This is a genomic window from Ensifer sp. Root423 (genome assembly GCF_001426275.1).
GTDB classification, from domain to species: domain Bacteria; phylum Pseudomonadota; class Alphaproteobacteria; order Rhizobiales; family Rhizobiaceae; genus Ensifer; species Ensifer adhaerens.
Map to the genome: position 1 here is coordinate 110,800 of NZ_LMEG01000016.1, position 57,059 is coordinate 167,858.

Sequence of the window (57,059 nt, forward strand, 5' to 3'; positions counted from 1 at the left end):
TAGGCGATAATCGACAGAACCTCGAGGGCTGCCCTTGAAAGCTTGCGGACCTCCTGTTCGTCGGTCTGAACGACGAAAGAGAGATCGGCGGCCGTGCGGAAGGCCCAATGGTCGGCCACCTGAACGAGGTTGACGCCGCGCGTCGCGTAAACGGCTTTAAGCCGCAGCATGATCGTGCGGACATCGGCGCCACGCGGCAACCGGCTATCGATATAGGCCTCGGACACCGGCTGCGCCGAAGCGAACACCAGGGCTTCGGCGATCCGCTCGGCTTCCTGCTCCAGCCGGGGGTCGAGGGATGCCGTTTCGATCTCGTCCTCCTCGTCGGGAACGCCAGGCAGGTACTTCTGGGCTTCAGCCACGGGCTGCCTCCATCTCGGCGAGAGTCTCCGCATCGATCGGATTTGGTCCGCGCCGGAGATAGATCGGCGCGAAGGCCTCCTCTTGGCGGATCTCCAGGCGGCCCTCACGAACCATTTCGAGCGACGCGGCAAAGGAGCTGGCGATTGCCGTCGCTCTCTCCTTCGGCGTCGTCATGTAGCGCACGAGAAAATGATCGAGCGCAGTCCAGTCGTCGAGACCACCGATCATGCGGGCCAGGATCAGCCGCGCATCGGACAGCGACCAGACGTGGCGCTTCTCGATTGTCACCTGGGTGATCGCCTGTCGTTGGCGCAGGCCCGCATAAGCGCTCAGCAGATCGTAGAGCGAAGCGTCGAAACCGGATTTCCTCTCGGTGACGATATGCTCCGGTGCGCCTCGGACGAAAACGTCCCGGCCGAGCCGGTTTCGGTTGATGAGCCGCGTCGCCGCCTCGCGCATCGCTTCCAGCCGCTTGAGCCGGAAGGCCAGCGCCGAGGCCATCTCCTCGCCGGTAGGACCGTCATCCTTCGCCTGCTGCGGGATCAGCAGCCGCGACTTCAGATAGGCGAGCCACGCCGCCATGACGAGGTAATCGGCCGCAAGCTCGATGCGGATGCTGCGCGCGCGTTCGATAAAGGCGATGTACTGTTCGGCGAGCGCCAGGACGGAAATGCGCGAAAGGTCGACGCGTTGGCTTCGGGCGAGATGCAGCAGCAGGTCGAGCGGACCTTCGAAGCCGGCGATGTCGACCACCAGCGCTTCCTCATGCAGTCCGCGCTCGGCAGTCTCATCCTGCCACAAGGGCTCCAACGGCGCCTTCGACGCAGGCTTGCCTTGTCTTTCGCCCGCATTGCTCACTGGCAGCCCGATCCTTTCCTTCAGTCCCTGTTTGCCGTCAGCCTCTGTTTGCCTCAGACGGTTGCAAACAGGGCATTGAACTCCGCCCGCAGATCGACTTCGCTCGCACCGTCAGGCGCCCGGAACGCGGCTTCGGCGGCCCGCGCCCGGCGCAAGCTTTCGCCGGCCAGAACCGGCACGACATCCGCGACGGCCTTCATTTCCTCCATTATGCCATGACAATGCAAGACGAGATCAAGTCCCGCAGCAATGATGTTGCGCGCGCGGGTCGTCATGTCGCCGGCAAGCGCGTTCATTGACACGTCATCCGACATCAGCAGGCCGTCGAAACCGATATGGCCGCGAATGATCTCGCGCACGACCTTCGCAGAGGTGGTCGCCGGATTGTCCGGGTCGATCGTGGTGAACACCATGTGCGCCGACATCGCCATCACCTCGTCCTTCATCGCAACGAAGGGCAGGAAGTCGCTCGCGGCAAGCTCATCGAATGTGGCGCTGACGACAGGCAGGTTGTGGTGCGAGTCGACGAAGGTGCGTCCGTGGCCCGGCATATGCTTCATTACAGGCAGCATGCCGCCGGCCTTCAGCCCCTCGCCCATCGCACGGCCGATAGCCGTGACGGTCTCGGGATCGTGCCCATAGGCGCGATTGCCAATGACGTCGTGGCTGCCGGGCACGGGCACGTCGAGCACAGGCAGGCAATCGACGGTGATGCCGAAGCGCATCAGGTCAAAGGCGTGCAGGCGTCCCATCAGCCAGGCGGCGCGCAGACCGAGCTTCGCGTCGCGGCGGTAGATTTCGCCGATCGCCGCGCCATTCGGATACTGCTGAACGAGCGGTGGGCGGATGCGCTGAACGCGTCCGCCTTCCTGGTCGATGAGCACGGGCGCATTGGGATTGCCGATGCTGTCGCGAAGGGCTGCCACCAGATCCGAGATCTGCTGCTCCTCGCCAATGTTGCGACCGAAGAGGATGAAGCCCCAGGGGCGTTCTCCTGCAAAGAAATCGCGCTCGTCGCTCGTGAGGGAAAGGCCCTTGCAGCCGGAGATAAATGCTTTTGATTCGCTCATCCCAAAAGCATAGAGCGCGGGCTGCCCGGCGCGAAGCCACAAAGACAGCGCCCCCCCACTCATGCACAAGGTCATGGGGCAATCGGAAGCCCGAAAACGCGAAGGGCGCGGCCTTCTCGGCCGCGCCCTTCGTCAACTCGATCATTATGCCCGTTTACTTGGTAACCAGGCAGCTTCCGCCGGCGCCCTTGTACTTGGAGCAAAGGGCATTGGCCTCGTCCTTCGAACCGGCCGGGATGCGGACGCGGTAGTAGGTACCCTTGCCGGCGATCTCCGCCTTGCGGATGTCGACGCCGCGGCCGCCGATGACGCTTCCGAACTTGCTCGAAAGGCTGTTGTAGGACTTCTGCGCCTCGGCTTCCGACGGCAGAGATGCGACCTGGATGAAGTAGCCACCGGCCGGAACCGATGCCGTGGCAACCTGCTGCGCAGGCTGCGTCTCAGCCGGGAGAGCGGCCTGCTCTTCCGCCGGACGGGCGATTTCGGCAGGCTGTGCGGCCGGACGGGTCTGCGGCGTCGGCGCCTTGTCGCCACCGGCAGAAGCCGTCGTCGTGACGCTGCGCACCGGAACCTGTTCGATGTTGGCGTTACCCGTTGCGGCAAGCGCAACCTGGTCGGTGTTGGCTGCAGCCTGGCCTGCAGCAGCAACTTCATTCGAAGGCGTTGCGGGCAGCGGCTGGGTCGTGCCAGCGACATCGGTCGCCGGTGCTGCAACCGGCTCTTCGCGAGCAACCAGCGTTCCATCCGGCTTGACGATCATCGTGCGCACCTTCCTCGGTGCGACGGCCGGCGTCTTGTCTTCTTCCTGGGCAGCGGTCTCGCCGTTGGCACCATCCGGCAGCAGGCGATCGCCGTCCTCTTCGTTGGGCAATGCCGTCTGCAGAGTTTCGGCCTCGTTGCTGCCTTCGAGCGGCAGGGTCTCCGGCGTCAGCGTCCTCTGGACGACATCCATCGGCTCCTCGGTCGAAGACACCAGGGCTTCCTGCTGCGGGGCACCAGCCTGAGCACCGGCAACGCGGTCATAAACCGCCTTGTCCTGGTTCGGCACGGTCTTGCCGCCCTTTTCCTCGGGCACGACCTTGACCGGGGCCTTGTCGGCCAGAATGATCTTCGGGCCTTCGGCCGAGCTGACCGCGCCGCTACCGCCCATCCAGGCGTAGACGGCAGCGCCACCAAGGATGATGACGCCGGCAACGCTTGCTGCCAGCAACATCGTGCGCTGCGAGCGACGGCCGGTGCCATATTCGCGGTATTCGCCGGCATCCTGCTGGCTCTGCGCCGCTGAAAGCCGTTCGGCATCGCGGGCAACCGCCGGACGCTCGACGATCGAGCGGCGGAAGTCTTCTTCCATCGCCTTTTCAAACTCGTCGAAATCGTCAAGCGAACCCTGACCGAAGGCCGGAGCAGCGGCAGCGGCCGGTGCCGGACGGGCCGGCTCCACTTTTTCGACGGCCGCCGGACGGCTTTCCTTGACCGGAGCCGGCGTTCCGAAGAGCTGGGCCATTTCCGCGTCGATGTCGAGATCGTAGTCGGCCGGATAAGCGACCGGCTTCTCGGTCTCTATAACCGGCAGCTGCGGCACGTCCATATCCGCGATCGGGGCGACGCCGTTCTCGGCTTCGGCAATCATCGACGGATCGAAGGGCAGCGTGCTCTCGGGCTGTGCTTCCTGGCGCTCGACCGGCGCGGGAGCGACGTAAGGCTCGACGAACCGCTCCGGCTCGCGCTGCGGAACGGCCGCCTGCGCGACCGGCTGCACCGGTGCTTGCGGTACGACGGCAGCAACGACCGGCTCATCTACGGTGACGTCTGCGAAGTCGAGCTTCAGCGCCTCGTCGGAGAGCTCAATTTCGAAGTTCTCGATGTCGAAGCTCGGCTCGTGCTCCGGCTGCGCAATTGGCTTGGCCACCTCGACCAAGGGTTCCGCGACCTGAACGGGGGCAGCAGCCACTGCAGCAACCGGCGCTGCGACAGCGGCCACCGGTGCTGCGACAGACGATACCAACGGGCCGGCAAAGGCACGCTGCTGGCTGGCGCCCGAGGCGGACGCAACCGGCGTCGCACGGCTGAAGGTGGGCGTAAAGGGATAAGGGCTCTTCTTTATGGGAGCGGCAGTGGCAAGCGCTGGCGTGACCACCGGCGCCACGACGGGCTGTGTTTCCACATGCAGAGCCGGATGCGACTGGACCGCAGCGGCAACCATCGCTGAGACCGGCGGAACCGGGAACCGTTCTATGTCCGCCAGAAGATCGTCGCGGCCAGCATCCTGCTCGACGACTGCCTGAGCTGCGCCCACGTCTTCCTGATAGGAAGGCTCAATTTCACGCTCTTCGGCCGCGACATCGAAGCGCGGCTGTTCATAGGCCGAAAATGCATCCGCAACCGGAGCTGGCTCGGCCCAGACCGGAGCGGCTTCGACGGCCGGCGCCTGCCATGCATCGACGAACTGATCACGCGGATCGATATCCTGCGGTTCGACGTGCGCCGCAACCTCGGCAACGTCGTCCGACAACAGATCGGCTTCGCCAAGCGACAACTCGAGTTCGCGCTCAAGATCGAACGCCGGCTCGTCGACGACGGCCTCGGCGTTGTCGTCTTCGGCAACCTGCGGCGCCACGGAGAAGGCGTGAACCTCGGCATAGTCCTCGTCAGCGACGGGGGCTGGCGCCGCTTCGACGCGTTCGGGCTGGACGAACACCGGCTCTTCAAGCTCGGCGACGGGCTCCGCCACCGGCTCTTCGTGAACGACGACGTGTTCGGCTACCGGCTCGAACCGGGGCTCTTCGATCGGAGCCGGCTGGATTGGAGCCGGCTGCGGCGCGGACCGCGGCGCGTCGTAGCTGTCGAACGCGCGAAGCAGTTCGTCTTCGAGATCGAAGGCGGGGTCTTGACGCACCGCCTCCTGGTGTCGCTGCAGTTCCTGCAACTGCTGGACGGCCGGCCGGGCATCGTAACCGACGATCCGGGCGAGTTCGGCCAACGGATCATCGTCTGCCAATACATCGAATTCAGCCGGCCCGCTTCGTGCGAATTGTTTGTCTGCCATGCTCTCCACTCACAATTGCCTGTATCGCTGTGCCAGTGCATTGTGGGAAAATGGTGACAATACTTATCGCATTTCCTCCGGTGCGGAGGTGCCTGTAATAGACAGGCCGGATTTCAATACCGAAGCGACAGCATGCACCAGCCCGAGTCTGGCAGTACTTAATTCTCTATTTTTATCGTTAACAAAACGTAATTCCGGATTCTCTTTACCTTTGTTCCAATGTGCGTGGAAGGCGGCGGCAAGATCATACAGGTAAAACGCGATGCGATGCGGCTCCTGAGCCAGTGCCGCAGCCTCGATGACTCGCGGATATTCTGCGAGCTTGGCGACGAGCTGGAGCTCCGTCGGATCCGTGATCTGGCCCAGAACGGCACTGGCGAGATCGACCGATTCGAGGTTCAGATCCGGGAATGCGTCCGCGGCCTGGCGGAAGACCGAGCGGCAGCGCGCATGCGCATACTGCACATAGAAGACCGGGTTATCCTTCGACTGTTCTGTTACTTTAGCAAAGTCGAAGTCGAGCGGTTCCGAGTTCTTCCGGTAGATCATCATGAAGCGCACCGGATCGCGGCCGACTTCATCGACGACATCGCGCAGCGTGACGAAGTCGCCGGAGCGCTTCGACATCTTCACCGGCTCGCCGTCGCGGAAGAGCTTGACCAGCTGGCACAACAGAACCGTAAGCTTCGACGAACCGCCGGAGACCGCGCGCGCCAGCGCTTCCAGGCGCTTGACGTAGCCGCCATGGTCGGCACCGAGCACATAGATCATCTCGTCGAAGCCGCGGTCGAACTTGTCCTTGAAGTAGGCAACGTCGGCGGCGAAGTAGGTATAGCTGCCGTCCGACTTGATCAGCGGCCGGTCGATATCGTCGCCGACCTCGGTCGAACGGAACAGCGTCTGCTCGCGGTCTTCCCAATCTTCCGGCAGCTGGCCCTTCGGCGGCGGCAGGGTGCCCTTGTAGACGTGGCCCTTGAAGGTCAGGTCGTTGATCGCCGTGCGGATGGCGGCAGCACCGTTCGCGTGCAGCGTGCGCTCGGAGAAGAAGACGTCGTGATTGACGTTCAGCGCCGCGAGATCCTCGCGGATCATCGCCATCATCGCGTCGATCGTCCGGTCCTTGACGAGCGGCATCCACTTGTCTTCAGGCATCAGCCTGAGGCTCGTGCCGAATTCGTCGGCGAGCGCCTCGCCGACCGGCACGAGATAGTCGCCCGGATAAAGGCCCGGCGGGATCTCGCCGATCTCTTCGCCCAGCGCCTGGCGATAACGCAGGAATGCGGACCGCGCGAGAACGTCGATCTGCGACCCCGCATCGTTGATGTAGTATTCCTTCGTGACCTCATAGCCGGAGAAGGCCAAAAGGTTGGCCAGCGCGTCGCCGACAACGGCTCCGCGGCAATGGCCGACATGCATCGGGCCGGTCGGGTTGGCCGATACGTATTCGACGTTGACCTTGCGGCCACCACCGACAGCGCTACGGCCGTAGTCGACGCCCGCACGCGCCATGCCCGACAGCAGCTTCTGCCAGTAGGAAACAGAAAGGCGGACGTTGATGAAGCCCGGACCGGCGACGGAGACGTCGGTGACTTCCGGATCCTGCTTGAGCTTCTCGACGATGAGTTCGGCAAGCGCGCGAGGATTCATGCCGAGCGGCTTTGCCAGCACCATCGCAGCATTGGTCGCAACATCACCATGGCTCGGATCACGTGGCGGCTCGACATTGACACGGCCGAAGTCAAGCTCGGATCGCTTTTCTCGAACGCTTTCAAGCGTTTCGAGAATGTCCTTAATTCTTGATTCGAAGTCCGTGAAGAGATTCATCTGATCCGTCCGCTTTTCCCGGCCACAAGTGACCGGCGCAAAACTCAAAAAGGAGGCTCGGTTCGGCCGAACCGCAAGCCTCCGGGCGGGGGGTCCCTAGCGCAAATCGGGCGTATGGTCAAACAAGCGCTTGTGCACGCTGATCGCAAAAGTGTCGGTCATGCCGGCGAGGTAGTCGCCGACGTGCCGCGCCCGCGCCGGCTCCGCCATGCCGGCAATCTGGTCGATCCAATAGTGCTCACGCATCAGCTGCGGGTCGTCCATGAAGGCATGATAGAGATCGCAGACGATCGAGGCTGCATTTTCGCGCACGCGCATGACTTCCGGGTGCCGGTAGATCCGGGTCATCAGCAAGCGCTTGATCTGCTTGTCCGTCTCGCCCATCTCCTCAGAGAAGGTTGCCATCACGGTGCCGGCCTGGCGCACATCGGCAGCACTTTGCGGCCTTATCTCGCCGATCCGTTGCTGCGCGACGCCGATGACGTCCTCGACCATCGCGGTAATCTGACGCCGCATGATCTCATGCGTGAAGCGGCTGCTTTCAAGACCGGGATAGCGGTCATGGACCTCGCGCATCAGGCGCGCGAGAAACGGCACGTCTTCGAGCATTTCGAAGGTGAGATAGCCAGCCCGCAGACCGTCATCGATATCATGGGTGTTGTAGGCGATATCATCAGCAATGGCCGCGACCTGCGCTTCGAGGCTCGCAAAACTCGCCAGTTCCAGATCATGCAGCGCGCAATAGTCGAGGATCGGCTGCGGCACGGGCCCTCGCGTGCCCTCACCGTCCGCGGTCAGCAACGGCCCGTTGTGCTTGACCAGACCTTCCAGGCTCTCCCAGGTCAGGTTCAACCCGTCGAACTCGGCGTAGCGCCGCTCGAGCTTGGTGACGATGCGCAGCGACTGGGCATTGTGATCGAAGCCGCCATAGGGCTTCAGCATCTCGTGAAGGGCATCCTCGCCCGTATGGCCAAAGGGCGTGTGGCCGAAATCATGCACGAGAGCGACGCCTTCGGCCAGATCTTCGTCGAGCTTGAGCGCGCGCGCCAGAGCCCGGGCAATCTGCGCCACCTCGATCGTGTGCGTCAGACGGGTGCGGTAGTGATCGCCGTCAGCGGCAATGAAGACCTGCGTCTTGTGCTTCAGGCGGCGAAACGCAGTGGTGTGCACGATGCGGTCGCGGTCGCGCTGAAAATCGGAGCGCGTCGCGCTCGTCGCTTCGGGAAAGAGCCTGCCGCGCGTCATCCAGGGATTCGACGCGAACGGCGCATGTTCACCATAACCGAAGCCGAGCGCATTTTTGTCGAATGTCATCTTCCACCTAATTCGTCGTCCCATTGACGGGACATTCAAGCCTTCATACCTATAGTGAAAGCTACGGAAACGCGTGATGCAAGATCGACCGATTCCGCAAGCGGAAGCAACGGCTTGGCCGCGGGTCTTGAAAGAGGCCCCGAAACCGACCAGATCGCATGCTTTAACACAGGGCAATTCTCTCCGGTTCTTGACCCCGGCAGGAGGCAGATATGACGCATGAAACCGTGACCCTCTCGGACGCTGCAGCGAAGCGGATCGCCACGATCCTGCGTTCAGACAGCCACAACAACGCCATGCGAGTGTCCGTCGAGGGCGGCGGCTGCTCGGGCTTTTCCTACAAGTTCGACCTGGTCGACAGCAGCAATGACGACGACCTGGTGCTGGAAAAGAACGAAGCCAAGGTCCTGATCGACAGCCTGTCGCTCGTCTATATGGGCGGCTCGGAAATCGACTTCGTCGACAACCTGCTCGGCCAGTCGTTTCAGATCAAGAATCCGAACGCGGTTGCAAGCTGCGGATGCGGAACGAGTTTTTCCATCTGACGCCAGCGCCCCACGTCTCTCTTAGCCGGCTCCGTTTCAACAACGAACGGAGCCGTTTGCGTCAGAGATAGGGCGATCCGAGCCAGAGAATGCGGTTCGCCAATCGATCCGCGAAAGACTTTTTGCGCAGCCTTTCGAGCGTAACGGGCTCGGCTGAGGCGAGAATGTCGGAGATCGTGCCATTGATCGCCTCGGCGAAACCACGGTCGAGAACCTCCAAGTCGAATTCGAAGTTGAGGCGCAGGGAGCGTGGGTCGAGATTGGTAGACCCGACATAGGCCCAACGCTCGTCCACGGTCAAAAGCTTGGAGTGGTTGAAGGCGCCCTTCGCCCGCCAGACGCGACAATGGCCCTTCAGCACCTGATCGAACTGCGCAGTCATCGCCCTGTCGACCAGCAGCAGATTGTTGACTGCGGGAACGATGATATCCACCTCGACGCCGCGGCGCGCGGCGGTGACGAGCGCGCTGATCAGTTCGCGGTCCGGCAGGAAATAGGGTGACATCACGCGGATATTCTTCTGCGCGACCGAAAACGCCCCCATGAGCATCTTGTGATTGGTCTCATTGGTGGCGTCAGGTCCGGATGGCACGGCGCGCATCAGTACCGACGGCCCATCCGCCGGCAGCGGTGCCTCTTCGATCGCCCATGCGGGGCCCGCCAGAACCTCGCCACTTGAGAATTGCCAATCTTCGGACGAGACCTGGAAGATATCGGCGACCACCGGTCCGGCCATGCGGAAATGCGTATCCTGTGCCGGCGCCTGACCGGCGATCTCGCTGGTGAAACCCACCCGGATGTTCATGCCGCCGGCAAAGGCAACCTGACCGTCGACCACGAGGATCTTGCGGTGCGTGCGCAGGTTGGCATAGGGCAGCCGTAGCCCCATGATGATGTTGCCGTTGAAAACCGCCGTCGGAACGCCCGCCGCCTCAAGATGACCGACAATGCTCGGCACCGAGTAGCGCGCGCCTACGGCGTCAATCAGCACCCGCACCTCGACACCCCGCGCCACCGCCGCGATCAGGGCGTCTGCAAAGCGCAGGCCGATGACGTCGCGATCGAAGATATAGCTTTCGAGCAGGATCGAGCGCCGGGCGCCGGCGATCGCTTCCAGCATCGCGGCATAGACGGCATCGCCGCCGGCGAGCACCGAAATACGGTTGCCCGTGCACATACGATGGCGTGAAACGCGGTCGCCGAGGATCTTCATCGCCGCAAATCGTTCTCCGAACTGCACCGATATGTCGGCATCCGAAACGTCGAAGCGGCCGAACTGATCCGGCCCCTGCCCGCGCAACAGAGCGCGTTGCGAGCCGATCGAGGAGCGCCGGATACGGTTGATTCCGGCAACGGCATAGATCAGCGCGCCGACGATCGGCGAAAGCAGGACGACACCGACCCAGCCCGCCGCGGCGCGCACGTCGTCCTTCGTCATCGCGGCATGAATGGCGGCAGGAATGCCCAGCGCGAAGGACAAAAGCGCCAGGATATGCGGCCAATAATTCTGCACGAGATCGATCATGGGCGGGACTATAGCCCGCCAACGGGCGGAATCAATTCGACGCCTGCAGCGTATACCGTATCGACCGCTGCCCCCTCATGGGAAGCGTCGGTGCTGCTCGCGCGCGCTGTTGAAAACCCGCAGGTAACGGATTTGTCAAAAGAATCCGGAGCGGCTAGAAATGACCCCGCCAAGGACTTAACCGACATGGAAGGGCGTTTCGAGCCATGAAGATTGCCACCTGGAACATCAATGGCGTCAAGGCGCGAATCGACAGCCTGCTGGCCTGGCTGAAGGAAAGCGGACCGGATATCGTCTGCCTGCAGGAGATCAAATCGGTCGACGACGGCTTTCCGCGCCTCGAGATCGAGGCGCTTGGCTATCATGTCGAAACACACGGCCAGAAGGGCTTCAATGGCGTCGCGCTGCTTTCCAAGCTGCGGCCGGACGAGGTCAATCGCGGCCTGCCTGGTGACGATACGGACGAACAGTCACGTTTCATCGAAGGTGTCTTCTCGGTCGAAGGCGGCGTGATCCGCGTCTGCTCGCTCTACCTTCCGAACGGAAACCCCGTCGACAGCGAGAAATATCCCTACAAACTCGCCTGGATGCGCCGGCTGGAGGCCTATGCGAAGCAGCGCCTGTTGCTCGAAGAACCCTTCATCCTTGCCGGCGACTACAACGTCATCCCCGAGGAACACGACTGCTGGGATATCAAGGTCTGGCAGAACGATGCCCTCTTCCTGCCGGAAACGCGCGCCGCATTTCGCCGGCTGCGCAACCTCGGCTTCACCGACGCTGTGCGCGCGACGTCGGACACTGTGCCGCTCTATACGTTCTGGGATTATCAGGCCGGCTGCTGGCCGAAAAATTTCGGCATCCGCATCGACCATTTGATGCTGTCGCCGGAGGCGACCGATCGGCTGGTGTCGACATCCATCGACAAGCATGTCCGCGCCTGGGAGAAGCCTTCGGACCACGTGCCCGTCATCGGGACGTTTGCGTTCGCGCCCGCTTAAGGCGCGTTTTTCCAGTGTGGAGAATGGTCCCTGGGCCGGCGGCGGTTCGGGGACCGCTCGACGATGACAATCAGTCGTCGTCGCCCTGCATGTGCAGGTTCTGCGACAGTGCGATTGCCGTGCGTCGATCGTCCTCGCTGGCAAGCGAGAAGGCCTGCTCCTGCATCGACTGCATCCAGGGCCGATCCTTCGGCGAACACTGGTCGAGTGCCGCAGTCATGAACGCGAGACCACGAACGGTCTGGCCTTCCTGGAAAATCACATTGCCAAAGACGCCCATGGCGCCGGCGTGACCGCTCTTGCGCGCACGATTGAGCCATTTCTTGGCCTGCTGAACGTTCACGCTACCGCCCTCGCCCGACAAGAGCATGCGCGCGAGCTGGAACTGCGCCTCGGCGACGCCGAAGGTCGATGCCGCCTGGAAATAAAGCTGGCGCGCCTGGGACATGTCGGACTTGATCGGGCTGTCGGGAATGCCGCGGCGATAGTAGCCGGCAAGGGAGATCAACGCGTTGACGAAGTAACCGGTGTCTTCCGACCCCGGCTCCACGCCCTCCTGGGCGATTTCGCTATAGATCTTGAAGGCTTCGAGGTCGTTCTCGGCGACGCCGTCGCCATAGGCGTACATGTTGGCGAGGGCCCAGCGGGATCCGGTGTGGCCCTTCTCGGCCGCGTATTTGTAAGCTTCTACGGCCTCGTCCTTGCGGCCATTCTTGTAGGCGGAAAACCCGAACTTGAAGAGCGCGAACGGACCTGATTCCTTGGTGACGCCCGCACCGGGATCAAAAGCGTAGGCCGGCATGGCGAAGGTCCCACAGACCGCCAGCGACACGCCGAGTATCGCAACCTTTAGTGACTTTAGTTCACCCGCAAGCATCACAGTCTAATTCTTCCGTTCCAGCCGGCCACGCCGAACCCATCACCGCTGCAAACACACAAGCCCGGACGACCCGCCGCCGGGAACTGCACCAACTCCGCCGACAAAGCCGGCGCAACCTTTCCACAATGAAACTTCGACATAGTCCCCGAAGCAGTCATTTTAATGGACCACTTGCACTGGCGTGCCGGAGGCCACATTTCTCATGACGGTCATCGATCCAAGTTTCATTTCACCCCAAACGCTGCAGGTATCGCACTCACATTGCAGGCTTGTCCCTATATCGCTGCTCCCTGTTTGTGGCGGGAAATGGACATAGCCGGAACGAGTCTGATCCTAGCAAACTCTAGCATTAAAAGTGTTGCTGAATCGTCACATTGCGGGACAGTGCGGACGCGTGGTTAAGAGGCTCCACACATAAGAAAGGCCCGGTAAAACCGGGCCTTGCAGGATCAGATGACGAAGGATCAGAACTTCACTTTGATCGATGTCGAAATGGCACCGACAAAGTCGTCGTCGAAATCGTAGGAAACGTCGTCACCAATGACGTCGTCACCATACTTCACCGCACCGGAACTGCCGCCGGTCATGATGCCGACAGCACCAGCAAGACGGAACTCAAGGTTCTCGGTCGGCGTGTAGGAAACACCGGTTCCCAGCGTCCAGGTGTCGGTCTGCGTTCCATAACCGTGGCTGGTGCCGCGGTCCCAGGTCAGGCTGACGGCGCCGCTCCACTGATCATTGAACTTGTGGCCGACACCGCCGGTGATCGTCCAGCCGTCACGGTAGAGAAGATCAAGGCTCGTGCATGGCGTAGTACGGGAGACCGTGGCGGGGCAGAACTTCAGAACCTGAAGCTGGCTCCAGTCCGTCCACTTCACCGAGCCAAATGCCGCCCAACCGGGTGCAAAGCCGCTCTGCAGCTTGAGTTCCAGCGAGTCCGGCATCGAAGCCGCACCGTTTACGTCGTATTTCGTACCGGTCACAAGGCCCACACCCGGTACAACGAAGCCCAACTGGCGAAGGTCGATGAAGCCCGAGAGGTTATCCAGATCGACAGCACTGTTGTACACGAGGCTCGCTCGCAAGGCATACTCGGGGATTTCGTAGGCAGCACCTGCGCGCCAGCCCCAGCCATGCCCTCCAAGCTCGAGCCTGCCAATGCCGGTAAAGGCACCAGCGAGCGGCGTGCCTGTATAATCCTGAACCAGCCGTTCCTTGAAGCCGTTGACTTCCTGATAGAAGACGCCGCCGATCACACGGAACTGGCCTGGCCCCATGTCCCATTTGTAGGAGCAGGTCGCGGCGTAGTTGTCGCTCTCTACCTTGGTTTCGATATTGCTGTTGGCACCGGCCCAGTTCTGCCCCGGATTGGTGTGGGCACCCCAGGGCTGGGAGTAGTCAGCCATACAGTCGACGCTGTCACCAAAGGCTGCCTTAACGCCGACGCGCGGAACCCAGTAGCTCTCGGTGTCGTCAGCAGTATTCGGTCTGTTGTTGAGATTGCCGCCACCAAAAGTCCCGGTAAGGATGTTGGTGTTCCCGGTATCGGTATCACGGACGTTCTTCAATTCGCGCTGCGGATTGACGTAGGTCGCCGACGCTTCCCCCGCATAATCCGACGGGTCGAACAGCAGATCGATGTTGTAACCGCCGCGCTCAAGACCGCCCGCGTGCGCGGCGGAGGCAAACAGCAAACCCGCTGCTACCGACAGAACACCCCGCTTTAAATTCATGTGAGCCATCCAGCTCCTCCCCCTGCACTGCAAAACTGCGACATTCCACCTCATGTCGTGTGGGCCGAAGTATTCTCACGATCCCGTGAAATCGCAAATGCGAGATCTAGCAGTTAGCAGGCTCGATCGGTCACAGAATTTACGTAAGATTCTCATGATTTAGCCACAATGGCGCCAGATCGGAACCATTTTTTCAAAATCATGGATGAAATCCACTGAATTAGAATGGATTTCCAAACCATCGAAAACCTGTGTCGCCTGAACAACATTATCGCTTTTTGCGGTAGAACAGCGAAAAACTCCGTTGAAGTTCCGCTCAAACGCCACGCGCGCTTAATGACCCGCGCAGCAGATTCAACTGATCGAATCAATGCCAAATCTCGATAGGCTGAAGTATATCTTGTATTTCTAAAATAAAAAATCCGCGGCATTTCTGCCGCGGATTTCGATTTCTGACGGTCAGGCATTCTCTTGAACGCCCTCTCGTTGAATCCGTCGATTAACGGCCTCAACCGGCCTCGGCGACGCGCGTCAGCGCAACGCTCAGCGATTCCTTCTGGAGATCGAGCTCTACGAGGCGTTCACGTTCCGCTTCGACCAGTTCCGGCTTTGCGTTGGCGACAAACTTCTCATTGGCCAGCTTGCCGAGGATGCGCTCGCGCTCGGCTTCCACCTTGGCGATCGCCTTCTCAAGTCGGGCCTTCTCGGCGGAAAGGTCGATCAGGTTGCCGAGCGGCAGGCAGGCCGTTGCCTCGCCAACGACGATCTGGGCGCTGCCGCGCGGCGCAACAGTGGCGTGGTCGATATGCTCGACGCGCGCCAGACGACCGATGGCCTGCGCATGCTGCTGCAGGCGCTCGCGCGTCAGGTTGTTGGCACCGACAACGATCAGCGGCGCGGTTGCCGCCGGCGGGACGTTCATCTCCGAACGGACCGAACGAATGCCCGAAACCAGATCGATCAGCCAGTTGATCTCGTCGGCCGCCGTGTCGTCAGCATAGGACGGCGCCGGCCATTCGGCGTGGCACAGCAACGTCGAACGCTCCTGGCCCTCGCCTGCCGTCTGCGCCCAGAGCTCTTCCGTCATGAACGGCATGAACGGGTGCAGCAGCTTGTAGATCTCGTCGAGAACGTAGGCGACGCAGGCCTGCGACTCGCGTTTTGCCGCTTCGTCCTCGCCACTGAAGATCGGTTTCAGCAGTTCGAGGTACCAATCGCAGAACTGGTTCCAGACGAACCGGTAGAGGCTGCCGGCCGCGTCGTTGAAGCGATAGGCATCGAGCGCCTCGGTGACGTCGCGGATGGTCCGCGACAGCTCCGTCAGGATCCAGCGGTTGACGGTGAGCGATGAGGTTTCGGGAATGAAACCATCGCTGCTGGTAACGCCATTCATCTGGGCAAAACGCGTCGCGTTCCACAGCTTGGTGCCGAAGTTGCGGTAGCCGGCGATGCGGGCCGGGTCGAGTTTCACGTCACGCCCCTGGGCCGCCATGATCGCCAGCGTGAAGCGCAAGGCGTCAGCACCGTATTCGTCGATCAGTTCGAGCGGATCGATGACGTTGCCCTTCGACTTCGACATCTTCTGGCCGTTCTTGTCGCGAACGAGCGCATGGACATAGACCGTATGGAAAGGCTCGACCGGAGTGCCGTCGGCATCCTTCATGAAGTGCAGGCCCATCATCATCATCCGGGCGACCCAGAAGAAGATGATGTCGAAACCGGTGACCAGCACGTCGGTCTGATAGTACTTCTCCAGTTCCGGCGTCTCGTTCGGCCAGCCGAGCGTGGAGAACGGCCAAAGCGCCGAGGAGAACCAGGTGTCGAGAACGTCTTCGTCACGCGTCAGGATTTCGCCCGGCTTGAAGTTCTCGAGCAGATCCTCGACATAGGCCTTCATCGGGCCTTCATGCGCCAGATAATGCTGGATCGCCGCGTGCAGCGCCTCTTCCTCGGTCTTTTCGACGAAGACCTGACCGTCCGGACCGTACCAGGCCGGGATCTGGTGCCCCCACCAGAGCTGGCGCGAAACGCACCAGGGCTGAATGTTTTCCATCCACTCGTAGTAGGTCTTCTCCCAGTTCTTTGGAACGAAGTTGGTCCGACCTTCCTTGACGGCGGCGATCGCGGGCTTGGCCAGCGTCTTCGCGTCAACATACCATTGCTCTGTCAGACGCGGTTCGATCGGCACGCCGCCACGGTCGCCATGGGGAACCATGTGCTTGTGCGGCTCGATCTTGTCGAGCAGGCCCGCCTCTTCGAAGATGCGAACGATGATCTTGCGCGCTTCGAATCGGTCCTTGCCTTCGAGTTCGTCCCAGGCACCGTGGAGGGCAGCCGGATCGCTGAGCCCTTCGAGGAAATCCTCGTTGTCCTTGATCGTGATGCGGCCTTCGATCGTCATGATGTTGATCGCGCGCAGACCGGCGCGCTTGCCGACGTCGAAGTCGTTGAAATCATGCGCAGGCGTGATCTTCACCGCACCGGTACCGGCGGTCGGATCCGCATAGTCGTCGGCAACGGCAGGAATGCGGCGACCGACGATCGGCAGAATGACGTGCTTGCCGATCAAAGGCTTGTAGCGCTCATCCTCCGGATTGACCGCGATGCCGCTGTCTCCGAGCATGGTTTCAGGACGCGTCGTGGCGACGACGAGGTAATCGCGCTTTTCCCACTCGGTCGCCTTGCCCTCTTCATCGAAGGCGACCGGGTAATCGAAGGTTACGCCAGGCTCCAACGGATAGCGCAGGTGCCAGAGGTTGCCGTTGATCTCGTGCTGCTCGACCTCCAGATCCGAAATCGCGGTCAGAAGCTTCGGGTCCCAGTTGACCAGGCGCCTATCCTTGTAGATCAGGCCTTCCTTGTAGAGCGAAACGAAGACCTCGAGAACGGCTTCGGACAGCCCTTCGTCCATGGTGAAGCGTTCGCGCGACCAGTCGCAGGACGCGCCAAGACGCTTCAATTGGTTGAAGATGAGCCCGCCCGATTCGGCTTTCCATTCCCAGACCTTTTCGATGAAGGCTTCGCGGCCCATCTGCCGGCGGTGCTGCTGGCTCTCCATCAGCTTACGCTCGACGACCATCTGGGTGGCGATGCCTGCATGGTCCATGCCCGGCTGCCACAACACATCCTTCCCGCGCATGCGTTCGAAACGAACGAGCACGTCCTGAAGCGTGTTGTTGAGCGCGTGGCCCATGTGCAGCGAACCCGTCACGTTCGGCGGCGGGATCACGATGCAGAAACTGTCGGCGCCGGGCTTGGCACCCGCCCCTGCACGAAACGCGTTTTCTTCGTCCCACTTCTTGGCGATACGCGGGTCGACGGATGCGGAATCGTAGGTCTTATCAAGCATTTTGGAGCCAATTTACGAGATTGATGTCAGCGTCTTGTAAACCGGAACGGCCGGTGCAAGTCAACACGAACGCAAAAAGCCGCGACGATCGCGCGGCTTCTTTCGTGTTCGGATTCGGCTTTTAGCGGCGGGGGCCGCGCGCGACGCGTTCGATTTCCTCGCGGACGAGCCGCTCGACAAGCGTCGGCAGATTGTCATCGAGCCATTCCTGCAGCATCGGCCGTAGCATCGCTTCGGCAATTTCATCAAAGGAACGCCGCGATTCCTGATCCACTGCGTGGGCAAGATCGCCGAACGACTGAGCGACCTTGCGGCCGACCTCCGGCGAGACGATCGCCGCAAGCGCCGTCTCCGGCGCGGGCGCTTCCGGCGGAACGACGGCGGCCACCGGCGGAACCGCGCTTAGAACTTCCGGGAGTTCGACTGGCGGCGGCGCTACGACTTCCGGCTCTGCCGGCGCCTCAACAGCAGCAGCGGGCTCGATCACCGGCGCTTTCGGCGCGGAAACCGCCGCCATGCGCGAGGTGACGACCGGACTGTCCTGAATGGCGACGACCTGCGGCGCAGGCGGCACCTCACGTCCGGCAAAGCCCGTCGTATGACGCTCGGACGCGGCGCGAACCCGTGCTGCGACATCGGCAAGTGAAAGCGGCGGCTGCGCTACCGGCGACGGCTCCGACAGCCCGGCCTGGCTGTCCACGACCGGTTCGACAAACGCGGCCTTGGGCGCCTCATCGCGTCGGCCAAAGGCGATCGTCTCGATCTCGCTGTCGATGGTCAGCTCGATCTCGTCGTTGCCCTCGTCCTCGAACTGCTCCTGCGGCGCAAATCCGGCTTGCCCGGGTTCGTTGCTCTCAATGATCTTGCGAATGGATGCCAGGATTTCATCCATCGACGGTTCACGCGCGACATTGAGCTGTGCCATTTCCATCCTCGTTTGACGCGGCAGACATGTGTCCCAAAACTGGACATGCGCCGATTTCCGACAAACCTTAAGTGAGTTCGCGAACGAAACATACGCCACGAATCAACGCTTAGGATTCTTGCACAGATTTGTTTTCAGGGGAAAAAATAGAAACGCCCCGGGGAAGACCCGAGGCGTTAGCAGGTGCTCAATGATGCGAACGGACGCCTTAGCGACCGTCAACGGTTCGCAGACCGAACCACTTGTCCTTGACCACTTCGTAGTGCTCTTCGGCACGGTATTCGGCAACCTGCAGGCCCTGATCCTTCACGGTCAGCCGCGCGGCGGCAGCAAGCAGCGAATAGCTCGCAACGACCGCGTCGCGCTGGGCAACGGCCAGAAGTTCCTGTGCCTGAAGCACGTCCTGCTGCGAATCAAGCACGTCGAGTGTTGTACGCTGGCCGACCTTGCGCTCTTCGATCACGCCATCGAGAGCCAGCTTGGCGGCGGAGATCTGCGCCTTGTTGGCGGAGATGCGCGCAATCGCGGCTTCCAGCTGAGCATAGGCGGAGACAATAGTCTGCTGTACCGCCGCACGCGCCGAATCGACGAGGATGCGCTGCTGGCCGAGACGTTCCTTGGCCTGGCGGATCTGGCCGTACTCGGCGCCACCCTGATAGATCGGAACTTCGAGGCGAGCCGTAATGCTCGATGCATTGCTATCGAACTGGCTGGCATTGCCGGTGGTGCGGCCAACCTGGCCCTGCAGCGTCACACCGGGGAGCATCGTGCCTTCCGCCGACTTGACCTGATAACCGGCCGAATCAACGGAGTACTGCGCCGACAGAATGATCGGGCTTTCGCGCAGACCTGTCGCGACGGCCTGATCGAGCGTGCGCGGCAGGGCCTTCGAAGCCGGCGAAGCCTGCTTGATGCCGCGCGGCACATCGCCGACGATCTGTACATAGGTCGCTTCGCTCTGCTTCAACTGAGCGACGGCGACGATAAGCTGCGACTGGGCGTTGGCGAGCGAGGCTTCGGCGAGGCTCACGTCCGTTCGGGTGCCTTCGCCCACATCGAGACGGGCTTTCGCCGCGTTAACCTGCTCCTGAAGGAAGGCGATGTTCTGCTTGCGGATCGATACGAGCTGCTGGTCGCGCGCGATGTTGGAATAGATGGTCGCGGCCGAAAGGAGAATCGATATCTCGTTGGCGCGCAGCGATTCGCGGGTCGCAAAGACGTTCGATTCAGCGGCGCGCACATTGTTCAGCGTCTGAAAGCCGTCAAACACCATCTGGTTTACGGTGATGCCGACCTGTCCCTGGTGGAGGTCTTCGCTCAGGGTCTTTTCTCTGTCGATGGTCGAAAGCGTTCCGGACGCGAATGCCGCCACCTGGGGGCGAAAGCCGGACTTGGCAATCGGCACGCTCTCGTCGGTCGCCCTGAGGCCGGCCCGCGCGGCGTTCAGGTCAGGGTTGTTTGCGTAGGCTTTGGCCATTGCGCCGAAGATCGTTTCGGCCAGTACTGCGTGCGGTGCAAGCAGCAAGCTTGTCGAAACGGCGGCCAGGAGGGCCGCTTTGCGGACAATCGACACCATTACTTCTCTCTCCGATCGGGGCGGCAGAGCCTGCCCTCTATTTCCGCGGCGCCGCTCTTTGTGCAAAAAGCGACCCCAACTAGACACGGCGATGAAGCGCTCACACCGCCCACTGGTGAGCAAATCACTACCACTGCACTCTTTGAAACCCGGAATCAGCATTCCGACAACTGCGCAGCCATACTCTGCGCAGCCATTTCAAAAAGAAACAAGTACCGCGTTGCGAATTGGCAACATTGTTATTTTAGCAACGCAATTAATTGTTGATATCCCTCAATAAGCGGGACCTCAAAAAACAAATTCCTGTGCACGACGGAAGCCGGGAAGCGGCTTGACCGCGGTGTTGAAATCGGGGCGCTCGGACGTCTTTCCGTGCTCGTGCACATAGAGTTTAGCGCGAGAAGCATTGCCAAATCCTTCAACGACGACCAGCCGCCCGCCATCGCGCAGCTGCTCGAACAAAGCGGTCGGCAGGACTTCGACCGAGCCGTGAACGAAGATCACGTCATAGGGTGCCTCGGCGGCATATCCCTTCTCGAGTTCGCCGGTCACGACGGCGATGTTGTCGTAGCCGAGGCGAGACAGCGTTTCCGTCGCGGTGGCGGCGAGGCCTTCATCGCTTTCGAGCGCAACGACCGAACCTGCAACCTGTGACAGCAGTGCGGACGCGTAGCCGGTGCCGCAGCCGATCTCCAGGACGACATCGGACTTGGCGATTTCGGCCAGCTGGAGAAGCTTGGCGAGCGGCGACGGCTCCATCAGGAAACGCGGTGCGTTGCCATTGGTAACCTCAAGCGAGATATCCGTGTCGATGTAGGCAAGCTCTTTCATCTTGGCAGGCACGAACTCCTCGCGCGGCACGCTCAGGAACGCGGACAGGACCGAGTGGGACGTGACATCCGTCGTGCGGATCTGGTTGTCCACCATCTTGGTGCGCGCTGCTTCGAAATTCATGGTAGTGCCCTCGTGTCCGGATAGGCGCGGCGCCCGCTTTCGGGCAAGCACGCACGATCGTCTTCTGGCTCCCGTCGGAAAGCCTTTGAGGTAAGCTCATAAATCGGCGCCCGGCCGGTTTCAAGCGATAGCGGCAATCTGCGCCGGAAAAACGGGAGGGAATTGCACTGCGAATGGCGGAGGCAACACGATTGCCGGCCGGGATCAGCGTCCCGGCGCGCCTTCCAGCCCAACGAGGGCAATCTTGGTGTAGCCGGCGTTCTGAATGAGGTTCATCACCGTCATCAGCTCACCGTAGTCGACGGCTTTGTCCGCGCGCAGCAGAACGCGCGTCTCTGTATTGCCTTCGGTCAGGCGCTTCAACTCGTCGGCAAAGCTCTCGCGCGCCGTCTCATCGTTGCCGATCGCCAGAGCCAGATCGGCCTTCAAAGTCACGAAGACCGGCTTGTCGTCCCGCGGAGCCGGCTTTGCGGCCGATTGCGGCAGGTCCACCTTCATGTCCACGGTGGCGAGCGGCGCCGCCACCATGAAAATGATCAACAGCACCAGCATGACGTCGATGAAGGGGGTGACGTTGATCTCGGCGTTTTCATCGAGATCGCCGCCACCGTCGCTGATTTTTCCGGCCATAGGTCACCCGATCCTTGCGATGGTCGTCTCGGTGTGACCGAAGTCCTGGCGGCGCGGCTGCGCCTTGCGGGCCAGGCGATGGTCGAGGTCGCGGCTGACGAGCCGTTCCACGGCCGCCGCAGCATCGGCGAGAATGACCTTGTAGCCACCGACCGAGCGGGCAAAATAGTTGTAGATGACGACGGCCGGGATCGCCGCCACCAGGCCGATAGCGGTCGCCAAAAGCGCCTCCGCGATGCCCGGCGCCACGATCGCCAGATTGGTCGTCTGTGCCTTGCTGATGCCGATGAAGGAATTCATGATCCCCCAGACCGTGCCGAAAAGGCCGACGAACGGGCCGACGGAGCCGATCGAGGCCAGGATGCCGGTGCCACTTGTCATGCGCTTACCGGCGCGAACCTCGATGCGGGTCAGAAGCGAGGAAACACGCTCCTTCAGGCCGCCTGTCGGCGCATGGTCGATCACCGCCTCCGAGCGGGCCATTTCGTCGATCGCCGCGGCGACCATTTCGGGCGCCGGTCCCGACTTGCCGTCAAAGGCTCCCTTGACGTCTGCCAGGCCGTTGGCAGCCGACAGCAGGCGAACTGCGCGCGTCAGGCGCGCCTTGGCGCCAAAGAGTTCCAGCAGCTTGACCACAAAGATCGCCCAGGTGGCGACGGACGCCAGCGCAAGGCCAATCATCACGCTCTTCACCACCACGTCGGCGGCCATGAACATGCCAATCGGCGAAAGATCATGCGGCAACACTTGGCTTGCTGCACCCTCGCCCGTTCCAGGCGTGCTTTCCGCCGTCACCGGGGCGCCTTCAACGGCTACCGGCGCCCCCTCGCCCGACGTAGCGGCAGGAGCTTGCAGTGTCGGCTGCGCCTGTGTCGCCGGTTCCGCCGGCGGAACGGTTACGGCCGTGCCCTGACTTTCTGCCGTCGGCGCGGATTCGGACGGCGCTGTTGCGCCGCTTTGCGTACCATTAACCGCGGGTGCCTGCGTCGTCGCTTGGGCCAAGGCGGCCGTTGGCGAAGCTGCGGAGGACAGGACCAGCATCGCGGCTGCCAACAAATTGATCGTCGATCGGGCTCGTCTCGGCATCTCGTTCCTCACGTACTGGTCCATTTCGTCGTGTCAGGGCGAAGGGTTTTCCGTCATCCGCCGCTACCCTTGCGCGCTTCCGGGGCTCTTTAAGCAAAGGAAAACCGAATGACAAGGATTTGTGGAGTTTATCAATCAAGAATAATTTCGCAACCACCCATAGCCGGAACTGGACAGGCGTTTTCAGGGCGTCGGCTGATCTTCGATGAAGGTGTCGCTGCGCCAATCATAGGTGCGATGGCGCTCCCAGGGACGGGCAAGCGTCGTGAAAGCCGGCCGGATTTGCATGACGGGTGAGCCCTGCCCTTCCTGCTGCTCCGCCCGAATTTCGATTGCGCCCGTGCGGCGCAGCGTCCGTGCGTCGACGATGCGGGCTCGGCGCGGCGCGCACGCTTCCACATCGACCCGCGCGGCGACCACGATCAGGTCTGCCTGATCGCACAGGGCGGGAAAGAGGCGCGGGTTTTCGAGGGTGACGATCGTCCAGCCGATGGCGCTGCGCGCCGCACACCATTGCTTGTCGCGGCAGACAAATCGACCTGGCCGGCTTGCCTCGATGGCCGATGAAAAATCCGCACGGATCGCCGTAGCCTTCTCTCCATCGATCGGCGGCGCTCGTCGGACCGCCTGTTCCATAGCCGGGTAAAGATCATCGGCTGCAGGCGGGAGCATGACCGGCCGCTCGTGCTCCCCCACGGCGAGCGCCCGTTGCCATTGCGAAAATATGAAGTCCGGCGGGCGCGGCCGGTTCGTTGCGATGGCATCATCCGTGACCAGACCGAGAATGCGTCCGTCCTCGGCGATCACGATGTCGGGCCGGCTCCCATCTTCCAATGCCAGGCTGAAGAAGCCTGCACAGATCAGCACGATGCCAGAGATTGCCAGCCAACTGCGCAGCACGCAGAGAAAAACACCGCCGATCGCGATCAGCACGAAGCCGATGGGTCCGATGCGGCCGGTCACGACCTCGCCATCGAGCGACGTCACGAACCGGGCGACGTCGAGCATCCGATCGAGACCCCACGCCATCGCCATCAAAGGCAGATGCTCAAGCCCGAACGGCATTAGCAGCATGGCGAACAGACCGAAGGGCATGATCACGATGCTGATCAGCGGCATGGTGAGAATGTTTGCGAGCAGGCCATAGGCCGGCAGCCTGTGGAAGTAGGCGATCGAATAGACCGACGTTGCCAGGCCGCCGATGAGCGAGGTGATGAGGATGCCTGCGGCGACGCCGGTGATGAGGCGCCCCTTGCTGCGGCCGCCAGCCGCTTCGGCCTTGCCGGTGCGCCGTTCGCGCCAGCGCCCGTAGCCGGCAACCAGCGCCAGGGTGGCGGCGAAGGACATCTGGAAGCCTGGCCCGGCCACAGCCGAAGGCATGAGAACCACGATGACGATTGCGGCGAGCGCGACGTTGCGCAGGCTGATCGACATGCGGTCGAAAAACACCGCGACCAGCATGATCGAGATCATGATCCAGGCGCGAAGTGCCGATACGGCGCCGCCGGAAATGAGGATGTAGAGGCAGACCATCAGCAGCGCACCGGCAGCGGCAACCTTCTTGATCGGCACACGGTGCGCCAGCCCCGGAACCATGCTGAGAGCAGTGCGTGCGCCGATCAGAAACGTGCCGGCTGCCAGCGCCATGTTGAGGCCGGAGATCGCCAGCACATGCGCTAGCCCCGCCTGTCGCAGCACCTCGACCGTCTCCCGGCTGATGGCCCTTTCCTCTGCGGTCACCAGAGCCGCCGCAAGCGCGCCGGTATCGCCGCCGATCGAGGCGCGGATCCTCTCGCCAACCGTTTCCCGCATTGCGGCCATCGTTTTCGCCGCTGCCGAACGCAGCGAGAAAGCCGCCTCGGGCTCTTCGGTCGCCACCTTCTCGGATAGTTTGGGCGCGCCGTAGAAAAACCCGACGGCGCCGATTCCCTTGAAATAGCTGTCGAAGGCGAAATCGTTCAGGCCGGGCAGCGCCGGACCCGAGGGCGGAGACAGCCGCGCCCTGCCCTCGACCATCGCGCCGAGCGGAAACGGCTCTCCGGAGCCCCGCGTCACCAGCGTCGCCTTCAGCGGCTGGCGGCGCAGCTTTGGCCGGCTCGTTTCCTCGATCTCCAGCCCGTAGCGCCAGCGGCCGCGATCGTCCTGCTCGCGCGAAAAGACCACGCCCCGCAGGTTCGTGGTCACCGGAGCGTCGAGAACAACCGTGTCGATGCACCACGTCTCGATCGCGACCAGCAGCATGCCGCAGATGAAGAGCGTAACCGCAATCAACGGAGCCCTCAAAGGCGCCAGCCGCCACCGACAGGCCAGCGCTGCTATTCCGAAAATGCACAGCAGCACTGCAAGATTGGCAATCCGGATATCGAAGGGCAGCGCCAGCCAGGCGAGCACGCCGAAGATCAAGAACACCGGGATCAACACGAAACCGTGACCGAATGCCCGTTCCTCTTCGATCGCGGCGAGGAATGCCGGTTTAAGCGCGGCAGGCCGGAAACGAGCTGCGCGGCCCGCAATTGCTTGCCACGATGGCCGGAGAAACAGGAAGAACCGGCCTCGCGTAGGTAATGTCGCGGCGACAACGGCGGCATCGGATTCGGGAAGCCTGAAGCTTCCGCGTTCGACGTCGAGCGACGCTTGCCGAATTTCCGTTTCGCTCATTGCGCCCGCACTTTGGACCCTGACTTCGCGGTCGATCATGCAACCAACGCAGCGCAACTGCAACCGAGGCGCTATCTGCCGAAAAAAGCGGCAAACCTATATAGAATGGTACCGCACCATCATCGGACGAGCTTATTGATCTCTTTGGACTTATTGCCGTAACATGCCATTATTGCGTCGCCATATGCACATTTTCGCATCGCACAATTTGCCTTTCGTACAGCTTGGCAGTCGAAAATAAATCATATAGCAAATTCGCAACGTTCATTGTCGTGGCACGTCTGTGTGCCACGTTGCCATAAGACGGAGGGTCCGATGACTGATAAAACCGCGGTTGTAACACTCGATGGAAAGTCGGCGGATCTTCCGGTGCGATCTGGGTCCATCGGCCCTGACGTCGTGGACATCGGCTCGCTCTACAAGCAGACAAAGATGTTCACCTACGACCCGGGCTTCACGTCGACGGCGTCGTGCGAATCCAAGATCACCTATATCGACGGCGACGAAGGCGTGCTGCTCCACCGCGGCTATCCGATCGAACAGCTCGCCGAGCACGGCGACTTCCTGGAAGTCTGCTACCTGCTGCTTTACGGCGAACTGCCGACGAAGGCGCAAAAGGCTGACTTCGACTATCGCGTCACGCACCACACCATGGTGCATGAGCAGATGTCGCGCTTCTTCACCGGCTTCCGCCGCGACGCACACCCGATGGCCGTCATGTGCGGCTGCGTCGGCGCGCTTTCTGCCTTCTACCACGACTCGACCGACATCACCGATCCGCACCAGCGCATGGTTGCGTCGCTGCGCATGATCGCCAAGATGCCGACGATTGCGGCCATGGCCTACAAGTACCACATCGGCCAGCCCTTCGTTTACCCGAAGAACGACCTCGACTACGCCTCGAACTTCCTGCGCATGTGCTTTGCCGTTCCCTGCGAAGAATATGTCGTCAACCCGGTTCTGTCGCGCGCCATGGACCGTATCTTCATCCTGCACGCCGACCACGAACAGAACGCTTCGACCTCGACGGTTCGCCTCGCCGGCTCGTCGGGTGCCAACCCGTTCGCCTGCATCGCGGCCGGCATCGCCTGCCTCTGGGGCCCGGCTCACGGCGGCGCCAACGAAGCGGCGCTCAACATGCTTGCCGAAATCGGCACGGCCGACCGTATTCCGGAATTCATCGCCCGCGCCAAGGACAAGAACGATCCGTTCCGCCTGATGGGCTTCGGTCACCGCGTCTACAAGAACTACGATCCGCGCGCCAAGATCATGCAGAAGACCACGCATGAAGTGCTCGCCGAACTCGGCCACAAGGACGATCCGCTTCTCGAAGTGGCGATGGAACTCGAACGCATCGCGCTCACCGACGAGTACTTCATCGAGAAGAAGCTCTACCCGAACATCGACTTCTACTCGGGCATCACGCTGAAGGCTCTCGGCTTCCCCACCACCATGTTCACCGTTCTCTTCGCGCTTGCCCGTACCGTCGGCTGGATCGCGCAGTGGAACGAGATGATCGAGGATCCGGAACAGCGCATCGGCCGTCCGCGCCAGCTCTATGTCGGCGCTCCGCAGCGCGACTACGTGCCGGTTTCCAAGCGCTAAGACTGACAAATCAGCAGAGACAACAAAGCCCGGTCAGCGATGACCGGGCTTTTGTTTTTGCAGGCTAGGATCGACGTTTCTGACCAGTTGTGGCCGGTCTCGCAATGGCGGCAACACAACGCCACCCTAGCGCACACTTTGCACCAGGCACCATCTTCAGAAGTATTGCGGCAATCGCGCGCTCGGGCGGCGCTAAGTCTTACGGCTTGCTCTTGTTGAGATAGCCAAGAACGATCTTGGCTGCCATCTCGCCCGGCGGATGATCGGTCGTCATGCGCTGCTGCACCAGCGCGTAACCGTCGAGCATCGAGGCCCGCTGCGCCGTTGCGCCCGAAAGCCGCTCCATCCAGCGCGTCAAGGCCCCGGGGCGGATCGATTCGCCGAAATATTCCGGGACGATCGGGAAATCCGCGATCAGGTTCGGCAGTGCGCCACTCCAGATGCGGATGCGCTTGTGCAGGAACTTCACCAGGAAATCCGGCGCATAGGTTGAAACCACGGGCACGCCAGCCAAAGCGAGTTCCAGAATGACCGTACCCGAAGCAGCAATCGCCGCGTCGGCTCGATCGAAGGCCGCCCATTTGTCGGCCGCACCGACGGAAATTTCCGGCTGGATCGTCCAGGATGCGGTAATTTCCCGCACCAGCTTCTCCTGGCGCGGGACGGTCGGGAGCAGGAAGCGAATTCCCGGATGGCGGGCTTCGAGTTCCTCGACTGTCGCGCGGAAGATCGGCAGCAGGCGACCGACCTCGCTGGAGCGCGAGCCCGGCAATAGAAGGCATGTCTCAACACGCCCGTCCTTGGCGCCCGCAAGGCGCGGCTGGCGGCTTGCGCGAACGGCGAGCACATTGGCGTCGCTTGCAAGGCGATGGCCGACATAAGTGGTCGGGGGGCCTTGCAGCCGCTCCATCGCCTCCGGCTCGAACGGCAAGACGGCGAGCACGTGATCGACGTAGCCGCGCATGCGCGGTGCTCGCTCCGGCTTCCAGGCCCAGACGCTCGGGCAGACGTAGTTGATGACGGGCAGATCCGGCAATGCGGCGCGCACTTTTCGCGCCACGCGGTGGGTGAAATCCGGGCTATCAATGATCAGAAGCGCGTCGGGTCGGGCTGCGATGATCGCCTTTGCCGTTTGGCGAATACGCATGATCAGCTTCGGCAGACGGGCGAGCACCTGGGTGAAGCCCATGATCGACAGTTCGGAATAGTCGAACAACGAGCGAAGGCCCTCGGCCTCCAGCGCCTCGCCGCCGACCCCGACGAGTTCGACGTCGGAATGGCTTTGCGCCCGAAGCGCGCGGACGAGATCGGCACCCAGAAGGTCGCCGGAAACTTCACCCGCGATCACTGCGAGCTTGTAACGTGGCGCGTTCATCGTCTGATACCTCCGGACGTGCGCTCCACTCCGGCGACAAAAAGCCCCGCTTGATCGGCGACCTTGACCACTTCGCTACGTTCCAGCACCAGCGCCCGTCCGGCTTCGACGGCAACACCGGCAAGACCGGCCCGCTCGGCAAGCGCGATGGTGGACGGGCCGATCGACGGCAGATCCGCGCGCAGATCCTGTCCCGGCTTGCAAAGTTTGACGAGAACGCCGCGCCGGCGCGAAGAGACGCGGCCCTCCGCCTTCAAGACGGCGACGCGCTCCAGCATGGCGTCCGTGCCCTCGGCGCCCTCGAGCGCTACGACACGCCCGCCGACCGCAACCGCCCCCTGCCCCACGTCGAGCGCGCCGAGCGCGTTGGCCGCAGCGATGCCCGCTTCTATGTCGCGTTGGTCGTCACCGTCAGGGTTCACAGCACCGATGGGGCCCGATTCGGCCAGGAGATTGGGTACCACCTCGTGCACGCCGATGACGTGCGCGCCGCTTGCCTCGATCAGCTGCATCGCCATGCGCAGAACCGCATCGTCCCCGCCCGAGACCAAGGTCTTCAGCACTGACGGTATCTTTGCGAGGGTCCGCAACGTCGGGCGGATATCGCGCCACTCCGGCCGACGCCGAACCCACCCGGACAAGACGACGCGGTCGATGCCCTCTTCTTTGAATGTGCGGCTGATATTGGCGAAATCGCCGATCGCCAGAACCGAATGGTCAAAATCGACCCAATCGGATTCTTCCGCTTCACGCGTGAGCGCGATGATGTAGGGATCTTCGCCGCGTGCACGAACCGCTTCGGCGACGTGATGAGGCAGCGCGCCGCCACCAGCGATGATTGCGAGCCGGCCGCTGGTCGCCGCGCGGCTCGCAGCAGAAGACATCACGGTCAGGCCTTGCCGCGTTGCGGCGAAGATAGCGCGCGGTCGCTCTCGGCGCCGATGAAATCGAGGATTTCCATGACCGGCGCGCAATCCATATAGTCTTCGCGAATCGCTGCGGCATTGGCGCGGATCGATTCCGGCCCTTCGAAGATCTGCTTGTAGGCGCGGCGAACCACATGGATCGTTGCACGATCGATGCCAGCCCGGCTCATGCCGACGACATTCAGACCGCTCAGCAGGCCGGGATTGCCGTTGAGCATGCCATAGGGAATGACGTCGTAGCTGACAGCTGACAGACCGCCGACAAAGGCCTGACGGCCGACGCGGGTGAACTGGTGGACCGCACAGCCGCCGCCGAGAATGACGCGATCTTCGACCGTGACATGGCCCGCCAGCATCACATTGTTGGACAGGATGATGTTGCTGCCGAGGCGGCAATCATGCGCCACGTGCGAGTTGGCGAGAAAGAGATTGTTATCGCCGACGACCGTCTTACCGCCATGCTCGACGGTTCCGGTGTTCATCGTCACGCCTTCACGGATCGTGCAATTGGTGCCGATCAGAAGCTCGGTATCGACGGCGCTGTGGTGAACGCTCTGGGAATCACCGCCGACCACGGCGTTCGGGAAAATCTTCGTTCCCTTGCCGACGGTCGTCCGGCCGATCACCACGACATGGCTGAGAAGCTCGATATCGTCGCCCAGAACGACTTTCGGCCCGATGTAGCAAAACGGGCCGATCTTGACGTTCTCGCCGATCACAGCACCGCTCTCGACGATCGAGGACGGGTGGATCTTCGCAGATGCTGCAATCATGTTCAGGCGTCTTCCTTGCTGACTATCATCGCGCCGATATCAGCTTCTGCGACAAGTTGCCCGTCAACTTTTGCGTCACAGTGAAATTTCCAGATATTGCCGCGCTGCTTCTGCTTCACGACATGGAATTCGACGCGATCTCCGGGCACGACCGGCTTGCGGAAACGGGCATTGTCGATGGTCATGAAATAGACCAGGTTCGTGCCGGTTCCCACCTTGCGGGCGCAGATCGCGCCGGCGGTCTGCGCCATGCCCTCGACCAGCAGGACGCCCGGCATGATCGGCTGCTCCGGGAAGTGGCCGGTGAAATGCGGCTCGTTCGCCGAAACGTTCTTGATGCCGATCGCCGAATTGTCGCCGTCGATCTCGATGATGCGATCGACGAGCAGAAATGGGTAGCGATGGGGAAGCAGTTTCAGGATTTCCTGAATATCCGCCGTGCCGAGAACCGTTGCTGCTTCACTCATTCGCGCCGCCCTTCTTCTTTTTCTGTCTTTCCTCTGCCCGCATGGCCATTTCCGCAACGTCGCGCAGGAAATCACGCATCGGGCGCGCTGGAATACCGCCGTACCGTTCGCCGGCGGGAACATCAGCCGCCACGCCGCTCATGGCGGCGATCTGGACGCCATCACCAACCGTGATATGGCCATTGACGCCGCTGCCGCCGCCGATCATGACGCCATCGCCGATCTTTGTGCTGCCGGCGATGCCGACCCCGCTGACGATGCCGCAATAGCGACCAATGCGCACGTTGTGACCGATCTGAACGAGATTGTCGATCTTCGTACCCTCGCCGATCACTGTGTCATCCATCGTGCCACGGTCGATGGTCGTATTCGCGCCGATCTCGACATGATCCTGAATGATCACCCGTCCGACCTGAACGATCTTGATCATCCCGCCTTTCGGACCCGGCGCATAGCCGAAGCCGTCCTGACCGATGCGAGCGCCGGGGTGAATGATCACGCTGTTGCCGACGAGAGCGCAAAGCACGCTTGCACCTGCGGCAATCGTGCACTCGCGACCGATGCGCACGCCTGGGCCGATGACCGCGCCGGCCGCGATCCGCGTGCCGCGGCCGATCTCGGCGCCAGCACCAACCACAGCCGTCGGTTCGACCTCGACATCGTCTTCAAGCCGCGCGGTCGGATCCACGAACGCGCCAGGCGCGATGCCGCGCAGGCTCGTATTGCGAGCCGGACGCATCGCAATCTCGTGCAACAACGTGCCAGCAAGCGCAAAGGCCGTGTGCGGGCGCGCTGTCAAAAGGACGGGAATATGTGCAGGGACGAGAGACGAAATCGTCTTATCGCAAATGATCGCCGATGCCTCACACGTTTCGAGTTCGGCACGGCTCTTGCGAGACAACATATAGCAGACGTCCCCGGGCTTTGCCCGATAGACCGGCGCTACGGAGCGGACAGCACGGTCAGCGACCGCGACATCCACCAATTCCGCCCCAATTCGATCCGCCAGGTCGCCCAGGCGGATCCCATCGTGGGGCGGAAAAAACCAGTTCTGTTCCATGTACACTCCAGAACGATCTTTTCTGGCAGTTCTGGACTGCTTCTTATCAGAACGACGAGGAAATACCGAACTTCAAGTTCTGAACCTTGTCGAAATCTTCCTTGGCGATCGGCCATGCGTAGTCGACGCGCAGCGGACCGAAGGGTGAAGCCCAGATCAGACCAACACCGACCGATGCACGCAGCGACGAGTTGTTGCCCTGCACGGTCTCGCCCGGGGCCATCTGGACCTGGTTGCTGTAAAGCGTGCCGGCATCAGCGAAGACCGCACCGCGGAAGCCGCTGTCACGCGGGATACCCGGAAGCGGGAACGTCGCCTCGGCCGAAGCCGTGAAGTAGGTCGTACCGCCGAGCGCATCGCCCGTTGCCTTGTCCCGAGGACCAACACCGTTACGCTCGAAGCCACGGATGTCGCTGGTGCCGAGCTGGAACTGGTCGAAGACCTGCAGATCGCTACCGGTTTCGAAGATATGGCCGGCGCTACCGCCGAGCGAAGCGATGATGTCGGCTTCGTCGTTAACGGTGTAGTACCACTTGGCCTTACCGGTCATCTTGTAGAAGTCGGAGTCACCACCGAGGCCGGCGAATTCATGCGTGAAGGTCGCGAGAATGCCGTCATGCGGCAGCTGCGCATCGTCGAGCGTGTTGTAGGTGATCGACTGCGAGACCGACGAACGAACCCAATTGCCACCCTCGACCGCGCGAACGTACGGCGAAGAAAGCTTCGCGACGTTACCGCTATAGTCGAACTGCGTGAAATTGTAACGCAGCGTCGTCGACAGGTTCTCGGTGATCGGCGCGGTCACGCGCAGGCTGAAGCCCTGATCTTCGTAGCTATAGTTGTCGTCATCGAAGTCGTTTTCGTTCTTGAAGACGTCGAAGCCTGCAGCCAGACGGTAGCCAAGGAAATACGGCTCGGTGAACGAAACGTTGTACGTCCGGCTTTCGTCGCCACGACCAGCGGCGACGCGGATGTACTGACCGCGACCGAGGAAGTTCTTCTCTTCGATCGAAGCTTCGACGAGGAAGCCACCACCGCTACCGGCGGAGTAACCTGCACCGATACCGAACGAACCGGTCGACTGATCCTGTACGTCGACGATCACAACAACACGGTCAGCGGCGCTGCCCGGAGCGGTCGAAACGTTGACAGTCGAGAAGTAACCGAGAGCCTCGAGACGACGCTTGGCGCGCGCTACCATTTCCTGGTTGAAGGCGTCGCCTTCACCCATGTCGAACTCGCGACGGATAACGTAGTCGCGGGTACGGGTGTTGCCGCGGATTTCGATTCGCTCGACATAGGCGCGCTCGCCCTGGTCGACGAGGTAGTCGACGGCGATCGTGTGGTTGCCGAGATCGCGGTTGCCGCGAGGCGTGACGCGAGCGAACGGGTAGCCAGCCGAAGCGACGCGCTTCGAGATCTCGGTCATCGTCGCCTGAACGTCCTTGGCCTTGTAGACCGAACCCTGACGGCTGACGATAAGCCCCTTCAGTTCTTCGGCGTTGATGCCCTCAACGGTCGATTCGACGTTGACGGAACCAAAGTCGTAGCGCGGACCTTCTTCGACGGTGATCGTCACCGTGTATTCGTTGGTCGCTTCATTCAGGGTCGCATCCGAGGTAACGACCTGGAAGTCGGCGTAGCCGCGGTTGTAGTAGAACTGACGCAACAGTTCTTCGTCCGCGCGCAGCTTGTCGGGATTGTAGACGTCCTTCCGCGTAATGAAGGAGAAGATGCCCGATTCCTTCGTCGCGATGACCGACTGCAGGCGACCGTCGCTGTACGCTTCGTTGCCGACGAAGTTGATCTGAGAAATCTTGGTGCGCTCGCCTTCGTTGATGACGAACGCGAGGTTGACGCGACCTTCGGCCACAGGAACGACCTGCGTCGTCACCGTGACATCGCCACGACCGATCGCCGCATAGGCGTCCTTGATCGACTGAATGTCCGTCTCAACCGTCGCTTCGCTATAAGGACCGAGCGGCTGCGTGCGCACAACGCCCTGCAGCTTGTCGTCCTTGATCTTGCGGTTGCCGTTGAAGACGACCTGGTTGACGAGCTGATTCTCGCTGACGCTGACGACCAGCGTGCCGCCGGAAACGTTGATGCTGACGTCGGAGAAGTAGCCGGTCGCATACAGGCGCTTCACGGAAGCGTCGATGTCGGTGTTGTTGAAGCTCTTGCCCGGAACGATCGTGATGTTGGCGCGAACCGTCTCAGCGCTGACGCGCGTGGCGCCGCGCACTTCGACACGATTGATGACCGCAGCTTCTGCAACGGACGTGCCTGCGAGCAACCCAACACCAGCGCCGGAAACAACAATGCTTGTTGACAGCGCAGCCGCCGACACCGCGTTCAAAAACCTTGAACCAGCTTTCATGTTCAAATCTTACCTTTTCCAAACGTCGCGCGGCAGTTTCGTGCCGACTCCGGTCACGGTTGCCGTTTTAACCGCTTTTCCCATACAAGCAAGCCAGCTCGTTAATTTCTGTTTACTTCAATTCGAACCGTGGCTTAACGGCCACTACAGCTTCGATTTATCGTAAACAAAACCTTTCGTCGCAAGCCGTTGAAAACCAATCGTTCACAGTATCCGTCGAAATCCCCCTCGCCGTTTCCCCGGCCGAACGCTAGCCGAAGAACATCGATATGTCGTTCCAGGTGGCAAAGACCATGAGCATCAGCACCATGGCAAAACCGATCCGGTAGGCGACATCCTGCGCGGCCGGGCCCACCGGCCTTCCGCGCAAGGCCTCAACCGCATAGAACATCAAGTGGCCGCCATCAAGCACCGGAACGGGCATGAGGTTAAGCAATCCTATGGAAACAGACAGGATCGCGGCAATATTCAGCAAAAACGGAATTCCAAGCGTCGCCATCTGTCCCGAGACCTTGGCGACGCGGATCGGTCCGCCGATCTGATCCGCCTTCATCCGCCCGGTCACGACATTGGAGAGATAGTCGAAAGTACCGGTGACAACGTGCCAGCTTTGCAGGACGCCCTGCCCGACGGCCTCAATCGGACCATAGTTGACCGTGCGGAAATTGCCGGCTTCCTGATCGGTCAGGATACCGATGACGCCGATTTCCATCTTGTTGCCAAACTGATCCGTGAGCTCGGTACGCTGCGGCACCATGGACAGATCGAGCATCGCGCCGTTGCGTTCGATTCGGATCGAAATCGGCATTTCCGGGCGAACACTGACGTAGCGGCGAACGTCGTCGAAGGTGACGACCGGAGTGCCGTCGATCGAAATCAGACGGTCTCCCGGCACGACACCTGCTTGCGCAGCAGCACTGTTCTCATTCACCCGCGCAACCACCGGATCGGCGACCTGACGCCCGTAGACGGAAAACAGCACGGCAAAGATGGCGATGGCGAGAATGAAGTTTGCGATCGGTCCGGCGGCGACGGTTGCCGCACGCTTCCACAATTTGGCGCCGAGGAAGGTCTGACTGCGCTCTTCCGGCGCCAGCGCCTCCAGGCGCTTGTAGTCCGGCACGCTCGCCGCATCCTCGTCGCCGTAGAACTTGACGTAACCGCCAAGGGGAATCGCCGCCAGTTTCCACCGCGTTCCGTGCCGATCGGTCCAGCCGACGAGCTCAGGGCCAAAGCCGATCGAAAAAGCCAGAATGCGGATGCCCGACCAGCGGCCGACGAGGTAGTGGCCCATCTCGTGCACAAAGACCAGCAGCGTCAGCACCAGAAGAAATGGGACGACGTAGCCGGTCAGAATCTGAAGGGCATCAAGCAGATATGTCATGAACGTTCCTCAAGCACCCGCGGGCCTAAGCTCAAAGGCTATACAGGACGGATCCGAAAGCGATCTGGCGCCCATCGCTGACGAAATACTGAATCATGACCAGAATCAACGCCGCGACACACGCGAAAATCAACCCGTCGACCCGATCCATAACGCCGCCATGCCCCGGAATGAGACGGCTGGAATCCTTCACCCCAAAACGGCGCTTGATGAAGGATTCGAACAAGTCTCCCACTTGGCTGGCGACGGAAAGCACCAGCGCAATGATCGGAATGCGGAGATCTTGCAGTGAAAAATAAGCCATAAAGACGGCAACACCGGCAACGATGCCGCAAATTGTACCACCGATGGCACCCGACCATGTCTTGCCGGGCGATATGCGTGGCGCGAGCTTCGGTCCACCGATCGCGCGGCCGGTAAAATAGGCGAAGATGTCGGTCGCCCAGACGACGGCAAAGACGAACAGCGTCGCCATCAAGCCAAGATCGTCGGCGCCGCGAAGGGCCGCAAGCGAAATGCCGGTCAGCCCGGCATAGGCGATGCCGCCCGGCAGCCACCAACTGGTCTTCTGCAGAAATACCCAAAGGACAGTGAGAACTACAAAAGCGGCCAGGACCGGCAGGCTGTAGCCGATATAGCCGGTCACGATCAGGCCGGCGATGATCACGACGCCCAGCCAGCCAACGGCATTGCCTTGGAAATCCCGCTCCTGGAGGTCCGTGATCGTCGACCACTCATAATAGACGAGCAGCGCAATCAGCGCCGACAGCAACTGAAACGCCAAACCGCCGAACCAGGTCGCCGCCAGTGTCACCGCTGCGAGGACCACGCCCGAAGCGATACGAAGCTTAAGTTCAGTCTGCATCAGGAACCGACCGCCAACGTAGGCTCGGCGACGCCGCCGAAGCGGCGCTCGCGGCAGGCGTATTTTTCAAGCGCCGCCAGGAACGTTTCGCGCGTAAAGTCCGGCCACAACTCCGGAACGAAGATCAGTTCCGAATAGGCGCCCTGCCAAAGAAGGAAATTCGAGAGACGCTCTTCGCCGCTGGTGCGGATGATCAGGTCCGGATCGGGAATGTCCCACGTGTCCAGCATCGCCGCGATACGCTCGGGGTTGATGTCTTCCGGCCGCAAGCGTCCTTCGGCGACTTCCGTCGCCAGCCGCCGCATGGCTCGTGTCATTTCGTCCCGGGCGCCGTAATTGAAGGCAATGACGAGCGTAATCCCGGTATTTGCCCGCGTCGTTTCCTCCGCCTCCACCAGCAACGGTAGAATGTCGCCTCTGAGGTTGGAGCGGTCACCGATGACTCGGATGCGGACATTCTCGCGGTGCAGATCGGCAAGATCCCGGCGGATAAAGGTCTTGAGCAGCCCCATCAGATCGCTGACTTCCGCCGCCGGCCTGCTCCAGTTTTCCGAGGAAAAGGCAAAAAGCGTGAGGTAGCGGATCCCCAAGTCGCCCGCCGTCTTGACGGCGGCGCGAACGGTCTCGACACCCTTGCGGTGCCCCATCGTGCGCGGCAGACCACGCGCGTTCGCCCAACGCCCGTTGCCATCCATGATGATGGCAACATGTTCCGGAACGGTCGTGGAAGTGAGGTTTTGCATAAGGCGTCCGCGAAAGGAGACTCAGATCACGAGCAGAGCAGATCAGACCTGCATGATTTCCTTTTCCTTCTCGACGAGCAAGCGGTCGATATCGGAAATCGTTTCGTCGGTCATCTTTTGCACGCGCTCGGACTGAGAACGGCTGATATCCTGACCGATGTCGCCATCCTTTTCGGCTTTTTTCAGGTCGTCCATGCCGTCACGGCGCACGTGGCGCACGGCGACCTTCGCCTTTTCGGCGTAGTCATGTGCCACTTTGACGAGCGACTTGCGGCGCTCTTCGTTGAGTTCCGGCAGCGGAATGCGCAGGTTCTGGCCGTCGATGATCGGATTGAGGCCGAGGTTCGATTCGCGAATGCCGCGATCCACAGCGCCGACCATCTGCTTGTCCCAGACCGAGACGGACAGCATGCGCGGCTCGGGAACCGTGATGTTCGCCACCTGGTTGAGCGGCACGCGTGAGCCATAGGCTTCGACGGTCACCGGATCGAGAACGTTCGCCGACGCGCGGCCGGTACGGAGCGACGCGATATCGCTCTTGAATGCGGAAATGGCGCCATCCATGCGACGCTTCAGTTCCTTCAGGTCAACACCTTCACTCATGGTCGAAACTCCCGTTCTATCATTCGCCGGCCCGAGGGCCGTTCTGCAGCTTCTTAATTGTCTGTGACGATGGTCGCGCGACCGCCGCCGGTCAATATTTCCGCAAAGCCACCCTTCTCATGAATGGAGAAGACAACGATCGGAATGGCATTTTCGCGTGCAAGCGCGACGGCGGCAACATCCATGACGGCAAGCCCCTTCTCGAGGACTTCGCTGTGCGTCAGGCGGTCGAAGCGGGTCGCGTCCGGATCCTTCTTCGGGTCGGCGGAATAGATGCCATCGACCTGGGTGCCCTTGAAGATCGCCTGCGCGCCCATTTCGGCGGCGCGAAGGGCGGCGGCAGAGTCGGTCGTGAAGAAGGGATTGCCCGTGCCGCCGGCGAAGATCACGACGCGGCCGAGGGAAAGATGGTAGAGCGTTGCGCGCTGCGAGAAGCTCTCGCAGATTTCCGGCATCGCGATTGCCGAAAGCACGACCGTATCGATGTCGAGCTTGCGCAGCGACGTTGCGAGCGCCAGCGCGTTGATGACGGTTGCCAGCATGCCCATGTGGTCGCCGGTTACCCGGTCGCCGCCCTTGGAAGCGACGGCCACGCCGCGGAAGATGTTGCCGCCGCCGACAACCACGCCCACTTCGACGCCCATGGCGCGCGCTTCGGCGATATCTGCGGCGATCCGGTCAGCGACCGCCACATCGATGCCGAAGCCCTGGCTGCCCATGAGAGCTTCACCGGAGGCTTTGAGTAGAACGCGTTTGTAGAGTGGCTCGGCCGGCATCATCGCTCCTGAACAGATCAGCGCGCGTGCGCACGATGGCGGCGCACAGCGCATAAGGACACATTGCGCACCATGGTTTCAACCGCAACGGCGTATTTTCCGGCGGGTCCAGCGCATTGACGAAGCCGGATACACGAAGGGCACCGCGTTGTCACGCGATGCCCCAAGGTTTTCCCAATATGGGTGAAGAAATCAGCCCTTGGCGACGGCTGCAACTTCTGCAGCGAAGTCGGACTCTTCCTTCTCGACACCTTCGCCGAGCAGCAGGCGAGCCATGCCGGTGACTTCGATCGGTGCGCCAGCGAGCTTTTCAGCGTCCTTGACGGCCTGACCGACGGTGATTTCCGGGTTCATGACGAAGGCCTGCGACAGCAGAGCGACTTCTTCGAAGAACTTGCGCATGCGGCCTTCGACCATCTTTTCGATGATGTTGTCCGGCTTGCCCGAAGCGCGCGACTGTTCGATGAAGACGTTGCGTTCGCGCTCGGCAACAGCGGCGTCGACTTCGTCCGCACGGATCGCGAGCGGGTTGGTCGCAGCGATGTGCATGGCGATCTGACGGCCAACCGAGAAGAGAACTTCCTTGTCGCCGATCGACTTCAGGGCGACGAGAACACCGAGCTTGCCGATGCCGTCGCCGGCAGCGTTGTGGATGTAGGTGGCGACAACACCGTCTTCGACCTTGAGCAGGGCTGCGCGGCGAAGCGTCATGTTCTCGCCGATGGTGGCGATCGCGTCCTTGATGGTCTCGTCGACCGACTTGCCGGTTGCCGGGTAGTTTGCAGCCGCGATGGCTTCAACCGAGCCGTCGGTGGTCAGCGCTACGTTGGCAACGCCGCGGACGAGTTCCTGGAAGGCTTCGTTGCGGGCAACGAAATCGGTCTCGGAGTTGATTTCGACGACGACAGCCTTGACGCCACCGCTGACAATACCGATGAGGCCTTCAGCAGCCGTGCGGCCCGACTTCTTGTCGGCCTTGGCGATGCCCTTGGCGCGCAGCCAGTCGATCGCAGCTTCCATGTCGCCGTTGGTTTCGGCGAGCGCCTTCTTGCAGTCCATCATGCCTGCGCCGGTCTTTTCGCGCAGTTCCTTCACCATTGCTGCAGTTACACTCATCTTATTGCCTCTTTGTCTGTTTGGTTGGCGCGCTGCCCTTAAGGGCGCGGTACCAGGAGGTGTGGCAGGGAATGGCTTTTCAATGTGACACCGTGATGACTGAACCATCACGGGGTTGCTCGGCTCCAAAGATCCGAACGGATCAGCGCCATCCCCGGCTGAAAAGAACAAGGCCGTTCAGATTTTCATCACAAACGGCCTTGTCCCGACATTTCATTGGGGGCGGCAGGCTCACCTGCCGCCAAGGCCCGATCAGGCGTCGGAGGCCTCGTCGAGCGCCGGCTCGACCGGAGCTTCGGCAGATGCACCGAGGTCACGGCCCGATGCGCCCTGCTGACGTGCGATGCCGTCGATGGCAGCGCGTGCAATGAGGTCGCAGTAGAGAGCGATGGCGCGCGAAGCGTCGTCGTTGCCCGGGATCGGATAGTCGATCTGGTCCGGATCGCAGTTCGAGTCGATGACTGCGACAACCGGGATGCCGAGGCGCTTGGCTTCGTCGATCGCGATCGATTCCTTGTTGGTGTCGATGATGAACATCAGGTCCGGCGTGCCGCCCATGTCGCGGATACCGCCGAGAGCGCGGTTCAGCTTTTCGCGTTCGCGCTCGAGGTTCAGGCGTTCCTTCTTGGTGAAGCCCGAAGCTTCCGAAGAGAGGATTTCGTCGAGCTTGCGCAGGCGCTGGATCGAGTTCGAAATCGTCTTCCAGTTGGTCATCATGCCGCCGAGCCAGCGAGCGTTGACGTAGTACTGGGCCGAACGCTTGGCAGCGTCAGCGATGATTTCGGACGCCTGGCGCTTGGTGCCGACGAACAGAACGCGGCCGCCATTGGCAACGGTGTCGCTGACGATCTGCAGGGCGCGCGACAGCATTGGCACGGTCTGTGCGAGGTCGATGATGTGAACGTTGTTGCGATCGCCGAAAATGTACGGCTTCATCTTCGGGTTCCAGCGGTGCGTCTGGTGGCCGAAGTGAACGCCAGCTTCCAGAAGCTGACGCATGCTAAAATCAGGCAATGCCATGCCTTTTCTCCTTTTCCGGTTGAACCTCCGCGAAGCGTCGAGCATGTCTTTCGACCGGCCCACCGGCGGAACGATCCGGATTTCTCCCGGAACATCCCAAGCTTCACGTGTGGAATGGGCAGCCCCTTAACGGCAACCGCCCGAGAAATCAAGCCGCAAACGCCGCTTTTTACCGCAATCGGCTATTTGCAGTCCTCGGATTTGAACACTTCGAGGTCCGCAAGCTTGCCGCTCAGGACGAAATCGCCGTAGTCCATCGTCAGGTCGCGGGTAATCCCGTTCTCGTAGAGCTTGAACGACATACGGTAGATCGGCAGCGCGTCGCCGCTCTTGTCATCGTTGAAATAGGAGATGGTCACCGGCCAGTAATTGTCGCCGCTGAGCTTGCCCGCCTTGCCGGCATCCGGCTCATCCGCCGTGGGTTTGCGCGATTTGCCGACGAAGGTCGAGGTGATCAAGGTCTTGTCACCCGAGTCGGAGCCGTCGAAGATGCGCGCCTCAAAGAGGCTCTCGCCTTTCTTCGCTCGCGAGATCACCTCCATCATGTGCGCCGTCGGAAACCGGCTCGCCGCAAGCTCGATTTCGCGCTTGTCCGGCGCGGTCAGCTCGACCTTAACGCCCGCTTTTTCCTCATGCGCCGTACCGCGCACTTCCTTGTCCAGCTTCTCATCGGTGAAGGAGCGGGTCAGGAAGCGGAAATTGCCATTCTTTAGATCTTCATAGGTGGTCGTCTGCTGATCGGTCAGGCGCACTTCCTCGCCGGTATCGACCTGGGTGACGAAACGGAAGCTGACGGTATAGCCCGCGCAGGCCGAGCCATTGAACTCGTAGACCATGCGACCATACATTCCGGCAATGCCCGAACGATCCGATGCATCCTTGAGTTCGAGATCATAGACGGCGCGGTGCGGCACAAGGGCGTTTGCGTGTGCCGCCGTGGCGCCCGATACTGTCATGACGGCGAAACAGGCGCTGCCCAAAGTGACGAGACCGAAGCCTTTATGAAACATCCGTTTCCTCCTGTTGGACTCGCCGGCAATGCTATAAACAAGCGTTCGGCAGAAGCGAGGCGGCGTTCGCAGGAAAAAGCCGGTGCCCGCCGCGATCCGGCCTGAATGCAGGATTTTAACACAAAAGACAACAATGGAGCTTTCCATGTCGGCAGAGATCGAAGCGCGCCTCAAGGACCTCGGCGTCACACTTCCCCAGGCTGCGACCCCGGTTGCAAACTACGTGCCCTACGTCATCAGCGGCTCGATGCTCTACATCTCCGGACAGCTTCCGATGGAAGACGGCAAGGTCGCTGTGACCGGCATCGTCGGCAAGGATGTGGACGTGGCCCGCGCACAACGCGCCGCCGAACTCTGCTCGATCAACATCCTCGCCCAGGCCAAGGCAGCACTCGGCGGCGATCTCGGTCGCATCCGACGCCTGGTGAAGATCAACGGCTTCGTCGCCTCGACACCGGAATTCGTCGAGCAGCATCTGGTCATCAACGGCGCATCCAATCTGCTTGCGACCGTGCTCGGTGAAGCCGGCAAGCATGCGCGTGCCGCCGTCGGCATGGCTTCCCTTCCCTTCAATGCCGCCGTCGAGATCGACGCCGTCATCGAAGTCGCCTGACAGAGTGCCCGGCATGGCTGATATTTCCTGGCTGAAGGCCCAACCGATTGCCCATCGCGGCTATCACGACATGAACAAGCAGGTGTGGGAGAATACGCTTTCGGCCTTCTCCCGCGCCGTCGACGCCGGTTTCGCGATCGAATGCGATCTGCAGTATACCGCCGACAGCATTCCGGTCGTCTTCCACGATGACGACACCCAGCGCCTGTGCGGGATCAAGGGCGACGTTCGCTCGCGCACCGCCGGCGAACTCGGCCTGATGGCGATCGGCGGCACGAAGGACAAGGTGCCGACGTTGACGCAGATGCTGCGCTTGGTTGCCGGCAAGGTGCCGCTCGTCATCGAGCTCAAGGGCCGCAAGGGCGACGACGAGGGCTTTGCCGCCGCCGTGCTCGAAACGCTCGAAGGCTACAAGGGCCACGTTGCGCTGATGAGCTTCGATCACTGGCTGCTCAAGGACCTGAAGGCGCTCGACGCGCCCTACCCGCTGGGCCTCACCGCGGAAGGTGCCAATCCGGAGACCTTCTTCGTGCATGAGGAAGCGATGCAGCTCGGGCTCGATTTCATCTCCTACCACTACGGCCACCTGCCGAACTCGTTCATCACCAAGGAACGGACGCTCGGCAAGACGATCATCACCTGGACCGTGCGCGACCGGCAGGCCGAAGCCTACACGTTTGCCCATGCGGATCAGATGACCTTCGAGGGTTTCGACCCGCGGGAGGCCCTGGTTTCCTAAAGTAATGTCAGACGCCGTCACCCTCCGCATCGCGCAATCCTTCACCGATATACCGGCGGCACGCTGGAATGTGCTGTCCGGTGCATCGAAGGCGTTTCCTGGCGGCGTCTACAATCCCTTCCTCTCGCATGCCTATCTCTCGGCGCTCGAAGAGTCCGGGTCGGCGACGGCCAAGACCGGCTGGCTCGGCCAGCATCTGTTGCTTGAAGGCGGCGACGGGCAATTGCGCGGCGGCCTCGTCTGCTACCTGAAGAGCCACAGCCAGGGCGAATACGTTTTCGACCACGGCTGGGCAGACGCCTTCGAGCGCGCCGGCGGCCGCTACTATCCGAAACTGCAAAGTTCCATCCCCTTCACGCCTGCGACCGGACCACGGCTGCTTTCGGCACCGGACGAAAATACGAACGCCGTTCAGGATGCGCTTGCCGCGGGCCTGAAAGAGCTTGCCCGCAGACACGATGTCTCTTCGGCACATGTGACTTTCGCGCCCGAAGCCGAGATCCCTGCGCTTGAGCGCGCCGGGTTCCTGCACCGCACAGACCAGCAGTTCCACTTCACCAATGAAGGCTATGGCTCCCACGCCGATTTTCTGGAGACCCTTGCCTCACGCAAACGCAAGGCGCTGAAGAAGGAGCGCAGGGCTGCGCTCGAAAACGGCATTTCGATCGACTGGCTGACCGGCAGCGACCTGACGGAATCGATCTGGGACGAGTTCTTCGCCTTCTACATGGACACCGGCGGACGCAAATGGGGCCGCCCCTATCTGACGCGCGCGTTCTATTCGCTCATTGGCGAGCGCATGGCCGACGATATCCTGCTGGTGATGGCACGCCGCAACGGCCGCTACATCGCCGGCGCGATCAACTTCATCGGCGGCGATGCGCTCTACGGTCGCCACTGGGGCTGCATCGAGGATCACCCGTTCCTGCATTTCGAAGTCTGCTATCACCAGGCGATCGATTTCGCGATCGCCAAGGGGCTGAAACGGGTCGAGGCTGGCGCCCAGGGCGAACACAAGCTTGCGCGCGGCTACATGCCCGTCACCACCCATTCCGCCCATTTCATCACACATCCGGGACTTGCCCGCGCCGTCGGCGACTATCTTCAGCGCGAGCGCAGGGATGTGGAGGAAACGGGCGAGTTTCTTGCCGAGCACGGACCTTTCCGAAAGGGTGAACGGCAGGACGACTGACCCCCTTTTCGTGAAGGCCGGCTTCATTACACGAGGAAGAACAATGAGCTACGACGACAACAACATTTTCGCCAAGATCCTGCGCGGCGAAATTCCCTCGCACCGCGTCTACGAGGACGACGCGACGATCGCCTTCATGGATGTCATGCCGCAGGCAGAAGGCCATCTGCTCGTGGTGCCGAAATCCCCTTCGCGCAACCTGCTCGACGCCGATGCAGCAACGCTGCCGGCGCTGATTGCCACCGTACAGAAGCTGGCCGTTGCCGCCAAGGAAGCTTTCGACGCCGATGGTGTGACGATCATGCAGTTCAACGAAGCACCGGCCGGACAATCGGTCTTCCACCTGCACTTCCACGTCATTCCGCGGCAAGCAGGCGTGCCGCTGAAGCCGCATTCCGGCACGATGGAAGACGGCGCCGTTCTGGCTGCCAATGCCGAAAAGGTTCGGCAGGCGCTCTGATCGCGCTCATACTATCCGCGCAGGAGCCAGGGAGCCGGCGACGCGCCGGCTCTTTAACCGACGGTCAGGTGAAAGCACCTCACCCGGCCTAAAAACCCAACCACCACAGGCCCAGCGCCAACGCGGCAATCGCTGACGCGATCCCGATCGCCGGCTTTCTTCCGAACAGGAAGAAGGCGGCCGCCCCGAGCGCGACGGCACCTGCGCGCAGCCAGAGCGGAGATTGTTCGAGTACGCCGGTCGGATAGAGGATAAGCTTTGCGATGACCGCTGCGACCAGCGCGGTGGCAACCGCCCTCACCCAGTTCAGCGCCTCGGAATCATCGCGCAGCCTGTTGCCTGTGATGACGCCCAACCAGCGCCAGATGTCGGTCGCCAGCCAGCCGGCAATCGCGATGAAGACATAGGCCCACCAACCATCCTGCCAGGTCATCCTCTCACCTCCTTGCGACGGCGCCAGAGGCGCTCGATGAGCCAGGCAAGCGTACCGCCGACGAGGCCGGCGAGCAGGATGTCGAATTCCGGAAACAGCCAGTAGAACAGCGGCCCGCCTGCAAGACCGAAGAGCAACGCCACATAGACGACGGGATGGCGCGCCGAATGCCAGATCGAGGCGAGAAAGTAGACCGGCGTCAGGAAGAAAAGGCAGCCGGCAACGATCGGCGGGAAATCGGCGACGAAGTGGTAGACGACAGCGACGAGCAGCATGTTTGCCGCCACCAGCGTGATGCCGAAGCCCGCGAAAAAGGCGACGCGCCGCTCGCGCGGCACGTGCGGCACCTTCTCCATCGCGAAAACCCAGGCGGTGATCGCGACGAAATGCGACAGGAAGAGCAGAAGCCAAGTCGGCGTGCGCGACCCGCGCAGCTCCGGTATCAGCGCGGCGACCATCGGCATCAGCCGTACGGACGACAGCGAGACCGCGAGGAACGCGGTCGCGAGCCCGGCTCCGCTCATCATCGAACTGACGAGAATGACCTTGGCCGGAAGCGCCCAGACCATGCCGACCATGAAGACCACCTGCTCGACCGGGATGCCGGCCTGAGCCGTCAGCGAACAGAAGCCGACAAAGGACAACATCAGAATGAAGGCCGGCAGGCTGAAAATGCCGCGCATGCCTTTCCCGAACCAGGCGAGCGAAGATTGCTCGTCTTCTTCTCTCTTCATCGGCGATTCCGGATTGTTTTCAACTCGACTACGACCACCCCGGATCGAATCGTCCGGGATAAGCATGACCGAATATAGGCTATCAGACCGGCACGCGGACGAAAAACCACGCAGGCTCTTCTCATTTCGTTTTTAAAGAAAAACGGTGCCGGATGGTTTGCATCCAGCACCGTCGAACGTGTCTTGCGGGGGGAGCTACTTCTTGCGCGGCACCTTCGGCACCGTGCGGCCCTTTCTTGGAGCCGCGTCGCCCGCCCCGGCCTCGTCATCCGTTGACGCCTTGGCGGCAGCCTTCTTCGGCTTGGACTTCGGCGCAGGCTCGGCGCCCACCTCTTCCTTGTCCTCGGCCTTTTTCGGCTTGGCGGCCTTCATCGCCGGGCGGGATACTTCCGCCTTCGGCTTGATTGGCGTCGTCTCAGGAACGGCATCGAGCAGCAGGCCCTTGGTGCCATCGGCCTTCGTGCCGATCGTCACCTTGACGACACCGCCCTTCTTCAGCTTGCCGAAGAGGATTTCATCGGCGAGCGGCTTCTTGATGTTTTCCTGGATGACACGCGACAGCGGTCGCGCGCCCATCTTCTCGTCGTAGCCCTTTTCGGCAAGCCAGGCGATCGCCTCCGGCGCGAGGTCGAAGGTGACGTTGCGCTCGGCAAGCTGGGTTTCAAGCTGCATGACGAACTTCTGAACCACCTGGTGGATAACCGGTGTCGGCAGCGAAGCAAACGGAATGACCGCATCCAGACGGTTGCGGAATTCCGGCGTGAACAGGCGGTTCAGCGCCTCTTCGTCTTCGCCCGTACGCTTGGAAGAACCGAAGCCGATGGCGGCCCGGGCCATTTCCGATGCGCCGGCATTGGTCGTCATGATCAGGATGACGTTGCGGAAGTCGATCTTCTTGCCGTTGTGATCCGTCAGCGAGCCATGGTCCATGACCTGCAGCAGGATGTTGAACAGGTCCGGATGCGCCTTCTCGATCTCGTCGAGCAGCAGCACGCAATGCGGGTGCTGATCGACGCCATCGGTCAAGAGGCCGCCCTGGTCGAAGCCGACATAGCCGGGAGGTGCACCGAGCAGGCGCGAAACCGTATGCCGCTCCATGTATTCCGACATGTCGAAGCGCAGGAGCTCGACGCCGAGCGAGGTCGCAAGCTGCTTGGCGACTTCCGTCTTGCCGACGCCGGTCGGGCCGGAGAAGACGTAGCAGCCGATCGGCTTGTTCGGTTCGCGCAGGCCGGCACGCGCCAGCTTGATCGACGAAGCGAGCGCCTCGATCGCCAGGTCCTGGCCGTAGACGACCGAGCGCAGCTCTCGCTCGAGATTGGCAAGCACGGCCTCGTCGTCCTTGGAGACGGTCTTCGGCGGGATGCGCGCCATCGTCGCGATCGTCGCCTCGATCTCCTTCTCGGTGATCAGCTTGCGGCGCTTGCTGGCGGGCAGAAGCATCTGTGCGGCACCGGATTCATCGATCACGTCGATCGCCTTGTCCGGCAGCTTGCGGTCGTTGATGTAGCGGGCCGAAAGCTCGACCGCGGCCTTGATCGCCTCGTTCGAGTATTTCAGGTGATGATATTCCTCGTAATAAGGCTTCAGCCCCTTCATGATCTCGATCGCGTCGGCAATCGTCGGCTCGTTCACGTCGATCTTCTGGAAACGGCGGACCAGCGCCCGATCCTTCTCGAAGAACTGGCGGTATTCCTTGTAGGTGGTCGAACCGATGCAGCGGATCGCGCCGGAGGAAAGCGCCGGCTTCAAAAGGTTGGATGCATCCATCGCGCCGCCGGACGTAGCTCCGGCGCCGATGACCGTATGGATCTCGTCGATGAAGAGCACGGCGCCCGGATAGTCCTCGAGCTCCTTGACGACCTGCTTCAACCGTTCTTCGAAATCGCCACGGTAGCGCGTGCCAGCAAGAAGCGTGCCCATGTCGAGCGAGAAGATCGTCGCATCCTGCAACGCTTCCGGCACCTTCTTTTCGATGATGCGCTTGGCAAGGCCTTCGGCGATCGCCGTCTTGCCGACGCCGGGGTCCCCGACATAGAGCGGATTGTTCTTCGAGCGGCGGCACAGCACCTGGATGGTGCGGTTCACCTCGGCGTGACGGCCGATCAGCGGGTCGATCTTGCCGGATTTCGCCTTCTCATTGAGGTTGACGCAATAGGCGGTCAGCGCGTCCTGCTGCTTCTTGGCGCTGGCCTCTTCGTTGTCGCGCGCGGGCTTCTGCTCGCTCTCATGATCGTCAGAGCCACGCACAGGACGGGACTCAGAGCTGCCGGGCCGCTTGCCGATGCCGTGCGAAATGAAGTTGACCGCGTCGTAGCGGGTCATCTCCTGCTCCTGCAGGAAATAGGCTGCGTGACTTTCGCGCTCGGCGAAGATCGCGACCAGCACGTTGGCGCCGGTCACTTCCTCGCGGCCGGACGATTGCACGTGGATCACCGCCCGCTGGATCACGCGCTGGAACCCGGCCGTCGGCTTGGAATCTTCGTCGTAGCCGGTCACCAGGTTCGACAGTTCGTTGTCGACGTAATCGGTTACGGTCTTGCGCAGCGTCTCAAGATTGACGTTGCAGGCGCCCATCACGGCCGCCGCGTCGGCATCGTCGATCAATGCCAGAAGCAGATGCTCGAGCGTAGCGTATTCGTGGTGGCGCTCGTTGGCAAAAGTCAGTGCCTGGTGCAGCGCCTTTTCGAGGCTGGGCGAAAATGTTGGCACGTTAGTTCCTCATTTCTTTTCCATGACGCATTGCAACGGATGCTGATGCTGCCGGGCGAAGTCCATCACCTGCGTCACCTTGGTTTCGGCGACCTCATAGGTGAAGACGCCGCACTCTCCCACACCGTGATTGTGGACGTGGAGCATGATGCGGGTCGCCTCTTCCGGGTTCTTTTGAAAGAAGCGCTCCAGAATATGGATGACAAATTCCATCGGCGTGTAATCGTCATTCAAAAGCAGAACGCGATACAAACTCGGCTTTTTGGTCTTCGGCTTGGTACGCGTGATGACGGACGTGATGCGGTTGTTGCCGTTCCCCTCATCATCGCTACCTTGCTGCATCCGGACCGGCATGGCGATCATTCTTGTCAGTTCCTTGTACAGTAGCGACCCATCGAACTCGGCCGCAGCCTGCTTGCCCTTTATCTAATGGTTCGTTTTCAGATTTTAAGACCGAACCAACACACTGCAATCATAATCGCACGTTGACCGGCAAGATTGATCAACTTTCTTTGGGCTGCGCACAGCTTATGCGAAAAACAAAAAGGCCGGTCGCAAGCGCTGCGACCGGCCTTTTTATTGAGAAATTGTTTTAGCCGGTGATCAGGCTGCTGCAGCGGCGGCCTTGACTGCTGCCGTTGCCTTGGCAACCGGCGCTTCGTAGGGCTTGTAGGCGTCCTTGGCGAGGTCGGCATACATTTCGCCGATCTTCGTTGCTTCGGCGACAAAGCCTTCGTAGCTCGACTTCACGAAGTTGGTCTGCAGTTCGAAAGCAGCCTCGACGCTCTTGACGCTCGTCAGCTTTTCGACATGCGCGACGCTGTCCTCGAAGGACTTCTTCGAAAAGTCGGCAGCTTCGGTCGCGATAGCCTGGAGACCCTTGGTCCAAGCGGAATAGCTCTTCACAGCCACATCAATGGCTTCCTTGCTCTTCTTGTTTGCATCGTCGAAGTTGAACATCCGGTGTCTCCTTGGTGACGGCCTGATCTGGAGGCTTCAGTCTATGTGCACTGCACAAAAAGTCAAGACGAGTGTGCGATGCAATAAAATACAACAGATGCAACAACTTGATGAAATATCGCGGTTCGGCATGAAATTTCTTGCTGCGCTCGCTACAGCCGCAAGATAAGCACTAGCGAGCAATTGCCCAGCAAGACATCAACATCCCGCACAAAACAATAAACCCCGAAAATCCCATGGATTTTCGGGGTTTATACTGAAAGCGTCCGGCGTCGCGACTTAGAGGTCGATGTCGAGGATCGCCATGGAGAAGTTGTAGGAAAGCTCGCCGTCTTCCTCATCGCGGAAGACCACACCGAGGAACTCGTCACCGAGATAGACTTCAGCGGACTCGTCCTTCTTCGGGCGAGCCTTGACGACCATCTGCTGATTGAAGGTGCGCTTGAAGTAGGCTTCAAGCTTGCGGATTTCTTCGGGCTTCAAAACACGTCTCCGTAGCCGTTTAAACTGTGCGGCGCTTCTCGCACGCTGCATCGGCGGGTGTAAACCCCTCGAAAGAGGCTACACACCGGTTCCCGCATGTCAGATATCGAAGCTGGCAAGGATCTGGTCCATCTGGCGCGACGGCTCGGAACAGCCGGCCTCGCCCACGACCTTTGCCGGTACGCCGGCGACCGTCGACTTCGGCGGCACCGGTTTCAGCACGACCGAACCCGCAGCGACGCGCGAGCAGTGTCCGATATGGATATTGCCGAGGATCTTGGCGCCGGCGCCAATCAGCACACCGTCGGCGATCTTCGGGTGGCGATCGCTGCCTTCCTTGCCCGTGCCGCCGAGCGTCACGCCGTGCAGGATCGAGACGTTGTCACCAATGACCGCGGTCTCGCCGACGACAAGGCCGGTGGCATGATCAAGGAAGATGCCGCGGCCGATGCGGGCGGCGGGGTTGATGTCCGTCTGGAAGACGCTCGACGCCCGGCTCTGCAGGTAGAAGGCGAAATCCTTGCGGCCGCGCTTCAATAGCCAATGCGCCAGGCGATGCGTCTGGATCGCATGGAAGCCCTTGAAATAGAGCACCGGCTCGATGAAGCGGGTGCAGGCTGGGTCACGGTCGTAGACGGCCTGGATGTCGACACGCAGAATGGTGCCCCATTCCGGCCAGTCCTCCAGCATCTCCGAGAAGGTCTGGCGCAAAAGGTTTGCCTGCAGATCCGGGTGATCCAACCGTTCGCAGATGCGGTAGATCACGCTTTCTTCGAGAGAGTGCTGATTGACCACGGTGGAATAGAGGAAGGCCGCGAGCATTGGGTCTTGCTCGGCGGCAATCCGGGCTTCTTCGCGCAGGCTATTCCAAATCGGGTCCATCACTTGCAGCGCTTCTGCCTGGCGAAGTTCGGTCTTGGCGACCATCGTCGCTCTCCTTCCTTGTCCGTGCCTGCTATCACTATAGGGGAAATCAGGCGTGACTTAAATGGCGTCTGGCGGCAATGACGATACGCTAGATGCGATCGATCTCTGCCAAAAATTCGAGCACCGCTTTCTTGAAAACCCGGTCGCCGACGGCGAGCATATGGTCGCGACCCGGAATGTCGAGCGCACGCGCACGCGGCATCAGCGCTGCCAGTTCCTGCGCCGATCCGGCGATGTCATCGGTCGTCCCGACGCCAATCAGCGTCGGCTGCTCGATGCGCGCCATATCCTGTGCCGTCAGCAGATCCCGCGAGGTCGAGATACATGCCGCAAGCGCCTGCCGGTCGCTCTTGGTCTGGTCGGCAAAGGCGCGGAACATGCGCCCGCGCGCATGGGTCACGTCGTCAAGCGACGGCGCCACCAGAGCGTCGGCAATCGGATCCCAATCCCCGACCCCCGACACCATGCCGATGCCGAGCCCGCCGAAGACCAGCGAGCGCACGCGGTCGGGATGCGCGAGCGCCAGGAAGGCCGAGATGCGAGCGCCCATCGAATAGCCCATGACATGAGCCTCGGCGATCCCGAGATGCCCAAGCAATGCGGCGGCGTCACCCGCCATCTGCTGAGGGTGGTAGAGTTCCGGGTCGTAGGGCTTGCTGCTCTTGCCATGACCTCGGTTGTCGAGCGCGATGACGCGGTAGCCGGCGTCACCCAGCGTCTTCAGCCAGCCCGGGAAAACCCAGTTGACGTTGGCGCTGGATGCAAAGCCGTGAATGAGCAGAACGGGCGCGCCGGACGGGTCGCCCTCGTCGAAGAAGGCGATCTCCAGACCGTCATGATTGAAACGGGAAAACGGCGGCGGGGTGAGATCCATCTATTCATCCTTGGGCATATCGATCCGGCGCAACCTAGTTCGTCGCCTTGGCGGGCGAAACCCCGCACCGGCAAAAACCACAACTGCGGCAGCTTTGCCGCTACACATTTCCGGCAAAGCTGACTATGGTGCCGCCAAATTTGACCTTCAGACTTGCATTCATCGGAGCATGACATGGCCGGCCACAGCATCCCGCATTTCCAGAACGACGGCGGACATCAGGCAATCGAAATCGGCGTCAAGGAATTCATGTGCACCGGCGCATCCATTCCCTACGATCACCCGCACATCTTCATCGACATGGGTGACGACGACGAGAAGGTCTGCTCCTACTGCTCTACGCTCTATCGCTACAATCCGAAGCTGAAGGCGACCGAAACCAATCCCCCCGGCTGCCTCTTCGCCCATAAAGCCGCCTGATAAGCGACGATGTCGCGCCCCGTCGCGATCATCGGTGCCGGCATCGGCGGCCTCACGGCTGCCCTATGCCTTGCCCGGCGCGGCTTCGACGTCGATATCATCGAGCGGGCGACGGCACTGACCGAGGTTGGAGCCGGCCTGCAGCTTTCACCGAACGCCTCCCGTATCCTCATCGAGCTCGGCCTGCTGGCGCAGCTTGAGAGTGTATGGACGGAGCCCGAGCGCATCGGGCTCGTTGACGGCCGCTCTCTGCGCGCGCTTGCCAGCGTGCCGGCCGGGACCTTCGCGCGCCGCCGCTGGCATGCGCCCTATGCCGTTCTCCACCGAGCCAGCCTTCAGAAAATGCTGTTTCAGGCTGTTCAATCCGAACCGCGCTGCCGTCTCCACCTTGGATGCCAGATCGACAAGCCCGGGGACCAGGCGATCGCGGCAGTGACGGGGCGCATGCCGGACGTCGTCATCGGCGCCGACGGCATCTGGTCGCGGCTGCGCGAAACCGTGCCCGCCGCCGGCCGTGTCCGGTTCTCCGGCAATATCGCCTGGCGCATGACGCTTGCAGGCGACCTTGCTGCAGGCGTGCTCAAGCGCGGTGAGGTTACCGCCTTCCTCGGCCCGCGCGCCCACCTCGTTGCCTATCCTCTGCGGGAAGTCGGCGGTTTCAATCTCGTCGCCATCATCGAGGGCAAGGAGACCGACGCGATCTGGGTCGGCAAGGATTCGGACGCGCGGCGCCAGGATTGCCTCAACGCCTTTTCCGATTGGAGCCCAGGCATCCGCTCGCTTCTCGATAAGGCCGTGGCGCCCACCTACTGGCCGCTCTGCACCGTCGACGACGGCGCCTGGCATGATGGTCAAAAAACAGTGCTGATCGGCGACGCGGCCCATGCGATGACGCCCTTTGCGGCGCAAGGTGCGGCCATGGCCATCGAGGACGCATCCGCGCTTGCGGCTTGCCTGTCTGAAAACCTCAGCGTCGCGGATTCCTTGCGGAAATTCGAGGCGCTTCGCAGGCCACGCATCGCGCGCGTCCGCCGCCGTGCGGCCTTCAACCATTTCGCCTATCACGCCCGCGGCCCGGTGCGTATCGGCCGCGACATGGTGTTGAAGCTCAAGGGGCCCGACGCGCTCGCAGCCGACCTCGACTGGCTCTACGGCTACGGGGCGCCGGAGCGCTAAGAAGCGACGGCCATTCACCGCGATCCGTTCGATAAACTGCCGGCGCGCGAAAGATCTAGTCCAGAAAAGCAGAACGCCGCGGATGACCGCGGCGTCCGTCATTGCCTTCGTCAAACGGCGTTTGCCGCAGCCAGGCCCGCTTCGATGTCGCGCCGGATATCCGGCACGTCCTCAAGGCCGATCTGCAGGCGCAGAACCGGACCTTCGGTCGGCGCCAGCGCCACCTTGCGATCTCCGAGACCGACATGGAGCGCGAGGCTTTCGAAACCGCCCCAGGAATAGCCGAGCCCGAACAATCTCAGCGCATCGAGGAAGGCGTGCGCCTTGGCCCTGAAGCGGTCAGGGCTCTCCGCCTTCAGCACGAAGGAGAAGATGCCGCTCGCGCCGGTGAAATCGCGCTTCCAGAGCTCGTGGCCGGGGAAGCTCGGCAGCGCCGGATGCAGCACGCGGGCCACTTCGTCGCGTGTTTCCAGCCATTTCGCCAGCGTCAGGGCGCTTTCCTGGTGCCGCTCGAGACGGATGCCCATGGTGCGAAGGCCACGCAGGATCTGGTAGCTGTCATCGGGCGAGACGCAGACGCCGAGCGTCACCATGGCCTCTGTCAGGGCCGGCCAGTGCTCGGCATTGGCCGAAACGGTACCGAAGAGCACGTCCGAATGGCCGGACGGATACTTGGTGGCCGCATGGATCGACACATCGACGCCATGGTCGAGCGGCTTGAAGTAGACGGGCGTCGCCCAGGTATTGTCCATGGTGACGATGCAGCCATGGCGATGGGCGGCATCGGCAATCGCGCGGATGTCCTGCATTTCGAAGGTGTTCGATCCCGGTGCTTCGGTGTGTACCAGGCGCGTGTTCGGGCGGATCAGGCTCTCGATCGCAGCGCCGATCATCGGATCGTAGTATTCGACCGTGACGCCAAGTCGCTTCAGCATCGTGTCGCAGAAATGGCGCGTCGGGAAGTAGACCGAATCGACGATCAAGGCGTGGTCGCCGGCCGAGAGATAGGCGAGGAACGGCACCGTGACCGCCGCCAGCCCCGAAGGCACGAGGATCGTTCCGGCGGACCCTTCGAGTTCGTTGATCGCGTCGCAGAGCGCGTCCGTGGTCGGCGTTCCGCGGGTGCCGTAGGTGTACTTCTGCGCCCGCGTCTCCATGGTCTTGGCGTTCGGGAACAGCACCGTGGAGGCGTGCACGACCGGCGGATTGACGAAGCCGAAGTAATCGGAGGGGTTGTTGCCGCTATGGGCGAGACGCGTGTTGATGCCTGCCTTGCCGTTCACATTGCCACTGTCTGCCATTGCTCATTCCGCTTCTAGATTTCGAATGCAAAACTCTTCGAACGAGCCACAATCGCGGTCAAGTGGCAAAAATCATGAAGCGTCGTTTTGACCGTCGCGAGGCCACTTCTGGCGAATTTTCCGCCAGAGCGTGATTCACACCCCCAAGATCTGCCTAACTTTCTGGCTTGTTTCGAGTTTTTCACATGCAAAACCAGAAAATCGGCGGCCTCTCTTGACCCTCATGGAAATTGAGCATGAGATAGCCGACACTCGCGCCAGGAGGGTGGCGGAGGCTCACCGCGCTAGGAGACGCGACGGTGCAGACTGGAACTAACGACAACAGAAAAAGGTTCTAAAAATGGCAAAAAGAATTCTGACAGCTCTCGTTGGCGCTGCTGTCATGGGGATTGGCACACAGGCGGCTTCGGGCGCTACTCTTGATGACGTCAAAGCCAAGGGCTTTGTCCAGTGCGGCGTGAACACCGGTCTCGCCGGCTTCGCAGCGCCGGATGCTTCGGGCAACTGGAGCGGATTCGACGTAGACTACTGCAAGGCAATCGCCGCCGCGATCTTCGCGGATGGCAGCAAGGTGAAGTACACCCCGACCTCCGCCAAGGAACGCTTCCCGGCGCTGCAGTCGGGCGAAGTCGACGTGCTTGCCCGTAACACCACCTGGACGATCAACCGCGACACCGCGCTCGGCTTCAACTTCCGCCCGGTCAACTACTATGACGGCCAGGGCTTCATGGTTCGCAAGGGCCTGAACGTCAAATCCGCGCTGGAGCTTTCGGGCGCCGCTGTCTGCGTGCAGACGGGCACCACCACCGAGCTCAACCTCGCCGACTACTTCAAGTCGAACAACCTGCAGTACAATCCGGTCGTTTTCGAAAAGCTTGAAGAAGTCAACGCCGCCTATGACGCCGGCCGTTGCGACGTCTACACGACCGACCAGTCCGGCCTTTATTCGCTGCGTCTGACGCTGTCGAAGCCGGACGATCACATGATCCTGCCGGAAATCATCTCGAAGGAGCCGCTCGGCCCGGCCGTGCGCCAGGGTGACGACCAGTGGTTCGATATCGTCAGCTGGGTTCACTACGCGCTGATCCAGGCTGAAGAGTTCGGCGTCACCCAGGCCAACGTCGAAGAAATGAAGAAGTCCACCAACCCGGACGTTCAGCGCTTCCTCGGCGTCGAAGCTGACTCGAAGATCGGCACCGACCTCGGCCTCACCAACGAATGGGCCGTGAACGTGATCAAGGCCGTCGGAAACTACGGCGAAGTCTTCGACCGCAACATCGGCGCCGGCAGCCCGCTCAAGATCGAGCGCGGCCTCAACGCGCTGTGGAACAAGGGCGGCATCCAGTACGCTCCGCCGGTCCGCTAAAGCGAACCGAAAATACCGGGGAAGCGGACAACCGCTTCCCCGTCCCAACGATAAAAACACCCAAAAGGGTGAAAAAGGGGAAAGAGGCATTGCATGGCGATTGGCGTCACAACTACGCCTGAGAAATCGAAACCGTCGGGGTCGATCATCAACGACCCGCAGGTCCGCGGCATCTTTTATCAGGTTATTACCGTCGTCCTACTCGGGGCCTTCGTCTATTGGGTGGCCGACAACACGATCGAGAATCTCAAACGGGCGAACATCGCTTCCGGTTACGGCTTCCTCAATGGACGCGCTGGTTTTGACGTCGGGCAATCGCTGATCGCCTATACCAGCGATTCCACCTATCAGCGCGCACTTGTCGTCGGCCTGCTCAACACATTGCTGGTCGCCGTCTGCGGTATTTTCACCGCCACCATCATCGGCTTTGCAGTCGGGATCGGCCGCCTGTCGCACAACTGGCTGATCGCCAAGCTGTCGCTCGCCTATGTCGAGATCTTCCGCAACATCCCGCCACTGCTGGTCATCTTCTTCTGGTACAGCGGCGTCCTGGCGATCCTGCCGCAGCCGCGTGAATCGGCAGCACTGCCGCTCAACATGTTCCTCAACAACCGCGGCCTTGCCTTTCCCAAGCCGATCTTTGGTGACGGTTCGCTGTACACGGTTCTAGCCTTTGTCCTCGCGATCGTCGCCAGCTTCCTCCTGTCACGCTATGCGCGCAAGAAGCAGGAGGCCACCGGACAGCGTTTCCCGGTTCTTTGGGCGTCGCTCGGCCTGATCATCGGTCTGCCGTTGCTGGTCTTCCTTGCCACGGGATCGCCTATCACCTTCGACGTCCCCGTCGCCGGCAAATTCAACCTCACCGGCGGCTCGGTCATCGGACCGGAATTCCTGTCGCTGTTCCTGGCGCTCTCGTTCTACACGGCCGCCTTCATAGCCGAGATCGTGCGTGCCGGCATCCGCGGCGTATCCAAGGGGCAGACGGAAGCCGCGCACGCGCTCGGTGTACGCCCCGGCCTGACGACACGACTGGTGGTGGTTCCGCAAGCGCTCCGGATCATCATTCCGCCGCTCACCAGCCAGTATCTGAACCTTACCAAGAACTCGTCGCTCGCCGTTGCGATCGGTTACGCGGATCTTGTCGCCGTCGGTGGCACCATCCTCAACCAGACAGGACAATCGATCGAGATCGTCACGATCTGGATCGTCGTCTACCTGTCGCTGAGCCTTGC

At 61.5% G+C, this 57,059-nt stretch carries 51 protein-coding genes (2 of these 51 only partly in view); 12 read left to right on the forward strand and 39 right to left on the reverse strand.

All coding sequences use genetic code 11. The annotated features are described in order from the left end of the window. The 6 genes from scpB to ASD01_RS16920 all read right to left on the reverse strand — a co-directional run. Window positions 1-362: the start of an SMC-Scp complex subunit ScpB gene (gene scpB, locus ASD01_RS16895; protein WP_034796646.1), read on the reverse strand. The gene continues 367 nt to the left of window position 1, outside the view; only the first 362 of its 729 coding nucleotides appear in the window; the start codon lies at window positions 360-362; the stop codon falls past the left edge of the window. Next, the gene (locus tag ASD01_RS16900) at window positions 355-1,221 is read right to left on the reverse strand and encodes a segregation and condensation protein A (RefSeq protein WP_034796647.1); all 867 of its coding nucleotides are present in this window, start codon (window positions 1,219-1,221) and stop codon (window positions 355-357) included. The genes scpB and ASD01_RS16900 overlap by 8 nt, the downstream gene beginning before the upstream one ends. A gap of 53 nt (window positions 1,222-1,274) precedes the next feature. Further along, on the reverse strand, window positions 1,275-2,291 hold the full coding sequence (gene nagZ / locus ASD01_RS16905) for a beta-N-acetylhexosaminidase (RefSeq protein WP_034796757.1): 1,017 nt from the start codon (window positions 2,289-2,291) through the stop codon (window positions 1,275-1,277). A 154-nt stretch (window positions 2,292-2,445) separates the two neighbouring features. Then, the gene (locus ASD01_RS16910) at window positions 2,446-5,337 is read right to left on the reverse strand and encodes an SPOR domain-containing protein (RefSeq protein ID WP_034796649.1); all 2,892 of its coding nucleotides are present in this window, start codon (window positions 5,335-5,337) and stop codon (window positions 2,446-2,448) included. 63 nt (window positions 5,338-5,400) lie between these two features. Then, window positions 5,401-7,161, reverse strand: coding sequence for an arginine--tRNA ligase (gene argS, locus ASD01_RS16915; RefSeq protein WP_034796661.1), 1,761 nt, complete (start codon window positions 7,159-7,161; stop codon window positions 5,401-5,403). 96 nt (window positions 7,162-7,257) lie between these two features. After that, window positions 7,258-8,475, reverse strand: coding sequence for a deoxyguanosinetriphosphate triphosphohydrolase (locus ASD01_RS16920; protein WP_034796668.1), 1,218 nt, complete (start codon window positions 8,473-8,475; stop codon window positions 7,258-7,260). A 212-nt stretch (window positions 8,476-8,687) separates the two neighbouring features. On the opposite strand from ASD01_RS16920, the gene erpA reads away from it, so the two are divergent. Continuing rightward, a complete protein-coding gene (gene erpA / locus ASD01_RS16925) occupies window positions 8,688-9,020 on the forward strand; it encodes an iron-sulfur cluster insertion protein ErpA (protein WP_034796669.1) in 333 nt (110 codons plus the stop codon). Between the two features lie 61 nt (window positions 9,021-9,081). On the opposite strand, the gene ASD01_RS16930 is transcribed toward erpA, so the two are convergent. Next, window positions 9,082-10,545 (reverse strand): phospholipase D-like domain-containing protein, encoded by a 1,464-nt coding sequence (locus ASD01_RS16930; RefSeq protein WP_034796670.1) that lies wholly within the window; start codon window positions 10,543-10,545, stop codon window positions 9,082-9,084. Between the two features lie 206 nt (window positions 10,546-10,751). Between ASD01_RS16930 and xth the strand changes: the two genes are divergently transcribed. After that, window positions 10,752-11,543 carry an exodeoxyribonuclease III gene (gene xth / locus ASD01_RS16935; RefSeq protein WP_034796671.1) on the forward strand — a complete coding sequence of 264 codons (792 nt, stop codon included), beginning with the start codon at window positions 10,752-10,754 and terminating at the stop codon, window positions 11,541-11,543. A 70-nt stretch (window positions 11,544-11,613) separates the two neighbouring features. On the opposite strand, the gene exoR is transcribed toward xth, so the two are convergent. The 9 genes from exoR to ASD01_RS16980 all read right to left on the reverse strand — a co-directional run bounded on the left by exoR (window position 11,614) and on the right by ASD01_RS16980 (window position 25,334). Beyond that, on the reverse strand, window positions 11,614-12,420 hold the full coding sequence (gene exoR, locus ASD01_RS16940) for an exopolysaccharide production regulator ExoR (RefSeq protein WP_034796672.1): 807 nt from the start codon (window positions 12,418-12,420) through the stop codon (window positions 11,614-11,616). A gap of 467 nt (window positions 12,421-12,887) precedes the next feature. After that, window positions 12,888-14,165 carry an outer membrane protein transport protein gene (locus ASD01_RS16945; protein ID WP_034796673.1) on the reverse strand — a complete coding sequence of 426 codons (1,278 nt, stop codon included), beginning with the start codon at window positions 14,163-14,165 and terminating at the stop codon, window positions 12,888-12,890. 499 nt (window positions 14,166-14,664) lie between these two features. Then, window positions 14,665-17,505 (reverse strand): valine--tRNA ligase, encoded by a 2,841-nt coding sequence (locus tag ASD01_RS16950; protein ID WP_060644186.1) that lies wholly within the window; start codon window positions 17,503-17,505, stop codon window positions 14,665-14,667. A 121-nt stretch (window positions 17,506-17,626) separates the two neighbouring features. Further along, window positions 17,627-18,430: a PopZ family protein gene (locus ASD01_RS16955; protein ID WP_034796675.1), complete on the reverse strand. Its 804-nt coding sequence runs from the start codon at window positions 18,428-18,430 to the stop codon at window positions 17,627-17,629. Window positions 18,431-18,638: 208 nt separating this feature from the next. Further along, complete coding sequence (locus ASD01_RS16960) at window positions 18,639-20,006, reverse strand: TolC family outer membrane protein (RefSeq protein ID WP_034796676.1); 1,368 nt, start codon at window positions 20,004-20,006, stop codon at window positions 18,639-18,641. 288 nt (window positions 20,007-20,294) lie between these two features. Next, the gene (locus tag ASD01_RS16965; RefSeq protein ID WP_034796677.1) at window positions 20,295-20,960 is read right to left on the reverse strand and encodes a protein-L-isoaspartate O-methyltransferase family protein; all 666 of its coding nucleotides are present in this window, start codon (window positions 20,958-20,960) and stop codon (window positions 20,295-20,297) included. Window positions 20,961-21,164: 204 nt separating this feature from the next. Continuing rightward, window positions 21,165-21,590 carry a TonB system transport protein ExbD gene (gene exbD, locus ASD01_RS16970; RefSeq protein ID WP_034796684.1) on the reverse strand — a complete coding sequence of 142 codons (426 nt, stop codon included), beginning with the start codon at window positions 21,588-21,590 and terminating at the stop codon, window positions 21,165-21,167. 3 nt (window positions 21,591-21,593) lie between these two features. Next, the gene (exbB, locus tag ASD01_RS16975; protein ID WP_034796759.1) at window positions 21,594-22,676 is read right to left on the reverse strand and encodes a tonB-system energizer ExbB; all 1,083 of its coding nucleotides are present in this window, start codon (window positions 22,674-22,676) and stop codon (window positions 21,594-21,596) included. A 183-nt stretch (window positions 22,677-22,859) separates the two neighbouring features. Beyond that, entirely contained in the window at window positions 22,860-25,334 is a 2,475-nt protein-coding gene (locus ASD01_RS16980) for a ComEC/Rec2 family competence protein (RefSeq protein WP_034796761.1), read from the reverse strand. A gap of 315 nt (window positions 25,335-25,649) precedes the next feature. On the opposite strand from ASD01_RS16980, the gene gltA reads away from it, so the two are divergent. After that, entirely contained in the window at window positions 25,650-26,939 is a 1,290-nt protein-coding gene (gene gltA / locus ASD01_RS16985) for a citrate synthase (RefSeq protein ID WP_034796688.1), read from the forward strand. Window positions 26,940-27,138: 199 nt separating this feature from the next. Here the strand turns inward: gltA and lpxB are convergent, their stop codons facing one another. Genes lpxB through bamA form a run of 6 tightly spaced genes read right to left on the reverse strand, consistent with a single transcriptional unit; the run spans window position 27,139 to window position 33,920 of the window. Next, on the reverse strand, window positions 27,139-28,314 hold the full coding sequence (gene lpxB, locus ASD01_RS16990) for a lipid-A-disaccharide synthase (protein ID WP_060530023.1): 1,176 nt from the start codon (window positions 28,312-28,314) through the stop codon (window positions 27,139-27,141). Beyond that, window positions 28,311-29,198, reverse strand: a complete 888-nt coding sequence (locus tag ASD01_RS16995) for an LpxI family protein (protein ID WP_034796693.1) — start codon at window positions 29,196-29,198, stop codon at window positions 28,311-28,313. Before ASD01_RS16995 ends, lpxB begins: the two co-directional genes overlap by 4 nt. A 5-nt stretch (window positions 29,199-29,203) precedes the next feature. Next, window positions 29,204-30,019 carry an acyl-ACP--UDP-N-acetylglucosamine O-acyltransferase gene (gene lpxA / locus ASD01_RS17000; protein ID WP_034796694.1) on the reverse strand — a complete coding sequence of 272 codons (816 nt, stop codon included), beginning with the start codon at window positions 30,017-30,019 and terminating at the stop codon, window positions 29,204-29,206. Next, entirely contained in the window at window positions 30,016-30,480 is a 465-nt protein-coding gene (gene fabZ / locus ASD01_RS17005) for a 3-hydroxyacyl-ACP dehydratase FabZ (protein ID WP_034796695.1), read from the reverse strand. Before fabZ ends, lpxA begins: the two co-directional genes overlap by 4 nt. Beyond that, window positions 30,473-31,540 carry a UDP-3-O-(3-hydroxymyristoyl)glucosamine N-acyltransferase gene (lpxD, locus tag ASD01_RS17010; RefSeq protein WP_034796696.1) on the reverse strand — a complete coding sequence of 356 codons (1,068 nt, stop codon included), beginning with the start codon at window positions 31,538-31,540 and terminating at the stop codon, window positions 30,473-30,475. The genes fabZ and lpxD overlap by 8 nt, the downstream gene beginning before the upstream one ends. A 46-nt stretch (window positions 31,541-31,586) precedes the next feature. Beyond that, window positions 31,587-33,920 carry an outer membrane protein assembly factor BamA gene (gene bamA / locus ASD01_RS17015; protein WP_034796697.1) on the reverse strand — a complete coding sequence of 778 codons (2,334 nt, stop codon included), beginning with the start codon at window positions 33,918-33,920 and terminating at the stop codon, window positions 31,587-31,589. Between bamA and ASD01_RS36030 the strand changes: the two genes are divergently transcribed. After that, complete coding sequence (locus ASD01_RS36030) at window positions 33,862-34,086, forward strand: hypothetical protein (protein ID WP_162251000.1); 225 nt, start codon at window positions 33,862-33,864, stop codon at window positions 34,084-34,086. The genes bamA and ASD01_RS36030 overlap by 59 nt on opposite strands. An 84-nt stretch (window positions 34,087-34,170) precedes the next feature. Here the strand turns inward: ASD01_RS36030 and rseP are convergent, their stop codons facing one another. The 8 genes from rseP to ASD01_RS17055 all read right to left on the reverse strand — a co-directional run bounded on the left by rseP (window position 34,171) and on the right by ASD01_RS17055 (window position 41,437). Further along, window positions 34,171-35,304 carry an RIP metalloprotease RseP gene (gene rseP / locus ASD01_RS17020; protein WP_034796698.1) on the reverse strand — a complete coding sequence of 378 codons (1,134 nt, stop codon included), beginning with the start codon at window positions 35,302-35,304 and terminating at the stop codon, window positions 34,171-34,173. 31 nt (window positions 35,305-35,335) lie between these two features. After that, a complete protein-coding gene (locus ASD01_RS17025) occupies window positions 35,336-36,169 on the reverse strand; it encodes a phosphatidate cytidylyltransferase (RefSeq protein WP_034796700.1) in 834 nt (277 codons plus the stop codon). After that, window positions 36,169-36,912, reverse strand: coding sequence for an isoprenyl transferase (locus tag ASD01_RS17030; RefSeq protein ID WP_034796702.1), 744 nt, complete (start codon window positions 36,910-36,912; stop codon window positions 36,169-36,171). Before ASD01_RS17030 ends, ASD01_RS17025 begins: the two co-directional genes overlap by 1 nt. 42 nt (window positions 36,913-36,954) lie before the next feature. Further along, entirely contained in the window at window positions 36,955-37,515 is a 561-nt protein-coding gene (gene frr / locus ASD01_RS17035) for a ribosome recycling factor (RefSeq protein WP_034796704.1), read from the reverse strand. 53 nt (window positions 37,516-37,568) lie between these two features. Further along, window positions 37,569-38,291: a UMP kinase gene (pyrH, locus tag ASD01_RS17040; RefSeq protein WP_034796706.1), complete on the reverse strand. Its 723-nt coding sequence runs from the start codon at window positions 38,289-38,291 to the stop codon at window positions 37,569-37,571. Between the two features lie 192 nt (window positions 38,292-38,483). Then, window positions 38,484-39,407, reverse strand: coding sequence for a translation elongation factor Ts (gene tsf / locus ASD01_RS17045; RefSeq protein ID WP_034796708.1), 924 nt, complete (start codon window positions 39,405-39,407; stop codon window positions 38,484-38,486). A gap of 252 nt (window positions 39,408-39,659) precedes the next feature. Beyond that, window positions 39,660-40,427, reverse strand: coding sequence for a 30S ribosomal protein S2 (gene rpsB / locus ASD01_RS17050; RefSeq protein WP_034796710.1), 768 nt, complete (start codon window positions 40,425-40,427; stop codon window positions 39,660-39,662). Window positions 40,428-40,609: 182 nt separating this feature from the next. Next, window positions 40,610-41,437, reverse strand: a complete 828-nt coding sequence (locus tag ASD01_RS17055; RefSeq protein WP_034796712.1) for a cell envelope integrity EipB family protein — start codon at window positions 41,435-41,437, stop codon at window positions 40,610-40,612. Between the two features lie 145 nt (window positions 41,438-41,582). Here ASD01_RS17055 and ASD01_RS17060 point away from each other — a divergent pair, with 145 nt between their 5' ends. Genes ASD01_RS17060 through ASD01_RS17075 form a run of 4 tightly spaced genes read left to right on the forward strand, consistent with a single transcriptional unit; the run spans window position 41,583 to window position 44,441 of the window. After that, window positions 41,583-42,050 carry a RidA family protein gene (locus tag ASD01_RS17060; protein ID WP_034796713.1) on the forward strand — a complete coding sequence of 156 codons (468 nt, stop codon included), beginning with the start codon at window positions 41,583-41,585 and terminating at the stop codon, window positions 42,048-42,050. A 13-nt stretch (window positions 42,051-42,063) separates the two neighbouring features. After that, window positions 42,064-42,789, forward strand: a complete 726-nt coding sequence (locus ASD01_RS17065; RefSeq protein WP_034796716.1) for a glycerophosphodiester phosphodiesterase — start codon at window positions 42,064-42,066, stop codon at window positions 42,787-42,789. Window positions 42,790-42,793: 4 nt separating this feature from the next. Next, window positions 42,794-43,981, forward strand: coding sequence for a GNAT family N-acetyltransferase (locus tag ASD01_RS17070; protein ID WP_034796717.1), 1,188 nt, complete (start codon window positions 42,794-42,796; stop codon window positions 43,979-43,981). A 43-nt stretch (window positions 43,982-44,024) separates the two neighbouring features. Beyond that, window positions 44,025-44,441: an HIT family protein gene (locus ASD01_RS17075; protein ID WP_034796718.1), complete on the forward strand. Its 417-nt coding sequence runs from the start codon at window positions 44,025-44,027 to the stop codon at window positions 44,439-44,441. A gap of 88 nt (window positions 44,442-44,529) precedes the next feature. Here ASD01_RS17075 and ASD01_RS17080 read toward each other — a convergent pair whose 3' ends face one another. From ASD01_RS17080 to ASD01_RS17115, 8 genes are all read right to left on the reverse strand, one after another. Then, window positions 44,530-44,874, reverse strand: a complete 345-nt coding sequence (locus ASD01_RS17080) for an AzlD domain-containing protein (RefSeq protein WP_034796719.1) — start codon at window positions 44,872-44,874, stop codon at window positions 44,530-44,532. Then, window positions 44,871-45,608: an AzlC family ABC transporter permease gene (locus ASD01_RS17085; protein ID WP_034796721.1), complete on the reverse strand. Its 738-nt coding sequence runs from the start codon at window positions 45,606-45,608 to the stop codon at window positions 44,871-44,873. The genes ASD01_RS17080 and ASD01_RS17085 overlap by 4 nt, the downstream gene beginning before the upstream one ends. Window positions 45,609-45,803: 195 nt before the next feature. Next, window positions 45,804-48,320, reverse strand: a complete 2,517-nt coding sequence (gene clpA, locus ASD01_RS17090; protein WP_034796722.1) for an ATP-dependent Clp protease ATP-binding subunit ClpA — start codon at window positions 48,318-48,320, stop codon at window positions 45,804-45,806. Between the two features lie 9 nt (window positions 48,321-48,329). Further along, on the reverse strand, window positions 48,330-48,683 hold the full coding sequence (gene clpS, locus ASD01_RS17095) for an ATP-dependent Clp protease adapter ClpS (protein ID WP_034796732.1): 354 nt from the start codon (window positions 48,681-48,683) through the stop codon (window positions 48,330-48,332). Window positions 48,684-48,923: 240 nt separating this feature from the next. Continuing rightward, window positions 48,924-49,280, reverse strand: coding sequence for a phasin family protein (locus tag ASD01_RS17100; RefSeq protein ID WP_034796735.1), 357 nt, complete (start codon window positions 49,278-49,280; stop codon window positions 48,924-48,926). A 279-nt stretch (window positions 49,281-49,559) separates the two neighbouring features. Continuing rightward, window positions 49,560-49,763 carry a DUF3126 family protein gene (locus ASD01_RS17105; protein ID WP_034796738.1) on the reverse strand — a complete coding sequence of 68 codons (204 nt, stop codon included), beginning with the start codon at window positions 49,761-49,763 and terminating at the stop codon, window positions 49,560-49,562. A gap of 99 nt (window positions 49,764-49,862) precedes the next feature. Further along, window positions 49,863-50,690, reverse strand: coding sequence for a serine O-acetyltransferase (cysE, locus tag ASD01_RS17110; RefSeq protein ID WP_034796741.1), 828 nt, complete (start codon window positions 50,688-50,690; stop codon window positions 49,863-49,865). 88 nt (window positions 50,691-50,778) lie between these two features. Beyond that, on the reverse strand, window positions 50,779-51,564 hold the full coding sequence (locus ASD01_RS17115) for an alpha/beta fold hydrolase (RefSeq protein ID WP_034796743.1): 786 nt from the start codon (window positions 51,562-51,564) through the stop codon (window positions 50,779-50,781). Window positions 51,565-51,738: 174 nt separating this feature from the next. Here ASD01_RS17115 and ASD01_RS17120 point away from each other — a divergent pair, with 174 nt between their 5' ends. Both ASD01_RS17120 and ASD01_RS17125 read left to right on the forward strand, forming a co-directional pair. Next, on the forward strand, window positions 51,739-51,984 hold the full coding sequence (locus tag ASD01_RS17120) for a zinc-finger domain-containing protein (RefSeq protein ID WP_034796744.1): 246 nt from the start codon (window positions 51,739-51,741) through the stop codon (window positions 51,982-51,984). Window positions 51,985-51,993: 9 nt separating this feature from the next. Further along, the gene (locus ASD01_RS17125; RefSeq protein WP_034796747.1) at window positions 51,994-53,160 is read left to right on the forward strand and encodes an FAD-dependent monooxygenase; all 1,167 of its coding nucleotides are present in this window, start codon (window positions 51,994-51,996) and stop codon (window positions 53,158-53,160) included. Window positions 53,161-53,270: 110 nt separating this feature from the next. On the opposite strand, the gene ASD01_RS17130 is transcribed toward ASD01_RS17125, so the two are convergent. Continuing rightward, complete coding sequence (locus ASD01_RS17130; protein WP_034796748.1) at window positions 53,271-54,461, reverse strand: cystathionine beta-lyase; 1,191 nt, start codon at window positions 54,459-54,461, stop codon at window positions 53,271-53,273. Between the two features lie 340 nt (window positions 54,462-54,801). Between ASD01_RS17130 and ASD01_RS17135 the strand changes: the two genes are divergently transcribed. Further along, entirely contained in the window at window positions 54,802-55,827 is a 1,026-nt protein-coding gene (locus ASD01_RS17135) for an amino acid ABC transporter substrate-binding protein (RefSeq protein ID WP_034796750.1), read from the forward strand. 93 nt (window positions 55,828-55,920) lie between these two features. After that, window positions 55,921-57,059 carry the 5' portion of an amino acid ABC transporter permease gene (locus tag ASD01_RS17140; protein ID WP_034796751.1) on the forward strand. The gene runs 55 nt beyond the window's last position, so 1,139 of the gene's 1,194 nt are visible here — the first part of the coding sequence; it begins with the start codon at window positions 55,921-55,923; its stop codon lies off the right edge, out of view.

What these genes read in the sequence shown, in the direction of transcription:
- nagZ (WP_034796757.1), bottom strand. Translation starts at nt 2,291, where the DNA reads ATGAGCGAATCAAAAGCATTTATCTCCGGCTGCAAGGGCCTTTCCCTC.
- ASD01_RS16910 (WP_034796649.1), bottom strand. Translation starts at nt 5,337, where the DNA reads ATGGCAGACAAACAATTCGCACGAAGCGGGCCGGCTGAATTCGATGTA.
- argS (WP_034796661.1), bottom strand. Translation starts at nt 7,161, where the DNA reads ATGAATCTCTTCACGGACTTCGAATCAAGAATTAAGGACATTCTCGAA.
- ASD01_RS16920 (WP_034796668.1), bottom strand. Translation starts at nt 8,475, where the DNA reads ATGACATTCGACAAAAATGCGCTCGGCTTCGGTTATGGTGAACATGCG.
- erpA (WP_034796669.1), top strand. Translation starts at nt 8,688, where the DNA reads ATGACGCATGAAACCGTGACCCTCTCGGACGCTGCAGCGAAGCGGATC.
- ASD01_RS16930 (WP_034796670.1), bottom strand. Translation starts at nt 10,545, where the DNA reads ATGATCGATCTCGTGCAGAATTATTGGCCGCATATCCTGGCGCTTTTG.
- xth (WP_034796671.1), top strand. Translation starts at nt 10,752, where the DNA reads ATGAAGATTGCCACCTGGAACATCAATGGCGTCAAGGCGCGAATCGAC.
- exoR (WP_034796672.1), bottom strand. Translation starts at nt 12,420, where the DNA reads ATGCTTGCGGGTGAACTAAAGTCACTAAAGGTTGCGATACTCGGCGTG.
- ASD01_RS16945 (WP_034796673.1), bottom strand. Translation starts at nt 14,165, where the DNA reads ATGGCTCACATGAATTTAAAGCGGGGTGTTCTGTCGGTAGCAGCGGGT.
- ASD01_RS16950 (WP_060644186.1), bottom strand. Translation starts at nt 17,505, where the DNA reads ATGCTTGATAAGACCTACGATTCCGCATCCGTCGACCCGCGTATCGCC.
- ASD01_RS16955 (WP_034796675.1), bottom strand. Translation starts at nt 18,430, where the DNA reads ATGGCACAGCTCAATGTCGCGCGTGAACCGTCGATGGATGAAATCCTG.
- ASD01_RS16960 (WP_034796676.1), bottom strand. Translation starts at nt 20,006, where the DNA reads ATGGTGTCGATTGTCCGCAAAGCGGCCCTCCTGGCCGCCGTTTCGACA.
- ASD01_RS16965 (WP_034796677.1), bottom strand. Translation starts at nt 20,960, where the DNA reads ATGAATTTCGAAGCAGCGCGCACCAAGATGGTGGACAACCAGATCCGC.
- exbD (WP_034796684.1), bottom strand. Translation starts at nt 21,590, where the DNA reads ATGGCCGGAAAAATCAGCGACGGTGGCGGCGATCTCGATGAAAACGCC.
- exbB (WP_034796759.1), bottom strand. Translation starts at nt 22,676, where the DNA reads ATGCCGAGACGAGCCCGATCGACGATCAATTTGTTGGCAGCCGCGATG.
- ASD01_RS16980 (WP_034796761.1), bottom strand. Translation starts at nt 25,334, where the DNA reads ATGAGCGAAACGGAAATTCGGCAAGCGTCGCTCGACGTCGAACGCGGA.
- gltA (WP_034796688.1), top strand. Translation starts at nt 25,650, where the DNA reads ATGACTGATAAAACCGCGGTTGTAACACTCGATGGAAAGTCGGCGGAT.
- lpxB (WP_060530023.1), bottom strand. Translation starts at nt 28,314, where the DNA reads ATGAACGCGCCACGTTACAAGCTCGCAGTGATCGCGGGTGAAGTTTCC.
- ASD01_RS16995 (WP_034796693.1), bottom strand. Translation starts at nt 29,198, where the DNA reads ATGTCTTCTGCTGCGAGCCGCGCGGCGACCAGCGGCCGGCTCGCAATC.
- fabZ (WP_034796695.1), bottom strand. Translation starts at nt 30,480, where the DNA reads ATGAGTGAAGCAGCAACGGTTCTCGGCACGGCGGATATTCAGGAAATC.
- lpxD (WP_034796696.1), bottom strand. Translation starts at nt 31,540, where the DNA reads ATGGAACAGAACTGGTTTTTTCCGCCCCACGATGGGATCCGCCTGGGC.
- ASD01_RS36030 (WP_162251000.1), top strand. Translation starts at nt 33,862, where the DNA reads ATGCTTGTTGACAGCGCAGCCGCCGACACCGCGTTCAAAAACCTTGAA.
- bamA (WP_034796697.1), bottom strand. Translation starts at nt 33,920, where the DNA reads ATGAAAGCTGGTTCAAGGTTTTTGAACGCGGTGTCGGCGGCTGCGCTG.
- rseP (WP_034796698.1), bottom strand. Translation starts at nt 35,304, where the DNA reads ATGACATATCTGCTTGATGCCCTTCAGATTCTGACCGGCTACGTCGTC.
- ASD01_RS17025 (WP_034796700.1), bottom strand. Translation starts at nt 36,169, where the DNA reads ATGCAGACTGAACTTAAGCTTCGTATCGCTTCGGGCGTGGTCCTCGCA.
- ASD01_RS17030 (WP_034796702.1), bottom strand. Translation starts at nt 36,912, where the DNA reads ATGCAAAACCTCACTTCCACGACCGTTCCGGAACATGTTGCCATCATC.
- frr (WP_034796704.1), bottom strand. Translation starts at nt 37,515, where the DNA reads ATGAGTGAAGGTGTTGACCTGAAGGAACTGAAGCGTCGCATGGATGGC.
- pyrH (WP_034796706.1), bottom strand. Translation starts at nt 38,291, where the DNA reads ATGCCGGCCGAGCCACTCTACAAACGCGTTCTACTCAAAGCCTCCGGT.
- tsf (WP_034796708.1), bottom strand. Translation starts at nt 39,407, where the DNA reads ATGAGTGTAACTGCAGCAATGGTGAAGGAACTGCGCGAAAAGACCGGC.
- rpsB (WP_034796710.1), bottom strand. Translation starts at nt 40,427, where the DNA reads ATGGCATTGCCTGATTTTAGCATGCGTCAGCTTCTGGAAGCTGGCGTT.
- ASD01_RS17055 (WP_034796712.1), bottom strand. Translation starts at nt 41,437, where the DNA reads ATGTTTCATAAAGGCTTCGGTCTCGTCACTTTGGGCAGCGCCTGTTTC.
- ASD01_RS17060 (WP_034796713.1), top strand. Translation starts at nt 41,583, where the DNA reads ATGTCGGCAGAGATCGAAGCGCGCCTCAAGGACCTCGGCGTCACACTT.
- ASD01_RS17065 (WP_034796716.1), top strand. Translation starts at nt 42,064, where the DNA reads ATGGCTGATATTTCCTGGCTGAAGGCCCAACCGATTGCCCATCGCGGC.
- ASD01_RS17070 (WP_034796717.1), top strand. Translation starts at nt 42,794, where the DNA reads ATGTCAGACGCCGTCACCCTCCGCATCGCGCAATCCTTCACCGATATA.
- ASD01_RS17075 (WP_034796718.1), top strand. Translation starts at nt 44,025, where the DNA reads ATGAGCTACGACGACAACAACATTTTCGCCAAGATCCTGCGCGGCGAA.
- ASD01_RS17080 (WP_034796719.1), bottom strand. Translation starts at nt 44,874, where the DNA reads ATGACCTGGCAGGATGGTTGGTGGGCCTATGTCTTCATCGCGATTGCC.
- ASD01_RS17085 (WP_034796721.1), bottom strand. Translation starts at nt 45,608, where the DNA reads ATGAAGAGAGAAGAAGACGAGCAATCTTCGCTCGCCTGGTTCGGGAAA.
- clpS (WP_034796732.1), bottom strand. Translation starts at nt 48,683, where the DNA reads ATGATCGCCATGCCGGTCCGGATGCAGCAAGGTAGCGATGATGAGGGG.
- ASD01_RS17100 (WP_034796735.1), bottom strand. Translation starts at nt 49,280, where the DNA reads ATGTTCAACTTCGACGATGCAAACAAGAAGAGCAAGGAAGCCATTGAT.
- cysE (WP_034796741.1), bottom strand. Translation starts at nt 50,690, where the DNA reads ATGGTCGCCAAGACCGAACTTCGCCAGGCAGAAGCGCTGCAAGTGATG.
- ASD01_RS17115 (WP_034796743.1), bottom strand. Translation starts at nt 51,564, where the DNA reads ATGGATCTCACCCCGCCGCCGTTTTCCCGTTTCAATCATGACGGTCTG.
- ASD01_RS17120 (WP_034796744.1), top strand. Translation starts at nt 51,739, where the DNA reads ATGGCCGGCCACAGCATCCCGCATTTCCAGAACGACGGCGGACATCAG.
- ASD01_RS17125 (WP_034796747.1), top strand. Translation starts at nt 51,994, where the DNA reads ATGTCGCGCCCCGTCGCGATCATCGGTGCCGGCATCGGCGGCCTCACG.
- ASD01_RS17130 (WP_034796748.1), bottom strand. Translation starts at nt 54,461, where the DNA reads ATGGCAGACAGTGGCAATGTGAACGGCAAGGCAGGCATCAACACGCGT.
- ASD01_RS17135 (WP_034796750.1), top strand. Translation starts at nt 54,802, where the DNA reads ATGGCAAAAAGAATTCTGACAGCTCTCGTTGGCGCTGCTGTCATGGGG.